The 57,671-nt window shown below is 51.2% G+C and carries 41 protein-coding genes and 1 pseudogene (2 of these 42 only partly in view); 4 read left to right on the top strand and 38 right to left on the bottom strand.

Annotation, left to right across the window (positions count from 1 at the left end; all coding sequences use genetic code 11):
* From HH215_RS32635 to cysT, 11 genes are all read right to left on the bottom strand, one after another.
* A protein-coding gene (locus tag HH215_RS32635; protein ID WP_169283701.1) for a carbohydrate ABC transporter permease crosses the window boundary here: on the bottom strand, positions 1–478 show its 5' portion. Its footprint begins 464 nt before the window's first position; the window shows 478 of its 942 coding nt (coding positions 1–478); its start codon is at positions 476–478; its stop codon lies off the left edge, out of view.
* A 26-nt stretch (positions 479–504) separates the two neighbouring features.
* Positions 505–1,413 carry an ABC transporter permease gene (locus tag HH215_RS32630; protein ID WP_254450297.1) on the bottom strand — a complete coding sequence of 303 codons (909 nt, stop codon included), beginning with the start codon at positions 1,411–1,413 and terminating at the stop codon, positions 505–507.
* 158 nt (positions 1,414–1,571) lie between these two features.
* Positions 1,572–3,305, bottom strand: a complete 1,734-nt coding sequence (locus HH215_RS32625) for a sensor histidine kinase (RefSeq protein ID WP_169283700.1) — start codon at positions 3,303–3,305, stop codon at positions 1,572–1,574.
* Positions 3,302–4,918: a helix-turn-helix domain-containing protein gene (locus tag HH215_RS32620; RefSeq protein ID WP_169283699.1), complete on the bottom strand. Its 1,617-nt coding sequence runs from the start codon at positions 4,916–4,918 to the stop codon at positions 3,302–3,304. The genes HH215_RS32625 and HH215_RS32620 overlap by 4 nt, the downstream gene beginning before the upstream one ends.
* Positions 4,919–5,007: 89 nt before the next feature.
* Positions 5,008–6,999, bottom strand: a complete 1,992-nt coding sequence (locus HH215_RS32615; RefSeq protein WP_169283698.1) for a GTP-binding protein — start codon at positions 6,997–6,999, stop codon at positions 5,008–5,010.
* Positions 6,992–9,445 carry a glycoside hydrolase family 95 protein gene (locus tag HH215_RS32610; RefSeq protein WP_254450296.1) on the bottom strand — a complete coding sequence of 818 codons (2,454 nt, stop codon included), beginning with the start codon at positions 9,443–9,445 and terminating at the stop codon, positions 6,992–6,994. Before HH215_RS32610 ends, HH215_RS32615 begins: the two co-directional genes overlap by 8 nt.
* 182 nt (positions 9,446–9,627) lie before the next feature.
* Complete coding sequence (locus HH215_RS32605; RefSeq protein ID WP_169283697.1) at positions 9,628–10,566, bottom strand: GNAT family N-acetyltransferase; 939 nt, start codon at positions 10,564–10,566, stop codon at positions 9,628–9,630.
* Positions 10,567–10,678: 112 nt separating this feature from the next.
* Positions 10,679–11,761 (bottom strand): sulfate ABC transporter substrate-binding protein, encoded by a 1,083-nt coding sequence (locus HH215_RS32600; RefSeq protein WP_169283696.1) that lies wholly within the window; start codon positions 11,759–11,761, stop codon positions 10,679–10,681.
* 41 nt (positions 11,762–11,802) lie between these two features.
* Positions 11,803–12,867, bottom strand: a complete 1,065-nt coding sequence (locus HH215_RS32595) for a sulfate/molybdate ABC transporter ATP-binding protein (RefSeq protein WP_169283695.1) — start codon at positions 12,865–12,867, stop codon at positions 11,803–11,805.
* A 1-nt stretch (position 12,868) separates the two neighbouring features.
* Complete coding sequence (locus HH215_RS32590) at positions 12,869–13,666, bottom strand: sulfate ABC transporter permease subunit (protein ID WP_169283694.1); 798 nt, start codon at positions 13,664–13,666, stop codon at positions 12,869–12,871.
* Positions 13,663–14,469, bottom strand: coding sequence for a sulfate ABC transporter permease subunit CysT (cysT, locus tag HH215_RS32585; protein ID WP_375140538.1), 807 nt, complete (start codon positions 14,467–14,469; stop codon positions 13,663–13,665). Before cysT ends, HH215_RS32590 begins: the two co-directional genes overlap by 4 nt.
* A 243-nt stretch (positions 14,470–14,712) precedes the next feature.
* Here cysT and HH215_RS32580 point away from each other — a divergent pair, with 243 nt between their 5' ends.
* The gene (locus tag HH215_RS32580) at positions 14,713–15,114 is read left to right on the top strand and encodes a secondary thiamine-phosphate synthase enzyme YjbQ (protein WP_169284685.1); all 402 of its coding nucleotides are present in this window, start codon (positions 14,713–14,715) and stop codon (positions 15,112–15,114) included.
* Positions 15,115–15,232: 118 nt separating this feature from the next.
* On the opposite strand, the gene HH215_RS32575 is transcribed toward HH215_RS32580, so the two are convergent.
* Entirely contained in the window at positions 15,233–15,865 is a 633-nt protein-coding gene (locus HH215_RS32575; RefSeq protein WP_169283692.1) for a YigZ family protein, read from the bottom strand.
* A gap of 310 nt (positions 15,866–16,175) precedes the next feature.
* Here HH215_RS32575 and HH215_RS32570 point away from each other — a divergent pair, with 310 nt between their 5' ends.
* Entirely contained in the window at positions 16,176–19,211 is a 3,036-nt protein-coding gene (locus HH215_RS32570) for an S-layer homology domain-containing protein (RefSeq protein WP_169283691.1), read from the top strand.
* A gap of 573 nt (positions 19,212–19,784) precedes the next feature.
* Positions 19,785–20,138, top strand: a complete 354-nt coding sequence (locus HH215_RS32565; protein WP_169283690.1) for a helix-turn-helix domain-containing protein — start codon at positions 19,785–19,787, stop codon at positions 20,136–20,138.
* Here HH215_RS32565 and HH215_RS32560 read toward each other — a convergent pair whose 3' ends face one another.
* From HH215_RS32560 to HH215_RS32430, 26 genes and pseudogenes are all read right to left on the bottom strand, one after another.
* Positions 20,139–21,116: a hypothetical protein gene (locus HH215_RS32560; RefSeq protein WP_169283689.1), complete on the bottom strand. Its 978-nt coding sequence runs from the start codon at positions 21,114–21,116 to the stop codon at positions 20,139–20,141. It abuts the gene before it with no gap.
* A gap of 79 nt (positions 21,117–21,195) precedes the next feature.
* Entirely contained in the window at positions 21,196–23,706 is a 2,511-nt protein-coding gene (locus HH215_RS32555) for a hypothetical protein (RefSeq protein ID WP_174887590.1), read from the bottom strand.
* A 27-nt stretch (positions 23,707–23,733) separates the two neighbouring features.
* A complete protein-coding gene (locus tag HH215_RS32545) occupies positions 23,734–25,074 on the bottom strand; it encodes a UDP-glucose dehydrogenase family protein (RefSeq protein ID WP_169283687.1) in 1,341 nt (446 codons plus the stop codon).
* Positions 25,075–25,076: 2 nt separating this feature from the next.
* Positions 25,077–26,467, bottom strand: a pseudogene (locus tag HH215_RS32540) (sugar phosphate nucleotidyltransferase).
* The gene (locus HH215_RS32535; protein ID WP_169283686.1) at positions 26,464–27,411 is read right to left on the bottom strand and encodes a polysaccharide pyruvyl transferase family protein; all 948 of its coding nucleotides are present in this window, start codon (positions 27,409–27,411) and stop codon (positions 26,464–26,466) included. The pseudogene HH215_RS32540 and the gene HH215_RS32535 overlap by 4 nt, the downstream one beginning before the upstream one ends.
* Position 27,412: 1 nt before the next feature.
* A complete protein-coding gene (locus HH215_RS32530) occupies positions 27,413–28,765 on the bottom strand; it encodes a lipopolysaccharide biosynthesis protein (protein ID WP_169283685.1) in 1,353 nt (450 codons plus the stop codon).
* A gap of 8 nt (positions 28,766–28,773) precedes the next feature.
* The gene (locus HH215_RS32525) at positions 28,774–29,673 is read right to left on the bottom strand and encodes a glycosyltransferase (protein WP_169283684.1); all 900 of its coding nucleotides are present in this window, start codon (positions 29,671–29,673) and stop codon (positions 28,774–28,776) included.
* Positions 29,674–29,676: 3 nt separating this feature from the next.
* The gene (locus HH215_RS32520; protein WP_169283683.1) at positions 29,677–30,708 is read right to left on the bottom strand and encodes a glycosyltransferase family 4 protein; all 1,032 of its coding nucleotides are present in this window, start codon (positions 30,706–30,708) and stop codon (positions 29,677–29,679) included.
* 12 nt (positions 30,709–30,720) lie between these two features.
* Complete coding sequence (locus tag HH215_RS32515; RefSeq protein WP_254450295.1) at positions 30,721–31,257, bottom strand: acyltransferase; 537 nt, start codon at positions 31,255–31,257, stop codon at positions 30,721–30,723.
* A gap of 51 nt (positions 31,258–31,308) precedes the next feature.
* On the bottom strand, positions 31,309–31,881 hold the full coding sequence (locus HH215_RS32510; RefSeq protein ID WP_169283682.1) for an LbetaH domain-containing protein: 573 nt from the start codon (positions 31,879–31,881) through the stop codon (positions 31,309–31,311).
* A gap of 4 nt (positions 31,882–31,885) precedes the next feature.
* Positions 31,886–33,007, bottom strand: a complete 1,122-nt coding sequence (locus tag HH215_RS32505; protein ID WP_169283681.1) for a glycosyltransferase family 4 protein — start codon at positions 33,005–33,007, stop codon at positions 31,886–31,888.
* Complete coding sequence (locus HH215_RS32500) at positions 33,008–34,177, bottom strand: glycosyltransferase family 4 protein (RefSeq protein ID WP_169283680.1); 1,170 nt, start codon at positions 34,175–34,177, stop codon at positions 33,008–33,010.
* Positions 34,174–35,496, bottom strand: coding sequence for an O-antigen ligase family protein (locus tag HH215_RS32495; RefSeq protein WP_169283679.1), 1,323 nt, complete (start codon positions 35,494–35,496; stop codon positions 34,174–34,176). Before HH215_RS32495 ends, HH215_RS32500 begins: the two co-directional genes overlap by 4 nt.
* A complete protein-coding gene (locus HH215_RS32490; RefSeq protein ID WP_169283678.1) occupies positions 35,489–36,604 on the bottom strand; it encodes a glycosyltransferase family 4 protein in 1,116 nt (371 codons plus the stop codon). Before HH215_RS32490 ends, HH215_RS32495 begins: the two co-directional genes overlap by 8 nt.
* 22 nt (positions 36,605–36,626) lie before the next feature.
* Entirely contained in the window at positions 36,627–37,322 is a 696-nt protein-coding gene (locus HH215_RS32485) for a sugar transferase (protein ID WP_169283677.1), read from the bottom strand.
* A complete protein-coding gene (gene galU, locus HH215_RS32480) occupies positions 37,322–38,227 on the bottom strand; it encodes a UTP--glucose-1-phosphate uridylyltransferase GalU (protein WP_169283676.1) in 906 nt (301 codons plus the stop codon). The genes HH215_RS32485 and galU overlap by 1 nt, the downstream gene beginning before the upstream one ends.
* A gap of 218 nt (positions 38,228–38,445) precedes the next feature.
* A complete protein-coding gene (locus HH215_RS32475) occupies positions 38,446–39,138 on the bottom strand; it encodes a CpsD/CapB family tyrosine-protein kinase (protein WP_169283675.1) in 693 nt (230 codons plus the stop codon).
* Positions 39,119–39,874, bottom strand: a complete 756-nt coding sequence (locus tag HH215_RS32470) for a YveK family protein (RefSeq protein WP_169283674.1) — start codon at positions 39,872–39,874, stop codon at positions 39,119–39,121. The genes HH215_RS32475 and HH215_RS32470 overlap by 20 nt, the downstream gene beginning before the upstream one ends.
* Before the next feature lie 246 nt (positions 39,875–40,120).
* A complete protein-coding gene (locus tag HH215_RS32465) occupies positions 40,121–40,417 on the bottom strand; it encodes a hypothetical protein (protein WP_169283673.1) in 297 nt (98 codons plus the stop codon).
* A gap of 98 nt (positions 40,418–40,515) precedes the next feature.
* Positions 40,516–40,899: a hypothetical protein gene (locus tag HH215_RS32460; RefSeq protein WP_169283672.1), complete on the bottom strand. Its 384-nt coding sequence runs from the start codon at positions 40,897–40,899 to the stop codon at positions 40,516–40,518.
* A gap of 684 nt (positions 40,900–41,583) precedes the next feature.
* Positions 41,584–42,369: a tyrosine-protein phosphatase gene (locus HH215_RS32455; RefSeq protein WP_169283671.1), complete on the bottom strand. Its 786-nt coding sequence runs from the start codon at positions 42,367–42,369 to the stop codon at positions 41,584–41,586.
* Positions 42,370–42,494: 125 nt separating this feature from the next.
* Complete coding sequence (locus HH215_RS32450) at positions 42,495–43,844, bottom strand: glucose-6-phosphate isomerase (RefSeq protein ID WP_169283670.1); 1,350 nt, start codon at positions 43,842–43,844, stop codon at positions 42,495–42,497.
* Between the two features lie 304 nt (positions 43,845–44,148).
* Positions 44,149–52,545, bottom strand: coding sequence for an NPCBM/NEW2 domain-containing protein (locus HH215_RS32445; protein ID WP_169283669.1), 8,397 nt, complete (start codon positions 52,543–52,545; stop codon positions 44,149–44,151).
* 132 nt (positions 52,546–52,677) lie between these two features.
* Positions 52,678–53,487: a carbohydrate ABC transporter permease gene (locus HH215_RS32440; RefSeq protein ID WP_254450294.1), complete on the bottom strand. Its 810-nt coding sequence runs from the start codon at positions 53,485–53,487 to the stop codon at positions 52,678–52,680.
* Positions 53,484–54,416, bottom strand: a complete 933-nt coding sequence (locus HH215_RS32435) for a carbohydrate ABC transporter permease (RefSeq protein WP_169283668.1) — start codon at positions 54,414–54,416, stop codon at positions 53,484–53,486. Before HH215_RS32435 ends, HH215_RS32440 begins: the two co-directional genes overlap by 4 nt.
* A gap of 75 nt (positions 54,417–54,491) precedes the next feature.
* Positions 54,492–55,835 carry an ABC transporter substrate-binding protein gene (locus HH215_RS32430; protein WP_169283667.1) on the bottom strand — a complete coding sequence of 448 codons (1,344 nt, stop codon included), beginning with the start codon at positions 55,833–55,835 and terminating at the stop codon, positions 54,492–54,494.
* A 182-nt stretch (positions 55,836–56,017) separates the two neighbouring features.
* Between HH215_RS32430 and HH215_RS32425 the strand changes: the two genes are divergently transcribed.
* Positions 56,018–57,671 carry the 5' portion of a cache domain-containing sensor histidine kinase gene (locus HH215_RS32425; RefSeq protein ID WP_169283666.1) on the top strand. The gene runs 86 nt beyond the window's last position, so the window shows 1,654 of its 1,740 coding nt (coding positions 1–1,654); the start codon lies at positions 56,018–56,020; the stop codon falls past the right edge of the window.

Raw genomic sequence — 57,671 nt, 5'->3', positions numbered from 1 at the left:
GCGCGAGCAGCGTGTCTTTCATATGAAACAGGTTCGTGTACACCAGATACCAAGGAACTAGACCTCCGTTAAAGAGGATCGTAAAAAAGACGAAGAACGCGAGCAAGTTTCGTTGCGGAAAATCTTTCCGGGAAAGCGGGTAAGCGAGCATCGAAGAAATGAGCAGGCTAGTTAAAGTTCCGACTACGGTGACTAGAATGCTGATGCCGTATGCGTTGATCAGCCTCTGCGCGTCTCCGAGCAAATAGCGATACGCATCCAGACTGAACGCTTCGGGGAAGAACGAGTATCCGTTCGCCAGAATCGAACGTTCGTCCGATAAGGAAACGATCGCGACGAGAAGCAGCGGGACGAGGCAGGCCGCGCAAGCCAGTACGAAGAAAACGTGGATCAGAAGCTGCGCGGCCGACGAATTCTCGCGGATCCGGTTACGGCTTGCTCTCTGCAACGGCACGGCCGCGTTAGATCTTGCGTTCATGGGGTTCTCTCCTCTTAGATGATGGGCTAGAATAGCGCGTTCTCTCTATCTACCTTCCGTATCAACAGATTGACCGAGAAGACGAGGAGGAATCCGACAACCGATTGAAACAGTCCCGCGGCGGACGACATCCCGATATCTCCCGTTTGAATCAAAGCTCTGTATACGTACGTGTCGATGACGTTCGTCGTCGGCAGCAGGATTCCCGTGTTCATCGTGACCTGGTAGAACAATCCGAAGTCCGCATAGAAAATACGGCCGACGAGGAGAAGCGTCATAACGATGACAACCGGCCGGATTAAGGGCAACGTGATTCTCGTCATCTGTTTCCAGCGATTGGCGCCGTCGATCCGTGCCGCTTCGTAATATTCATGATTGATTCCCGCAATCGCGGCCAAATAGATAACGCTGGAATACCCGATATATTTCCAAGCATTCACCAAGACGAGAATGAACGGCCAATACTTGGCCTCCATATACCAGGAGATTGGCGGCAAACCCAGTTTCTTCAGGACGCCGGAATTGATAAAGCCGTATTCCATGCTCAGAAAGCTATAAACCAGATAACCGACGATGCTGAAGGATATCAAGTAGGGAAGGAGCAGCACGCTCTGATAGACGTTCTGAAGAAATCTCTTCCTGATTTCGTTCAGCAGCAACGCGACGGTCAGCGCAACCGCTAAGTTAAATACGATGAACACGGCGTTATACAGCAGCGTATTTCTCGTGATAATGTAAGCGTCTTGCGTCGTAAACAGGAATTGAAAGTTTTTGAAACCGGCCCATCCGCTTCCCCATAGCCCGTCCGTGTAGTTGAAGTCTTTGAAAGCGATAATCGTTCCGAACATCGGCAAGTAGTTGTTGATAAGCAAATAGATCAGTCCCGGCAAAACCATTATCCATAAGGACCTGTATTTGACGAACGTTCTAGGCATTCAAGGCTCACGCTCCCTCTGTCTCTGTGAACCTATCATAAGCCCTAAAAGGTATTACAAATGTCACCTCCGCTAGCATTTTTGTTACACGTTCTATGGAAACGTTACATTGTATCCTCTTGGATCGTTTAAAAAAGCCCCCGCCCGGCGGGAGCCTTCTAGCGCATATGCGATTCGGTTTGCAGCGGCAGACGCAACGCGACCTCTGCGCCTCCTTCGGGCAAGTTGCCGAAAAGAAGCTTAGCCCGCTCTCCGTAATTCATCCGTAAACGTTCATACACGTTGCCGATGCCGAGGTGCTCGTGATCATGTCTGAACCGGCCGCTCTCGAACTTGACGAGCTGCTCTTCCGTAAATCCCCTGCCGTTATCCGAGATACGGATCGAGATCCCGCCTTCGGGCTGCTCCGGATCGCGCTCCACGTCGATGCGGACAAGAAATCTTTGATTGCGGATCAGAAATCCGTGTATGATCGCGTTCTCGACGAACGGCTGGAACAGTACCGGCGGCAACAAAGCAGACTGTAAAGAATCGTCGACGTTCACCTTAAAGTCCAGAAAATTAGGAAATCTCATCTTCTGAATTTCCAAATACGTGACGATATGCTCGATTTCTTCTTCCATCCGGACAGACGGAACCGCAGTCCGGGTCACGAATCGGAAATAGTTCATGATGTACCGGATCATCTTCTGAGCCAGCTTAATCTCGCGGGCTTCTACCAAGTGAAAAACGACGTTCAGCGAATTCAGCAGAAAATGGGGGTGAATCTGCAACTGAAGCTGTTTGATCTCCGCCTTGTTCAGCCTGAGTTGTTCCTCGTATACGTTGATCTTCAATTCGTTAATCTCGGAAGCCATCGTATTGAAGTTGCTCGTAATCAGCTCGAATTCCCTTGAGGTAGAATAATCGAGCCGATAAGTCAAATCCCCTTCCCTGATCCGCTTCATTCCTCGGATCAGTTGTTGGATCGGCTTTAACAAGATTCCTCTCAGGAAGATCAAGAGGATGAGCAGCAAGAGCATCGCGGCGAACGGCACCAGATTAATAATCCGTTGGTACGTCACGAGGCGTTGAAGCAATTGCTTCTCCGGGATCATGACGACGAGATTGGTATCGGACTGCTGCGAAGCGTTCGTGACGACAAGCATTTTGCCTTGATCTAACGTCATCGTTTCGTACGGCTTGTCCGATCGGCTCAAGATGCGGAACCTTTCGGAGATCGATTGGGGGATGCTTATGCCGGGAGTCAGCAACTCGCCCGCATCGGAGATGAGCAGCGCTTGCCCCGCCCCCTCCATCATCACGTTCCTGATCGGATTCATCAAGGTATCGATTCCGATAAGCGCGCCCGTGTAGACGTTAAAGTCGTTTTTCTCCACGCGCATGAGCCACAGCTGTCCGTTTAACCGAACCGTGCCCCATTTCTTGACGATCGGGGCATCCGGCGAAAGACTCCTCATCATCGAAACAAGCTCGTCCTTGATCGCTTTGGATACGTTGCGGTTATGCTCGGACGTCATCAAATCCTCGTTCTGCGTAGCATAAACGAACAGCATGCCGACTCGGCTATAGTTCACCAAATCCGCGTTGAGTTGGTTTAGAACCTGGATCTTCGTCATCGTGTACTCGTCGCTGTCCGGCGCGTTCAGCGTCAACGACGTGATGCCCGCGTGCTGAAAGGCCGAACTCAGCAAATAATGGTCTACCTGAGTAAGAGCGGCATCCATTTCGTTCGAGTGCATTTTCAACAGGGCTTGTTGGGATTCCGCCACTTGGGCTCGGACGACGTTCATGGCATAACCGTTGATGTAGACGAGAAAGAGAATAAGCGGAACGGTTACGGCCGAGAATGCGACGATCAACTTGAAGCTTAGCGAGCGTTGCTTGCTCATGGCGAGGTCCCATCCGCATCTCCGGGTTTTTTCCGGTAATCCTGAGGACTCATCTGATAGAATCTTTTGAACATCTTGCCGAAATAAGAGAGACTATTATAGCCGAGCGAACGGGCTACTTTGCTAATCGGTTCGTCGGTGTATGTCAAAGCGTTCTTGGCCATTTCCATCCGTTCCCGCAGTATATAATCCGACAACGATTCTCCCGTCTCCTTCTTGAACAGCCTGGACAAATATCCCGGATTCAAATAAACATGATCGGCAATCTGTTCCCTGCTTACTTCTTCCGTTAGATGCTCGCCAATGTAACGCTTGGCTTTATCGATTAACGAAAGGTCTTCTTGTCCCGAATGGAGAGCTTTCGCGAATTGTTCCAATGCTTGTTCCGCCCATGCCCGCAGTTCCTTCATCGAGCGGGTAACGGAATCCTTCTCCAGCAGTCTGCCGCCTTGAAGCTCGGGGGCGACCATTCTTTTCTTATGCAGGAGATAATGCAGCATCTGCAACATCCCATGGAAGAAGGCATGCAAAGTCGCCATTCTCAAGCTATTCTCTTGCTCCATGCGAACGAACCACTCGCGAACGCTGTCGCGTATTTGCTCGGTGCCTCCCAATTCCAATAGCTCCGCCCATTCGAAAAAATCCGGAAGCGCCTCGGAGTCGCCCGAAGGATCGGAGGGATTGTCGAGATAACATACCACCTTATTCGCGCGGCGAACGTTGTTCTGTTCGGCGTATTGCAAAGCCCTGTGCATCGTCCGCAAATGCCGGACTTCGGTTTCTTTCCCCAAATAACAACTAACCGTGCTGAAAAAAAACCGCGAGCAAGACTCGACGAAAGCTTCGCAGCTTCTTATCCGCTCCTGAATCGTCCGGTCTCCGCCGCCGTAGAACAAAATCACGATCATTCCGTCGCGATCCTGAAATACGATTCCTGGCCGATCCGCCAGAATGATTTCCTTCGCGGCATTTCGCAACGCGTATTCCATGATTTCTTCGTCCCGGGTGCTTATCTCTTTATGCCACTGCTCGATGCTGACTAAAATCGGAAACACGCGAGTATCTATCGACAGCTTCGTTTCGAATTGGGATAGCTCGCCGATTATCCAGCTTTCGGCATGGGTATTGCGATGTTCCAGCAGCTCCTGCCAGAATCGCTCGATCATGAGCGGTCTCTTCGATTCCCACAGTTGCAGATATTTGTGGTATTCCTTCTGGGCGAAATTCGCCTCTTGTTCGCGGGCGATATTGTTAAGCGCTTTCATAACGATGCTTTCCAGTTCGTTGAACTCGACGGGTTTGATCAGGTAATTAAGGCTCCCTAATTGCAGCGCCCTCTGCGCGTACGAGAAATTCGAATGGCAGGTCAAATAGATCGTTTCTATCGAATGTCCCCGTTCGTTGACCCATTCCAATAGATCCAATCCGCTTCTGCCCGGCATCTCGATATCGCAAATCATAACGTCGATCGGGGTAGCGCTTATGATCGCTTGAGCCGTTGCCATATCATACGCCTCATGGACCGCGGTAAAGCCCATGACGGACCAATCCAACCCCGACTTAATACCGTTTACCGCATAAAATTCATCATCCACGATTAGGAGACTGTACATGGGGTTCGATTCCTCCTGATGTTGGCTAGCGTATCGTAAACCCGATTTTACTATAGCCGATCAGAAGAAGTAAACCACTTCGTTCGCGATTACTCTAGTGCGTTTCGAGTCGCCAAAATATACTTCGAGGTGTCCAGCGGGTTAACGCCGCGTCTCGTTCGCTCCGCGCTGACGTCCGGAGGGCAATCCTGATAGCCGTCGAAGAAAGTCGTCAGCATCCCTCTCCCCTTCGTCATCGAACCGAGCCGCGCGGGGAAATCAAGCGATGTCGCCACGGGCAGCCGTCCTTCGATCTCCATGCGTCCTTGGCGAACGCTCGGCGTATCGAACTCTCCGCGCATGACCGCGAGTTCGCTCATCAGCTTCCCGCCGAACTCTTCCGGCGTCGATAGCCGGAATCGGAGTATAGGCTCCAGCAGCTTCGTTTCCGTGTTCACTAAGCCGTCCATGATTCCCATGGGCGTTGCGACTACGAAATCTAGAGGATGCGTATGCCATACGTGGTGCTCGCCTTCGACCAACGTCACCTTCAAATCGGTCACCGGCCAACCCTTCAGGCCTTGCTCCAGCGCCTCCGGCACTCGTCTGGCTACCTCGTTCTGATAACGTTCCAACAATTTCTCCGTTCTTACGTTCGCTTGATAGACCAAGCCGCTTCCCCGTTCGCCCGGCTCGATCACGAAGCGCAAGATAGCCCAACATGGCTTAGGCATCGTATAGGCGACGAACCCTTCGCCTTTCCGTACCGGCGTTTCCTTGTAGATGACCGAGGGGGCTCCGAATGAAACTTCCAGCCCGTACCGGCTCATTAGCATGTGGCCTAATACCTCGACTTGGATCGGTCCCATCACTCTCACGTGAAGTTCCCGATCCTCCTGAAGCCACTGTACGTCCAAGTGCGGGTCTTCGTCCGCCAACTCATGGAATGCCGTCACGACCGCCGGATATTCGGCTTCGTTCTTCCAATGCGCTTGAACGGTCAACAACGGCTCGGCGATTCGCCGTTCGCCGGGCACTCCGTCGCTTACGCCGATAATGTCTCCGATTCGGACGCGGCTCCATCCGCATACAACGGCGATATCCCCGGCTTTCAGGATTCCGACGTCCTCGCTGCGCTGGCCTTCCATTCTACGGATTTGCGTCACTTTCTCATCCAGTTCCAGCCCGTGATTGCGGACCGTATCCCGATTCCGCAGCGTTCCGCCATAGAGACGAACATAGGCTAGGCGCCCCATAATCGGGTCCTTGTCCAGCTTGAACACGACGCCGGACAACGGATCGTCCTCCTCTCCGTTAGGGGGAGGCAACAATTCGACGATAGCGTCCATTAACGAATCGACGCCGACTCCCCGGTTGGACGCTCCGAATAACACCGGGAATAGCTTCGATTCCCGAATGCTCCTCATAAGCGTAGGCATCCAATCGGATTCGTTCAACGCTCCTTGATCGAAGTAACGTTGCAGCAGCTCGTCATCCTGCTCGGCGACGGTCTCGATCAGCTTCTCTCGCTCCCCGCTCATCCGTTCGGACAGCGCGGTTCCTTTGTCCAACCCTAGCAAACCGACGGCTCCCGCAAAGTCTCCCTCGACGGCATCGTAGGTCTGTATCGGTATGGCGCCCACGGACAATAAAAGTCTGATTTCTCCTAGAACCCTGGACGGTTCCGCTCCGACGCGATCCATCTTGTTCATATATAGCAGCGTAGGAATTCCCAAGTCTCTAAGAGCATGCCAGATCACTTCGGTCTGAGCTTGCACGCCTTCAACGGCGGATATAATGAGTACGGCTCCATCCATGACCCTTAGGGAACGTTCGACTTCCGACAGGAAATCGACATGGCCGGGAGTGTCGACCAAGTTGACCTGAACGTCCTTCCACTGGAAGCGGGTAACCGCCGAACGGACGGAAATCCCCCTCGTCCGTTCGACCTCGAGCCAATCGGTCTGGGCGGTGCCATCGTCCACGCTGCCAAGAGCGCGAATTCGGCCGCTGCGATATAAGATTTGTTCCGTTGTCGTCGTCTTGCCTGCATCGACATGGGCGAATATTCCGACGTTGCGCAATTGTTCTCTTTTATTCATACCTAACAATATAAACCGCGTCCGGCATCGCTGTCCACCGAATGATTCCTCCGGAAATCGTTTCCGTTGCCACCGTCAGGCCATCGCGCGTTACGCTCACTGGCTGCCTAACGCGCAAGCGCGCATCGCATGCCTCCGGATGAATAACTGACGATGGCGCGGTTAGAACCGCCTCCTCCAGCCGACCGTTGCTCCATGTCATATCGACTTGCCAACCTCCGCGTGCTTTCAACCCTATTACGCTACCTTCGGGCCAAGCGGAAGGCAATGCCGGCAGCAACCGTATTTCTCCCGCATGGCTCTGCAGCAGCATCTCGGCAATCCCGGCCGTCCCCCCGAAATTACCGTCGATCTGAAATGGCGGATGCGCATCCCACAAGTTATCGTAAGTGGAACGCCGCAGCAACGTCATGACGTAATCATGGGCTCTCTCGCCGTCCTCCAAGCGGGCCAGAAGATTAATGATCCAAGCGCAGCTCCAACCCGTATGTCCTCCTCCGGATGACAGCCGGCGATTCAACGAAGCTTTGCAAGCCTCGACCCACGCTTCATCCCGTCCCGATACGTATTGATCTCCCGGATACAAGCCGTATAGATGCGATAGATGGCGATGCCCCGGATCGTCTTCTTCGAAATCCTCGCACCATTCCAGCAGTTGACCGTATTGTCCGGTGCGATCGGGAAGCAGCTTCGCTAAAGCGGCCGCGAGCTCGGCACGAAAGTCGGCATCTTCGTCTAAGATTTCTCCCGCTTCGATGCAATGGCGGAACAGCTCGCGAATGAGAGACATATCCATCGTCGACCCATAGGCAACGCTGCATCGTTCGCCCTCGGCAGTCAGAAAATCGTTCTCGGGCGAAGTCGAAGGACACGTAACCAAATAACCCTCCGGGTTTTCCACCAGCCAATCCAGACAAAACTCCGCGGCTCCCTTCAACCCCGGATAGACGCGTTCGGCCAAGAACGTCCGATCGAGCGTGTGCTCGTAACGATTCCATAAATGCCAGCAAAGCCATGCCGCTCCCATCGGCCAATAGGCCCATTTGGCATTGCCCCCTACGGCCGTCGCCGATCTCCATAAATCCACGTTATGATTGACCGTCCATCCCCGACAGTCGAAGTTGACTTCCGCGGCATGTTCGCCCGTCACCCGCAGACCGTCGATCAGATCGAATAGCGGTTCATGGCATTCGCTTAAGTTGCAGCTTTCGGCAAGCCAATAGTTCATCTGAGCGTTAATGTTCGTTGTCCAGTTGCTGCTCCAAGACGCCCTTACTTGCGGATTCCATATCCCTTGCAGATTCGCGGGTTGGCTTCCTTGGCGGGAACTGGCGATCAGCAAATACCTTCCGTAATCAAAATATAATGCCGTTAAAGCCCGATCTTCCGCGCCTTCCTTTACTTTACGCAAGCGCTCGTCCGTAGGAAGCGCAGTTCCTTCCTCCGCTTCACTCGACTCCCCGAGCTTAAGCTCAACGCGATGAAACAAGCTCCGGTAATCCGCCTGATGGGCATCGAGCAGTTGCTCATAGGATTGGCCGGATATTCGCGACAGCATCCGGGAGCATAATGCCGCAGGATCCCGTCCGTTCGTCACCGGATCCCGATCAAACCCGTTAAAGCTCGTAGCGGCCGTTAGCTTTAACACAACCTCGTCCGCGGCTTCGATCATTAATCGGTCACCCGCTGCAGTTACCGTCCCCCCGACGGCTTCGATTGCCACCTGAACTTGAAATGTCATTCCTCTGTCGTCCGCGTATACGATCGGTTCCGGCTCGGGCACGTAATTCGGAGCGACATGAACGGGCGCGCGTCCGCTTAACTTCAACGAATGACCATTCGCAGCCTCGGAAACGCTCTCGACGACATGCTTAAGCCGGCTGTCCAAACCGACTTCAAGCGAGATCATCCCCGGCCGATCCGCCGCCAGCCTAACCATCATCGCTTGTCCGGGCGCCGAGCAGAACGCTTCGCGAACGAATGCGACTCCATCGCGTACGTAACTCACCTTGGCCACGGCCGTATTCAAATCCAGCTCTCTCCGATAGGACGATACCTCTTCGGAGCCATGCCAGCTCATCACCAAGTCCCCCATCGGGAGAAACGATTGATTCCATGGCCCGAACATCTCTTGCTCGAGCAGATCTTGCGCGCGGCGATACTCCCCTGCGAATACTAATCTACGTACCTCGTCAAGCGCGATCGCCGCCGCCGGATTCGTTTTATCTAGCGGCTCTCCCGACCAAAGCGTATCCTCGTTCAACAAGATCCGATCCTCGCCAACACCGCCGAATATCATAGCTCCCAACCGACCGTTGCCGATCGGCAAACATTCGTTCTCCCAGTCCTTAGCCGGCCGAGTATACCACAGCTTGCGATTTGCCGTTTGCTTGTTCATGCCGTTCATCCCGTTCATCCCGTTCATCCCGATCATCCCGTCACCCATCCCCTTCTAAGCTCCATGAGCTTATTCTAATGAAAGTTCGCATGTTCGACCATAGAAAAATCAGAGATCAACATCAATAATTCCGGTAGATCCAACTGCAAATTAAGCTGCTTCCGGGCACTCCCACGTTAAAAAGGCTTGTCCGATCCGAAGATCAGACAAGCCTTAGATTCCCGCGAGGACTATACCCCGAGTTGCTTCTCCATCGTAAGCGTTTTGATCGTGCCGTCCGCGCGAACGATCAGCTCTTGGTCGACAATCTCATACCCCATGTCCTGGTACAGCACAAGGTTATTCTGAACCGACTGCCTGACTTTGCAACGGCTAATGTTAAGTCCTTTGGTAACGCCCTGCCTCTCGATCCACTTCACGAGTTGCTTGGCGTACCCTCTTCTGCGACGATTCGGAACGACGGACAACCGGAAGAAATAAATCGCATCGCCATCGTACTTAAAGCGAACCATCGCCGTAGCGGTATCGTCTTCGAATAAGATCGCCGCGAATTCGTTGCCGCTTCGCAAAGCTTCGGACACGGACTCGTCCGTTTCCGCAAGCGCGCTCGAAGGCGGCGTTGCCGTTCTGTATTCTTCGAACGCGATCATCATCAAGGCATACACGGTATCCGCATCCTCGGGAGTCGCTTCGCGAATGATCACTTCCGGGTCTTTCTTTAATTTCAAAGTCGACTTCGCCGGAACGTCATCCGGGTCGGCCAATGCCGCCTGAGCCGCTTCGTCGGCATCGACTTCTATCGCTTCCGAGGCTTGTCCGCTAACCCGTACCGGCTGTGTAACTACCCCGCGGAAATAATCCCGGGTAGGCTTCAAGAAGAAGAGTAGGATGAGCACCAAAGACGATATCATCTGGATTGGGTCGATACGTGTAAAGAGAAAGACGACAAATGCCAACAGAAGGGATAAGAACATTTTTCTTTTGTTAATCGCGAATAACATCAAGCCCATCGGCAAAACCGCCGCCACCACGATAATCGCAATATTGGTTCCCGATACTTCGGAGAAGTCCTTCGTATTCGCCAGAGATACGACCAGCATCACGAGGAACATCGCAAGCTTGAGATAAAGAATAAAACGCATGGCACGAATAGTTGTTGGCTTTATCAAGGTGAGTCCTCCCTATTAGCTGTACTAATCCAATATTATAACAAAAAAAAGAGCCGCGCGGAGCATAGCATTCCCGCAACAGCTGCTTTTTACCGATTTATTTCCACGATTGCTATTGTCCTGCCAACACTTGGTACCAGATGCCCCGTTTGGAATACAGCGTCTCGCGAACCTCTTTCCATCCCCCGAGATAATCGATCGTAAATAACTCCGGAGGCTGAGGGTAATCCTCTTTCATGCTTGCCGCGAGCTCTTCGTTTACCGGGCGAAAGCCATGCTTGGCGAATAACTTCTGGGCTTCTTCGGAATATAGGAATTGAACGAAAGCATCCGCCGCTTCGCGAACGCCGTGACGGTCCGCGTTCCGATTCACGACGGCAGCCGGATTCTCGATCAAGATCGTGCTGGGCGGAACGACGATATCGTATTGTACGCCCTGGGAGATTCGAGCAAGCAATTCGTTCTCGTAAGTGACGATAACGTCGCCGACTCCGTATTCGAAAGCCGCCATCGAAGCCCGGCCGCTCTTGTCCATCGACTCGATATTGCGGTGAACGTCTTCCAGAAACTTCTTGGCCGCAGCCGGATCCTTAGTCCCGGTAGCGATCTCGGACTTCTTCAAGCCCGCCCCGTAGATCGCGTTAATGTCCCATTGAGCTCCGCCCGATGTTTTCGGATTCGGATATAACACCTTTACCCCGGGCTTAGCGATATCTTCGAAGTCCTTGATCCCGAGCGGATTGCCGACCCTTGTGCCTAGTACGACGATCGAGCGCGTTATCATGCCTTTATCCGGCGTTTGATTCCATTCGGAAGCGACAAGGCCGGCTTTCACCAGCTTCTCGATATCTCCTTCAAGCGCGAGCAGCGTAACATCGGCTCCAAAGCCGCCAACGATGGACCGAGCTTGAGTTCCCGAAGCTTCATACGATTCTTGAAAAGCTACCGTCTGTCCCGTTTTCGCTTTCCATTCGGCTTTGAAAGCAGGCAAAATATCCTTTAAGGCGTCCTTGACGACGGAATAAGCCCCGACGACAAGCGTTACGTCTCCCTTATCGACAACCGCCGTGTCGGTAACTTTAGAAGACTGATTCGTCCCGCAACCCGAGACGAGCAACATCATCGTTACGAGCATAAGCAGACTGAAGATTGCTGAACTGCGTATAGGTACATGCTTACGGTTTCCCGTCTTCATTGCTGTCCTCCCGCGGTGCCTTCGAAGGCTCCCGTCGAATCTTAAATATGAACCGGCAGCGGATCTTCTTTTAACTTATTCTCCATTACCCAGCTATCGTTATCGTTAAAGAGGTATGCGCGATGGATCAATACTTGGACCTCGTCGCCCGGATGAAGAATTTCCTTCTCCAACGACCGGTAAGTGACCAGGCGCGACGCCCCGACGACGACCTCGACCAACCATTCGCTGCCGCGGAAATGCACGTGCCTAACGCTTCCTTTTTCCGTTGCCGACAGCAGCTTGAAATCGGATGCCTTGCCTACCTCCACATACTCCGGACGAATAAGGGCTTTCGTGCCCGGCCAATCGGAAGCATTGCCGAATCCATGCAGGGAAGAGACGTCGTCTACGATCGTCGATTCGCCGATAAACCCGGCAACGAACGGCGATTGCGGATTCTTATATATTTCCCAAGGGGTGCCTTTCTGCTCTAGGCGCCCTTTGTTAATGATCATGATTTGGTCCGCGACTTCGATCGCTTCATCTTGGTCATGCGTAACGAAAATAGACGTAATACCCAGTCTATCGATCATATCGCGAAGCCACGAGCGCAGTTCATGGCGAATCTTGGCGTCGATGGCTGCGAAGGGCTCGTCGAGCAGCAGCAATTGCGGCTCGGGCGCCAAAGCGCGGGCGAAAGCGACGCGTTGCCGTTGGCCGCCGGATAACTGATGCGGATACCGCTTCTCGAAGCCGGAAAGTCCGGTCAGTTCGACTAGCTCCGCTACGCGTGCTTTGATCTTGGGCTTAGTCCATTTCTTTACTTCCAAACCGAACGCGATATTATCCTCGACGGTCATATGCTTAAACAGCGCATAGTTCTGAAACACGAACCCGATGCCTCTCTCTTGAGGGGGAAGATCGTTCACCCGTTTGCCGTGAAACAGAATATCCCCTTCGTCAACGGATTCCAAACCGGCCAACATGCGAAGGATCGATGTTTTGCCGCCACCGCTCGGACCTAGCAAGCCGATCAATTGGCCTTTTTCGATCTCGAAACTCACATTCGAAACCGCTTGGAAATCGCCGAATTTCTTGTTTAATCCGCTGACCTCGATATGCATCTTAATGCACTCCCCTTCTCGATTTGGCCCATTCCATGAGCAACAGTAACGTTACCGAACCCGCGGCCAACACTAACGCGATGGAATTCGCCGCGGTAAGATTAAAGTTCTCGACGTCTTGATAGACAAGCGTCGTTGCCGTTTGGGTTTTGAACAAAATATTGCCGGATACGACAAGCACCGCTCCGAATTCGCCCAATGCGCGCGCCACCGTGAGTACGACGCCGTACACGACGCTCCATTGAATCGAAGGCCAAGTTACGCGCCAGAACGTCGTCCACGCGCTCGCTCCGAGCGTAGATGCCGCTTCTTCCTGAGCGCTTCCGATCTCTTGCAACACCGGCATGACCTCGCGGATAACGAGCGGGAACGTAACGAACAAGGTCGCGATAATCATTCCGGGCAATGCATATACGATGTCTACTCCGGCTTTGTTAAACAATGCCCCCAATGCCGTTTCCGGCCCCAGAAGAAGCACGATCATCAATCCCCCGATAACGGGCGATACCGCGAACGGCAGATCGACGATGCTATTTAGAAGTTGCTTAATCCGATTGCCCAGCCAAGTTGCCCTTACTAAGTAGAGGGACAGCATGACTCCGAACATCGTATTGATTACGGTAACAATCACGACGATCAAACCCGTCATGTACAAAGCATGAACCGTTTCCGGCCTGGACATTCCAGTAGCGAACCCGCCCCAGCCTGCGTCGAATGCGCCCATCGCGATTCTTACGACGGGAACGATAAGCAACAAACCGAATACGGCAACGGTTAAACCGATCCATAAGCGTCTCATCCGTTCTTCCTCCTCATCTGAACGTAATTTACCGTCCATAAGATCAGGAAGGAGAAGGTTAACAGCAAGACGCTGACCGCCGTAGCTCCAATCTCGTTGTCGCTCTCGATTTCTCCGAAAATATATACCGAAGCGATCAAGGTTTTACCGGGAATGTTACCCGCTACGAGCACGACCGCTCCGAATTCCGCAAGCGCTCTGGAGAAAGCGAGCATCGCTCCGCTTAATATGCCGGGAAGCATATTCGGCAGAATAACCTTCCAGAAGGTTGCCGCTTTCGTGGCTCCCAGCGTATACGCAGCTTCTTCCTCCGAAGAGTCCATCTCTTCCAACAAAGGCTGAACGGCGCGGATGACAAAAGGAAACGTTACGAATACCATCGCGATAATAATGGCGGGTTGATGAAATAAGATCGTGAACCCGAGCTTCTCCGCCCATTCGCCCACGAAGCTGTGCGGCCCTAGCAGCAATAAAATCATGAGACCGGCTACCGCCGTCGGAAGAGCGAACGGCAAGTCTACCAAGCTGTTCAGAAGGCGTCGTCCCGGAAACTGGTACCGGATAAGTACCCATGCCGACATCGTCCCGACTAGCATGTTAATCACGGTAGAGATTAACGCCAGCTTGATCGTAAGCAGGACCGCTTTCCAAGCTAACGGCTCCATGATGTTATCCATGAAAGTCGACCAGCCCGCGGACAAAGATTGACCGTAAATGCCTAGAATAGGTAAAATAATCAATACGACGAAATAAAGCATGACGGCGCTGCGAAAACCCCAACCCCACCAGCGACCCTGCAACATGGAACTCACGTTGTCGTGTACCTCCTGAAGCTTTGAGAGCTGTATATAATATAATTCCTATTAAATTAGTCGGTATTGATACTTTACCAGATAAATACTTCTTTCGTCAATGAGTAAGCTACGGTACAAACGCCTTTTTATTAAAAAATCTAATGTAACCTATTCGAAAACCTTATGGGTGGTGAAATGTCCGTTCTTGCTCGAAAATAAAAAAGAATCGTCAGGAGAAAGAGGAGAATGTCCATGCTGTCCAAGGAAACGCTGCGAACGACGCGACGCGACGAAATGATCGACATCACGAGGCAAATCGCCGCTTGCTTAGCTAGACAAGGGATGGAGGAAGGAGTCGTCGTCGTGTACTGTCCGCATACGACCGCCGGAATCGCCATTAACGAGAACGCGGATCCGGATGTGAAACACGACGTTTTGATGCGGCTGGACGAAGTGTACCCGTGGAATCATCCGAAGTACAGACATGCGGAAGGCAATACGGCTTCGCATCTTAAAGCCATCACGACCGGCACGTCGCAGACGATCATCGTATCGGAAGGCAGGATGCTGCTCGGTCGCTGGCAGGGCATTTACTTCTGCGAATTCGACGGTCCGCGTCAGCGGGAGTACTACGTGAAGCTAGTCGAAGGTTAAGGCGGCTAGCGACTCGGTTAGAGGCGCGGCTAGAGAAGCGGCTATGCGGAGTTGCTTTCCGCCGGAGTGCCCGCCATAGTCGCTCTTTCCGACTATAACGAGCCGCGATCCGCCGAATTTACTCGCCCTCGATAAAATACTGTTCGTCGCCAAGCGAAATCTCGGCCTGTCCCTGGGTGATATCCGTAATCCAAGCTTGGAATCGCTCGGCCTCTCCTATCTCAGGCAAACATTTCACCAGTACCCGGTCGGTAAATGAAACCTCGCCGACTCGGTAGCCCCTCCCCCTCAGCTCGTTTTCCAACTTTCCATACCACGTATAGTCCACATCCACCCTCACTTCGCGGTGCAATACTTTTACGATCGGATCGGCGGCATCGATACCGACAACGGCGCCGTCCGTGTATGCGCGCACCAATCCGCCCGCTCCCAGCATAATTCCGCCGAAATAACGGGTTACGACGACGACCACGTTTTTCAAACCGCGGTTTTTGATCACTTCCAGAATCGGTTTGCCCGCCGTACCGCTAGGTTCCCCATCATCCAGCGCTTTCTGATACTGGTCGCGCTCTCCGATCAAGTACGCGGAGCAGTTATGCGTAGCATCCCAATATTTTTTCTTAAGTTCTTCTATGAAGGCAACCGCCTCAGCTTCGGTCTCCACCGGTTTCGCGTGTCCGATGAAGCGCGATTTCTTAATGACGATCTCGTCGGAACCGAACTGTCTCACTGTTGCAAATCGTGCAAGCATGATGTCCCTCGCATTTCCTGTATTTCAGTATTTTTTCGTTATTCTCATCCTAACATATCATTTTACGGGATGGAATTTGATGACTAAGATATGCCTTTCCCTAGTCAAAGTTCTGTTAAACGAAGCCGCATCCCCCCCTTTTCCGACAAAATGCAAAAAAATCGTTCGTTTCTTTCAACTCCACGAAAGCTTGTTACAGCGCGGATTTGGAGTTTTTCGTGCTGAATTCTTTCATTATTCATTTATCGGAGATCTCTAGAATTAATCTTGGCACACTCTCTCGCAAATTTATTAAGAGGCGGTTGATTTCATGAATCTGTTCGTAAAGACGAAGAAATTGTGGATGTTGACGTTAATTTTATGCATGATCGGATCGATTTTCACTTATACGGCGGAGGCCTCGGCAATAAGAAATACGTTAAGTCAGCCTCCATGGAAGGAAGTGCCCTCACAGCCGTCCCCCGGACCGAGCGCGCGATTTGCATCGGCCATGGCTTATGACGAAGATACCGGGAAAACCGTGCTTTTCGGCGGAGCGGACATTAACTATGATGTTTTGAACGATACTTGGGTTTGGGATGGGGAAAAATGGACGGACGCGACGCCGGCCGATCCGAACGATTCTCCGGTACCGAGCGAGTATAGCGAAATGGCTTATGCGGGCCCGGGAAAAGGAGTGCTTCTATTCGGCGGGGAAAACAGAGATATCTACAACAAAACATGGCTATGGGATGGAACGAAATGGAACGATCTCACGCCGGCGGATACTAGCGTGAACTACCCTCCCGCGCGTTTTGAATTCAGCATGGTTTACATCGGGGATGGCGAGGTTCTTCTCTATGGCGGGTTCAATGATGTTAGCGCAGCTTTGTATGATACATGGATATGGAACGGAACCAGTTGGCGAGAAGTGACGCCGGCCGATCCTGACGATTCTCCGATAACAAGTTGGCGAACAAGCATGGCTTACGATGAGAAAAACGACGAAGTGGTTTTGTTCGGCGGGTATACGCTTGATTCTCCACCCCTCTCCAATAAAACTTGGATCTGGGACGGTATGAAATGGAATCTCCGATCTCCTGCCGCTTCCCCTCCTCCGCGCGTTTTCGCGAGCATGGTCTACGATTCGAACATCGAGAAAGTGATTCTCGTAGGCGGAGAGGCTACTTACGTGCCTAAAGATGACGTGTGGTTCTGGGATGGAGCGGACTGGACGGAGCAGCCGGAAGCGAATATACCCGAGCTCAGTCTTTCCAATATGGTCTTCGATAGCCGGAAGGGTCAGTCGGTCCTCTTCAGCGGCTACAATGACATCTACTTATTCGAAACCACTTGGACGCACCGAATTTCCGAAATATCCGACGTGAATATGACTTCCTTATCGAACGCGGAAAATAGAGTGACGGATTGGTCCGTTGAATTTAAGACCGGCAGATACGGGAATTTAACGGGCCAAACGGACACCATTACCATTCAAGCTCCAGCAGGTACGATCCTGCCCTCTTCAAATACGGATTATGCTATCGACGGCGTATCCGCCTTGTCAGTAACTCAGTCAGCCTCCAACGAGGCGACGATTACTTTTTCGCAAAACATATCCGCAAATACGAACGTAACCGTTGCGATGAACGGCGTCGCCAATCCTCCTGCGGACAATTACGCTTCGAATGAGTTCGCCGTGGCAACGAGCCAGGATATCGCGTGGACTTCCGCTTCGGACGGAATGGTTTTCCTTGTTCCCGACCGCGTCGAACTTGGAGCGACACCAACAACGGTAACGGTAGGCGGCAGTTCATCGGTAACCGGAGTCGTTTACGATAGAAAGAACATTCCGGTATCCGGGATCGATATCAGCTTAACGGCTACATCGGGAACCATCGGATCTCCAAGCGTGACTACGGATGCGAACGGCCGATTTAGCACGAATTTCACGGCCTCCTCCGATCCCGGAACGGTGACGATTACGGCGGCGGACATCGCGAATCCTTCGTTTACAGCGACGGCTACCGTCCAAGTGAATAGGGCTATTCCGGTTCCCGATCATATCCAGCTTAACGCGACGCCTTCCGCGATAACGGTCGGCGGAAGCGTAACCCTCAGTGGAATCGTTTATGACAGCCAAGCTTTGCCGGTTGCCGGCGTTGTTGTCGACTTGACGGCTACTTCGGGAACCATCGGATCTCCTAGCGTCACAACGGATGCGAACGGCCGATTCAGCATCACTTTCACGGCCTCCGCCGTTCCCGGAACGGTGACGATTACAGCCACGGACATCGCGAATCCTTCCGTTACGGCGACGGTTTCCGTTCAAGTGAATAACCGTTCGAACGGCGGAAATTCAGGCGGAAGCGGACCATCAAGCTCTCCGCTGACCTCTACCAACGGTAAATTAACCGTTCCTCCGGGTAAATCTGGTACGGTTAGTTTGGGGGATGAAGTTACGGTCACTATTCCGGCAAATGTTTCATCTAAAGAACTTCAGATCACAATTGAAAAAGTAGCCAATTCTGAGCTCCCGGCCAATAAATACCTTCCGCTTTCATCGGCCTACGAGATTTCGAAGAACATTCCGGAGGATTTCTCGAAACCGGCCACGATCACGATCGCATTTAATTCCTCGAGCTTAAAAGACGAGCAAAAGCCGGTCGTATTCTACTTTGACGAGAAGAAGAAGGAATGGGTGGAAGTCGGCGACGGTCGAGTCGTCGGGACGCGGATCTCCGTTGAGAGCAATCATTTGGGTACGTTTGCCGTATTCGGCGTACCTCGGAAGAAAGACGAACCGACGCCGGAAAAGACTTTCAACGACATTGCCGGAAATTGGGCTGAGTCCCGCATCAAACAAGCGATTAACTTGGGGTTGGTCAAAGGATACCCGGACGGATCGTTTAAGCCTAATCATACCGTGACGCGCGCGGAGTTCGCGGTTATGTTAATGAACGCGTTAAAGCCTCGGAATGACGGAGCGGCGTTGACGTTCAAGGACGCTTCGAAGATCGGAGATTGGGCACGGACAGCTATCGCGCAAGCTGTGCAAGCCGATATCATCACCGGCTTTACGGATGGCAACTTCCGTCCGGACGCGGAAATTACGCGATCGGAGATTGCAACGATGATCGCGAGGGCTTTGCGCCTCACGTCCGATCAAAGCGTAACCGGCTTCGCGGATGAAGGCAAGATTCCGACATGGGCTAAACGCGGGGTGTCCGCGATGAAGAAACAGGGACTTATGCAAGGCAAAGGCAACAATAACTTCTTTCCAGACGACGCGGCAACAAGAGCCGAGGTGGTAACGGTATTGATCAAAATGTTGCAACAGACGCCGCCAGGGAAACCGACTAATTAGTAAGCTAGCTTAGAGCGCCGCGAAGGGGCTATGGAGCATTCCGACGGAAAGCGCGCCATAGCCCCTTTTTTTCGACTATGCGGAGCCAGAGAATACTTACACGCTTCATCTCATACTAAAAACCTAAGTGTAAAATGTACAGTTAGATTGACCTAAATTCCTCGTTTCCACTTTCTAAATGTAAAACATACACGTAAATAGATTGAATTCTTGTTTAATTCAAATATCCGCCTGAACTAGTTGTAGATTTTACACTTAGTCATGCAAGCGAACTAAACTCCCCAAACTAGTTGTAGGTTTTACACTTAGGAGTACAAGTGTGTCTGTATTACTTAATATGCATTCGTTCAGAAAATTCTTCTATATCGTGCCGACACCAGTAATCGCACTTGTCCCGTCTAACAAAACAGCTGCTTCAATCGTCTATTTGATAACATCTAATGACAGTGTCGATCAATCGGGTGAAAGCAAATGGTAAACATGCTATAATTATGTGTGCAATTTCTAAGAGCACCATCTATGGTTTCCAGTCGATAGAAAATAATAGACGCGAGTTCCGGGAGGAGGTTGAAGATGTTCGCCAAACGACTTAAGCAGCTGCGAAAAAATAGAAAGTTAACGATGCAGGAAGTGGCCGATTTCGTAGGCGTTGCCAAAAGCACGTATGCAGGGTATGAATCCGGGTACCGGCAACCGACGATCGAATCGATCCAAACGATATCCAGAAAGCTGCGCACTTCGGCGGATTATCTTCTAGGACTTACCGATTATCCGGAGCCGCCGACCGAACTTAATCATAACGCCAAGGAATACTTGAATTACGAACAGCTTCATTGGGATGGGGTTCCTTTGGAAAAGGACGACCTCGATTTGATTCGCAATTTGCTCGAACGCGTGCTTCGCGACCGCAATCTTCCAAAAGAATGATTAACCCCCCGTCCATTGCTGCAGCTTCGCTTTCGATTCCCCTTGAAGCGTCACCTTCAAAGCGTTGAAAGTTTGTCTCCACTCCTCGATCGCCGTCGGCGATATCGAGTCCTTCTCCGCGTTAACGGTTATCTCTTGGAATTTACCGTCACACTTGGTTTCCGCTGCGGCCAGCTCCTTCGTCAGATTTTCGTTCCATGCTTGAAAAGCGAAAGGATCCTTCTTATCCAGCTGTTGGAAGCTCGATTCCGCCCCGCCTAACGCCTCCTTCATTTCCTTCGTGCACATCGCTTGAACCTGCGTGATTTCTTGCTCGTATTTCTGCTTTTGACTTATTGGCGGGTCAATCGGGTTTGCGATCGGCGAACCGGTCTCCGCCGCATTTGGCTTACCGGTCTCCGCTGCGCTTGGCCATTCGGTTTCCATCTCGGTCGACGATTCGGTTTCCATCTCGTTCGACAATTGCGTTCCCGTCTTGCTTGGCATTTCGCTTTCCGCTGCGCTAGGCAAGTCGGTGCCCGTCCCGCTTGGAGAACCGCTTTCTATTGCGCTCGGCTTGTCGGTTTCCGCTGCTCCATGAGAATTCGACTTTACCGGGTGTCTTTTTCCCGGCTGCGCGACCGTCTCTTGAGCCGCCCCCGATGCTTGGGGTAATTTTTGCGCTTCATCGTTAATAGCTGATTCATCATCCGCTCGCGCCGCGGGTTCGAGCGTCTCTCCTCCAATGGCAGGTTGATCGTACCCTTCGGAGTAAAATGTTTCGGAATCCGCGGTTTGCAGTCCGATGTCATCGTGCATGGCTTGTTCGAATTGTTTTTTGCCGCCCGCATGTACGATCTGCGTTCGTTCCGACGTTTCCTTCCAATACAATCCTCCCCAGACCAAGAGAAGAACAATAGTTAAAGAACCTAAGATAACGATAACGGCATCCGGTTTACGGAATTCGCGCCGCCTTTTCCTGCGTTTACGTTGTCCCATCGTGATAGGAACACCCCTTCCTGCAATACAAAATAAACCAGCCTTCTTTCTCGGTTGGAGAAAGAAGGCTGGTTTGCACTTAAAAATCCATTAAGTCTTGAATAATCTGGCTAACCAGTCTTGAAACCTGTTTCTTCGATGTATCTATCGCTTTTTTCTTGACCGCTTTCGGCGCATCCGCTTCATTGATCTGATTAACGGTATCCTTGCCTAGCAGAATAACCTCCAACAGCAATTGCACTTTTTGCTCATCGTTAGGATCTGCGTCAAGCTTCGTTTTAATCTCGTCCAGCTTTTCATTAAACGCTTGAACGATTTCTTCGACGCCTCCGATCATGTCCTCGTTAACAAGAGTCACTTCCTGCTCGAACAGCACTCTCGAGTTACGGGTGCCATAATTGTTCCATACCGCCTGAATGACCGCGGTTCCTTTCGCTACGTTTTTCGGAATCGTTACTTTTCCGTTGGAGTCCACCTTGACATCCTTGCTTCCGGACACTTTCTTCCACCTAACGACGGAGGACGGAATCTCCACGTCTAGCACCGTTAATCCGTATTGGTGTTGGCGTCCGTTCGCGGTGACCTTCACGGTCGGTATAGCTTCCGAACGAATATAAGCGATGGACAGAGCAAGAGTAGCCTGAACTTCATTTTTCAGCTTATCCTCGAAGTTGCGAATCGCGGATCTTACATCCGCCGATCCGACGCCAAGGTTGTTCAACGCCGCGCTTAACGCATAGTCTTCTCTCTCGGCTAAAATATCGGCTATCGCTTCGTCCCGCACGGCATTCCTTTTCCTCGTACTGTCCAGCAGTTCGGCAAGCTCTCTTGGCTTCATATCCGCCACGATATCGACAATCGCTCCTTCGACGCCCTTGCGTTCCGCCCCGTCGCCGAACAAGAAAATAAGGTAATCGTCTATCGTCAACCGCTTCACTCTGGCTGCCGTCGCGATCGTTTTCAGCGTTGCCCGATATTCCGGGTTCGTCCGGATCGCTTCCAATTCGGATAACTGAGGATTGTATTGCATCGCGCCGACGGCTTTAACGATCTCGAATAAACTTGCTTTAAGCTGCGCTTGATCAATGGAATCCGGTAGCCGAGGCGCAATTCGGTTCCAGATCGGATCGATCAACGCTTGATTGTTCGCGACGTCCAGACCCGCGATTTCATCTCGCAGATTTCGTACGGCCTGCGCATCATCTGGGTTGCCTGCAAGGAGCGCGGCGTTAAGCTTGTTTCTCCGTTCCAAGAACTGCTCGATCGGGAAGACGTCTCCTTCCTCTTCCGCTGCGGTCAACGTGATTGCTTGCTCTAGAATAACTTTCCCCACTCCGGTAAGAGGGTTAACCAGCTTAGCCTGAATGACCGCCGAGGCGCTCTCGACGCCTCTAGGTATCGTAACGATGCCGTCTGGCATTACGCTCACGTCCGGGCTACCGGATATTTTCGTCCATTGCACGACCAGGGACGGCACTTCCGTCCCGAAGATGCTTAGACTATACCGGTGTTCAAGACCATCCTCGCTTATGATCGCGTTCGACTTTGCGATCGTGCGGATATAAGCGATCATTAACGCGTTAATGGCCGGTTCATCCTTCTTGAGCTTAAGCTGGAACCCCCGCACGACGGCTCCCACGTCTTCGGACGTTACGCCTAACTTGGTCAGAAGCGAGCTTAGTTTGTAGCTGTCGGTTTCGCCGAGTACCTTGCCCGTTGCCTGAAGCAAAACCGTTGTCATCCTTTTCTGATCCGCAAGCAATTGAGCCAGTTCCCAAGGAGACGAGCTTGAGAGCAGCTCGACGAGCGTGCCTTCGATGCCTTTCCTGCCACCCCCGTCTCCCAAGAAGAAAATAAGGAAATCGCTGAACGTGATGTTCTCGCCGGCGGCCGATTCGATTAGCCTGGCCAACGCAATAAACTCGGGACTCCTTCGAATCGCCCTGAGCTCCGACAATTCGGGATCGTATCGGGCGGAGCCGATCGCTTTAATCAATTTGAGCAGACCGATCTTAGCCGCCTCTTTATCTACCGTTTCGGGAAACCGGGCGCTGATTTTGTTCCAGATCGGGTCGATCAACGGCAAATAAGCGGACTCGTCGAGGCCCGCAATCTCGTTCCGCAAGTTTTGCACGTCCTGAATGTCCGCCGGATCCCCGGAGGCAAGCGCCGCGAACAATTCGTTCAACCGCGTAAGAAGACCGGAGGACGTTATGCTCATCCACTCCGCATACTCATCAATCGGCTGCACTACCGGCGGTACTACTGGAGGCTCTACTGGCGGCAATACCGGAGGCTCTACTGGCGGTTCTACTGGAGGCTCTACCGGTGGCTCTACCGGCGGTTCTACTACCGGCGGCACTACCGGAGGTTCTACCGGCGGTTCTACTACCGGCGGCACAACCGGAGGTTCTACCGGCGGTTCCACTATCCCGCCCGTAGGCGGTTGCGTTCCTTCGGCGTTCGCGATTTGAACCCATCCTAGCTTGTCCGCCACCCCTTTCGGACTGAGCGGCAACCCTCCTAGCGAAGCGGTAAGCACAGTAACCGCAAGCGCCGATAAGGTCGCTTTTGTTCTAAACGTTGTCATCTCTTTCACCTCTACCGGAAATATAGTCTAAAATTGCAGAACGGGCATTTGCTGTTTCACGCCTTGATTCAAGCTGGGACGTCCGACGGAATAATAAACGAAGTCGGTGCCAAGTAAATTTTCTTCCTTAAAAACATTGCGCCCGTCAATCAGAATCGGGCGTTTCATTACCGTCTGCAGCTGTCCGAGGTCCATCCCGGAAAATTCGTCCCATTCCGTCAGCAAGCAAAGCGCATCGGCTCCTTGGGCCGTATCCATTGCGTTATCGCACCATGCGACTCCCTCCTTTCCGAATAAGGTTTGGAAGTTAGCCATGGCTATAGGGTCATAGGCTTTGACCTTCACCCCGTTATCTACCAAATGCCGAATGATTTCCAAAGCCGGCGAATCGCGTACGTCATCGGTATTCGGCTTGAAAGCTAATCCCCACACCGCAACCGTCTTTCCTCGCATTTCGCCGTCGAATATCGACTCTAGCTTTCGGATGACGTTAAATCTCTGATCTTGATTCACTTCCACGACCGAGCGCAGCAGCTTGAATTCGTAATCGACATGGCCGGCGATTTGAATAAGCGCGTGCGTGTCCTTCGGAAAACAGGAGCCTCCATAACCGATCCCGGCTTTCAGGAACGACGGGCCGATTCGCTTGTCGTATCCCATCCCCTCCGCCACCTGCGTCACGTCCGCGCCGACCTTCTCGCAGATGTTGGCAATCTCGTTAATAAACGAAATTTTGGTGGCGAGAAACGCATTCGATGCGTACTTGATCATTTCCGCGCTGCGAATATCGGTAATAACGATTTGTTCGGTCAGCGGCTTATGAAGCAACGCCATCGTTTCGGCGGCGCTTGAACAGTCGGCTCCGATAATAATCCGGTCGGGATGCATCGTATCCTGAATCGCGGAGCCTTCCCGAAGGAATTCCGGCAACGAGATGCTGTCGAAGCGCAAGCTCGTGCGGGACCTTATCAGCGCGGCGATCCGCTCGTTCGTTCCGACCGGCACGGTGCTTTTTACGGCAACGATTTTGTACCCGTTCATCGCTTCCGCGATTTCAAGCGCCGCTTGGTCGATATAAGCGAGATTCGCCTCGCCGTTCGCCAGCGGAGGCGTTCCGACGGCTAAAATAATAATGTCGGAGCGGCGAACGGCCCCGGGCAAATCGGTCGTGAACGAAAGCTTACCCGACTTGCGGTTAGCAACGGCGAGCTCCTTCAGACCCGGCTCATAGATGGGAATGCCGCCGGAGTTCAAGACGTCGATCTTCTCCGGATCCTTATCCACGCAGATGACCCGGTTGCCGAGCTCCGCGAAACAGACGCCGGAGACGAGCCCTACGTAACCGGTACCGATAACCGTGATGTTCATTCTTATCGCCCCTCGAAGTTTGTTTGCACGGTACAAATGAGCATAATCTCGTTCCAATCGAACGCCAGTCGGACGATATCCTCTTCGATAAGCTCGGTCCCGGTCTGCACTTCGATAATGTCCATTTCCGTATCGGCCCGCAAGCTGTGCCGGCTATCTTTGGAAATCGTGATCACGTCGCCGGATTGAATCGGAAACCGTTCGCCGTTAAGAACCATCTCCCCTCGGCCGGATACGACCGTCCATACTTCATCCCTCAGCAGATGATATTGGTAGCTTAGATTACGGCCGGACGCGACGCGGATTCTTTTGGTCAACACTTCTTTGCCGTCCGGATATTTCAAGTAATCGAGCACCCGGTAACGCCCCCAACGCCGCTCCTCGTACATCGGACGCTGATCCGAATGCTTCATCACCTCTTTGATCATCGGACTGGCCGATTTATCCGACACGAGTATGCCGTCCGGACTTGCCGCTACGATCACGTTGGATAGATTAAGCAGCGTAATCGGAATATCGAGCTCGTTGATCACGTGCGTATTGCGGGAGTCGCCGGCCACGATTCCTTTGCCGATCAACGAGGTTTCGATTTCCTCGGTCAGCGTGTTCCACGTTCCGAGATCCTTCCAATCTCCCTCGTAAGGCAGCGCCACGATGTGATTGGACCTCTCCACGATTTCGAAGTCGAAGCTGATCTTCGGAAGTCTGCCGTATTGCTTCGACATCTCTTCGTACTGAATCGGAAATTCGTAAGCGATCAAGATATTGATAAGAAAATCGAGCTTAAACGCGAAAACCCCGCAGTTCCAAAGCGCAGCCCGTTCGATCATCGCTGCCGCTTCTTCTTCGCGGGGTTTTTCTTTGAAGCTATGCACTTTTACGAACGGCTTATCCGCCGGACTCTCGTTGCCCGGTACGATATAACCGTATTTCTCCGAAGGGAACGTCGGTTTCACGCCCATTAGCGCTAAATCCGCGCCGGATTCGTTCAGTACATCCTCAAGCTCCTTCGTCTTATGGAAGAACGATTCGTCGACGTACGGATCGACCGGCATGACGACAACGGTCTCGTTAAGGCTGATGCCCTGCACCGAGTATAAATAGGTAGCCGCCAATGCGATCGCCGGAAAGGTATCCCTTCTTTCCGGTTCGACGATGACTTCGATCTCGCTTCCGAGTTGGCCGTGGATCATCTCTACCTGCGGTTTGCTGGTCGCGATATAAGCATGCTCCCGTAACCCGGCATTGGAAATTTGCCGCCATACCCTCTGTACCATCGACTCCCGCTCGCCCTCGCCGTTGTTAAGCACCTTCAAAAACTGCTTCGATCTCGACTCGTTCGACAGCGGCCATAAGCGTTTGCCCGAGCCCCCGAAAGAAGAACGATTTTCATGGCGTTACCTCCAATCGAGCGGATTGAATTCCGCTGGTCCAAGTTTTGTAGTAATTGGAATTTTTGCCGTACGAGTTGTCGAGCAGCGTGTTGGGCTTGTCCATCAAGCAAGACAAGATATGGCCGTGCAACCTGGAGGTTTGCACGTTCCGGTATCCGCTGAAACGTTTGACGGCTTTGTCCACCAAGTAATCGGTATACTTTCCCCAGATCGCCTGCAATGGCAGCGCCCCGCCGCCTTTTCTCATCATTCTGACAATCATGTAGATCGACTTCTTCTCTACTCGGTTGTACAGGGAAGTCCAATCCAAATAATCGCCCCGTCCGGATTTTTCCAGTTGCTCCTGTTCGCTCGTTTTCTCGATGTCCGTTCGGAAAAAGCATAACAGGTCTTTACCTGGACTGCTTTTTGGCCGGATCGGCCACAGCTGATGAGCCATATCCGGCGATAAATAAACGGAGCATTTATGGAATTTCATGGCTGACATCTCATAAGACAAAGGGTCACGGACAAAGAGGTGAACATCATTGTGCCTGTTAAAAACGAGAGCCGTTCGATCAAATTCCACTTCATACTTGTAATAGATCGTCTGAGGCAAAATGACGATGCGATGCTGCGGGTAGCTCGTAACGATTTTCTCGCGCAGCTTTTGATGAACCGGATAAAGATCGCCGAAATTCCCACCCCCATGCAGCACGATAATGTGATCTTTAGGAATCATTAGCGTCTCGGGAAAATCAAGAACGCTATAACGAGCGCGAACTCGAATATGATTGTCTTTGAAGAAAGCCTCGGTGCCTTTCATGATCAGCAAATCCCCGCCGTTGCTATGAACGGGATAATCGAGGTAATAAATATTGGAACCTTGCGGAACAACGTTCAAAATTTCGCGAAGCTTATTTTTTAATACGTCCATGGGGTGAACGTTAGATACGTTTGGCATTTCAACGCTCTCCTTTGCGTAGGCTTCTCTCTTTAATCCGCTCCATTAAAAAACGAAAATCGTTTTTATCGAACAGCATGCCTCTAATCCTCACATTGAACGTCATTCGAAGCGCCGCCATCGTCACGATCATCCGGATCACGGCGCCGATCAATAGAGCAAAAGCGATTCCGTTCAGCCCGTATAACGGAGTGAACAGGAAAAACAATCCGATCGTCGCCGCAAGGGCGATGAGTTGCCTGATCAGCACGAGCCCGGGCCGCCCCATCGCGTTAAACGCGGATGCGAGAATCCATGAACCCCCTCCCAGAATACATTCGAAGGAAAGGAGATAGAATGCGGTGGTCGCCTCAAGAAACGGCGCGCCGAACAGAATACCCATGAGGAAACGTCCTATGAGCATGCTCGGGATAACGACGATCGTCATTAAGATCAAAGACAGCCTGAACGCCCGACCGACCGTCGCTATGATTCGGTCCTTATCCATCCCGGTTACTTTCGGGAAGATTACGTTCGTAATGGCCGTCTGAACGACGTTGAACACCCGGGAAAGCGCGAAGACGACGGTGTAAAGGCCAAGATCCTTCGCCGTCAGCAGGGACAGAATGATGATTTTATCGAATTGGGAATAAAGAGTGCCGAGCAATTCAACCCCGAACACTTTACTGCCGTATCCGAACAATGCCCTTGCTGCCGATAAGTTTCCTAACCCTTTGAACCAATCGCTTCGGATTACGTCCCCTACGCCGTACAAGGACCAAGTCATGACGAGCATGCTAGTCACGAGGAAAACCAGCGCGGCGAGATCGATCGTTGTATTGCCGACTGCCCACAGCGCAAGCAATCCGGCCAAGTTGCATAGCGGAACGTACAAGCGAACGCCGTTGTACACCTTGAAATTGTTCCTGCTCTGCGCCAGCGCCGAAATCAAATTAACCGCCAGAATAATCGGCAGCATAAACACGGTATACCATCGCGCGATTTGAATAACGGCTTCCGAATAATTTCCGAGCCAAACGGGAAGCCAGATCCAAGCGACGATGCCGACGATGATGCTGACCGGAATCTGGAACAGGAACCCCGCCCTTACGAAGTCTTCTCCGCGGCCTTTGTTTTGCTTCATGTTATAGATCAACGAGGTCGGCAGCCCGAAGCCGACCAGACCCGCTAACAACGTCGGCCAGAAAAGAATGGCCGAGAATTCCCCTTTGCCGACGACGCCGAACATGCGGGCCGTCACGATCGAGGTAAGCGTAGTGATAACCATCACCAGCAGATTGGTCGCGCTCGTGCGGAGAATCGTTTGAAAGAGACCGTCTCCCTTCCAAACTCTTTGAATGGCGTGTTGTGCCATAATTCCTTTCAACCCCTACCGTTATAGCGCAGGATACCGACAAGAGACCCGTTGCGGTAACAAATTTTGACGATCTGCCGGATGAATTTCTTATTCTGGAAAATCGTGAACGATAACGACCCGACTGCCTGCATCATTCGAATCGTATGCTTAGCGACGGCCGCGACGCTTTTGTCCTGCCGCTTTACCGCATCGCTCACCCCCTGCCAGAAAATCCGCTTCAAGAACCATTTCTTCGTCGTTCGTTCCTTGGCGATCTTATGTCTGACGGAAGCATACGACGTATAGTAAACCTTGTACTTCTCGCGAAGTCTCGCGATCAGCTCGCTTTCCTCGCTCGACAGCAGATTATTGCCGACCCTTCCCAAGTCCTCGCGGAACGGCTTGATATGGTCGAAGACGCTCATCCGGAACGCGACGTTCGCGCCGTAAGGAATCGATGGGGAAGGCATTTCCTTCACCCCGTTCGAGTAATCGAGAATCGTGAACACCGAGCGGTATTCCTCCGGAATCCAATCCGGTTCGGCGGCTTCCCAGACGGGATCGATTTTGCCGCCGACGCAGCCGATGACCGGATCTCTTTCGAAGACGTCCACGATGTGTTGCACCCAATGGCTCGAAGCAAGGGCATCGTCATCGAGAAACAAAATGAACTCGCCGTTCGCCTCCCGTATCGCCCTGTTGCGGGCAACCGACAAGCCGAGCTTGTTCTCGAGAATATAGCGTACTCTCGGACCGTGACGCCGTCTCAAATCGTTCACGACCTGTGCCGTATGATCCGTGGACCGGTTGTCGATGACGATAATTTCGATCGCCTTTTTATCGAAGTTCTGCGTCAGAATACTTTCGATCGCCTCTCCCGTATCTTTGGCCCGGTTGTGAGTGCAGATGGCCACCGTAACCTTCATCGTTCATCCCCATCCTTGATAAACGTTTTTAATCTTTTCCGCGATCGCGCTCCATTCCAATTCCTTCAGCACCTCGTCATACTTCGGCGCTTTTCCTTCCCTTTTCGCGTTTAACGCTTTTTTCATCGCGTTCGTAAGCCCGTTAACATCGGACGGCTCGTAACCGACGACCATGTCTTCCCTGAAATATTCGCCGATGAAGTCGTTGTCCGGCATGACGATCAGCTTCTTGAACGACAGCCCGAGAATCGCGGAACCCGATGTCGTGATCTCTTTGTAAGGCATCACCATCACATCGGCGGCGTTGATCAGATCGGCAACCTCTTCATTCGGGATAAAACGTAAATCCAGAATGATATTTTCGGTATCTCCCAAACTTCGCAAATACGCCGCCATCTCTTCGTCCGCTTTTCCCGCAATGATCAGGAAGGTTCGTTTCGTCTTCAACGCGTTAAAAGATTCGATCAAATTCTCGATGCCCTTATAAGCTTTGATCGCGCCGAGAAACAAATACACGTCGTCGTCCTCGCTAACGTTATATTGTCGTCTGACATCCGTTCCGTACGGCTTGTATACGCCCAAATAGTGGCCATGTTTAACAACGTATAGCTTCCGTGCCGGGACGTTGAATTCCATCATGACCTTCCGTTTTATCGACTCCGACGCGACAATCAGCTTACTGCAAAATCGGCAGATCAGAGTTCGCATGAACCGCTCCATCTTAGGGTACTTCGCGTGATGCGGATACAGGTTATGAATCGTCCATATCAGTTGCACGTTCCTCAGCTTCAAATAGAGCATCGTCAGCACGAAAATAAAAGATTTCACGATAAACAGCAGCCGATTCCGATTCTGGTAAGCGTGATGCATCCAGTGGATATGGACGATGTCCCCCGATTTCGCTCGACCAACCTGCAGCATTAGCTTGCCGTGTCGCAAATCCGCAATGTCCAACCCTGCTCCGCTAAGCGAATCGGTCAACAAATCATTGTAAAAATTCAGTTCGCTCGATTTCGGCCACATCCATACTCTCATCTTCCGCCCTCCCTATTTCCACCGGACATTCGATTTGATCGCTTTAGCCGGTATCCCCGCTACAAGCGTATGGGGGGCTACGTCTTTCGTTACGACGGACCCGGCCGCCACGACGGCTCCGTTACCGATCGTAACGCCTTTCAAAATGGTAGACTTGCAGCCGATCCAAACCTCGTCGCCGATAACGATCGGCTTCGTCGAAGAGGTACCCGCGATTTCATGATAATCGGTATCCGAAATGACCACGTCCCATGAGATCGCGCAGCCCGTGCCGATCGTCACCGATTGCTTGGACATGATCTCCGTCCGACGGTTAATGTAAGTCCGGTCGCCGATGACGATTTCCGCTCCGGGTTGATCCAGATAGAAATTGACCCTGTCATAGAGCATGACCCTGTTGCCGATTATGAGTTTCGTATTGCTGCATTTCGAAACAACATGAGAACCGGATACTTGGAGCATTGAACCGGTTTTCGTCGTTCGGAATGCGAATATGGCGCCTCTTAGAAGACGGTTGGCTTGTTTTAACGCATGCTTTAGGTTGCTCACTCCCCCACTTAGCCCCCTTTCTGCATCGTTCGCCTAATGCGCCGCCGCGGTTCAGTTGTATCTGCGAATCCAATCGTTCGGAACGTTGATTTCGCGTATCGCCTTGGCGGGCGTGCCCCCGGCCAGCACGTTAGCCGGGATATCCCGCGTTACGATGCTGCCGGAGGCGATTACGGAGTTAGGTCCGATCGTAACGCCGGCCAAAATGACGGCCCCTCTGCCGATCCAAACATTTTCCGAAATGATTACTTCTTTGCTTGCGCACGGATCATCCGCATCTACCGGGTGATAATTCGAGTCCATAATATTAACCATCGGTCCAATGATCGTATTGCTGCCGATCCGTATGGATTTCGTGCAACCGATGTCCAAGCCGTAATTAAAAAAAACGTTGTCCCCTATCCACAGCTCCGCCTTATTACCAACCGTTACGGAAGACGGAAACGGTTTGGCGTGAAAGGAAACGTTCCTCCCGATAATAAACTCGCCTTTGTTGCTTACGGATAATTTCCCCGAGATCCGCCCCAGTCTGCCGACCGAACTGGTTTTGATCGGCAGTATGACCGCGCCCTTCAGGACGGCCAGCAGCTTGCCGAACCGGATCTGCTTGTATTGGACATTCATAGAATCATCCCGCCGTCTCCGCCTTCATCTTCCGAGCCAATAACGAATGGTAGGTGTTCTCCACCTTCCGGGCGATTGCCTTCATGTTAAAGTCGTTCATGACGTTAGCGTATCCTTCGTTTGAAAGCTCCTGATGGTTGACGCCTTTATCGTAGACGCGCCGAATGGTTCGATATAACTCTTCGACATCGCCGTCCTTCACGATAAAACCGCCCTTCGTTTCGCGAATGATTTCCGGCGCTCCGCCCGAATCCGATACGATGACGGGCGTCTGCGCGAGCAGCGACTCGATAATGACTCTGCCGAACGGCTCGTTTAACGAGAAGTTAACCGTAAGATCGCAATCTTTCATCACGTCGAGAGGGTTAGGGCTGTAGCCGTAAAAAACGATGTTCTCCTCCAACCCGTAAGCGATGACCTTCCGGATCAAGTCGTTATAATAGTCTTCCGACCCGTCCACGGACGTGTCGCCTACGATGAGCAGCTTCCAGTTATACCTTTTGTTGTCGGCCATCTTTTTGACGGCCTCGATGACGAGATGGTATCTCTTCCACTCCACGATTCGTCCGAACATCCCGATGACGAGCGTGTCGTCCTCCATCAGGATTCGGCTCTTAGGCGTTAATGCCGAATCCGGATCGATGCCGTTGTAAATGATCGTCTTGTTGCTGCCCCGGATGGAATTCGCCACGAAGTGCGAGATGCAGATCACCTGGTCGAAAAACCTTGGCAGCACATGGTTAAACATTCTCAAATGCGTATGATCCCTGTGGTGCCATACCAGCTTGCTCTTCGTCATAAACTTGAGCGGAGCCGTATACCAAGGCGCCCGCCACCCGTTCGCGTGTATAATCTCGATCCGGTTTTTCTTCACGAAACGCTTGATGCGCAGCAGCGTCTCCAAGTACCCGAGGCCGAGCTTTTGTTTGATGCTGTTCAGCCGAAGCGGGAAATGCTCGTACTCCGTCTTGATTTCATTCAAATACGCCGCATCGCCGGGACTTAACAAATAAATCCGGTATTTCGCCGTGTCCAAGTAATTGATCAGGTGAATCAGGCTTTGCTCGGCGCCGCCTTTCTTATCCGCGTGGGTGACGAACAATACGTTCGTTTTTCCGTTTTCCATTCAGCGCACCTGCTTTATCGGGTAGATGGGAGTTAACGAACGGATGTAACCGTTCAGCACCTCTTTATGGTTATAGTGCATGCGCAAGAAATTTTGCGAAGAATCCGCCAAAGCCTTAGCCGAGTGAGGATTGTCGAACAAGTACTTGATCTTCCGATAAAAGGCCTCCGGCTCGTCGGCTATCAAGATATGCTCGTTCTTCACGAGACCCGTGCCTTCGTATCCGATCGAGGTGGAGATGACCGGCAAGCCGTTCTGAATCGCTTCGATCGTCTTCAGCTTTACGCCGGCTCCGTTCTGCATCGGATTAACGAACAAGTACCCTTGTTTGTATATGTCATCCAGACTCTTCGGAGAATCGTGTACGATCACGTTGGTCAGATCGTATTGATCCAGCCAGCTTAAGCTCATCTTCCTGCTATTCCCGGCTACGATGAATTTGTAGTCGGGCTCCCGCAGCATCAAGGGATGAACATGAGCAAGATACCACTGGATCGCTTCCCGGTTATTCGGCATGAATAACGAACCGATAAACACGACGTTCTTCCCTTGGAACGTGCCGGAACCGAAATTCCCCAGAGATACCGGAGGCGGCAAAAATTGGCTCCGTGCCGAAGGATGCCGTTTTTGGAAGGTTTCGAACTCCTTGTTCGAGATAAACAAATATTTGTCTACCTTCTCCAGCATCTTCTTCTGCAGCCGGGCGAACTTGCCGCTTTCCATGCGGTAATAGAGCTTGTGAATGACGTTTCTCGTGCTTCTGGCAAGCGCTTTGAAATAGACCGCTTCGTCGTTATGAACCCGTAAGATGACGCTGTCGTGCCTGATCTTCGGATTGTCCAGGATCGGATACACATAATCGCCTTCAAGCAGCACGTAATCGTAATCGCCGTCGACGTCTACATGCCTTAGCTCGTCTCTCGATCGCGCTTGCATCGGAGTCGCGTGCATGAAATCCGCCAGTTTGCTTCTGCGGTCGCAAAGCTTAACTTGCTCGACATAAGCGCTAACGGCTTCCAAATCCGCCTCGGAAGGCTTCTCTCTTCCGCACACGGCGAGATGGATCCTCCAACCGAGCTCCGCCAAAACCTTAATCCTTCCCCAAGTGTCGACCCTTGCGCCATGATCGGCAGGGTAGGGGAAATCGCTGCAAACAATAAGTATTTTCATTTCGCCACCCTCGGTCTATTGGAATGATTGATTTCGTTCTGACCTAGAAAGAAGCTGATAAAGGCGAAGAGCAGCCATACCTCGTATTTGATCTCCAAAGCCACGAAGAGCAAGGAAAGTAAAATAAAAACAAGAGCCAGAAACAATATCGAGCTGGATTTCACTTTGACGATCAAATTTCTGGCCATGAGATAGAAGAACGCGACGGAGAAAATTCCGCCGAACATGACCCACTGGAAAAAACCCGATTTGACGCCTAAATTTTCATCCGAATTCGAATATTGCAGAAGCTCTCCGGCATTGATCTGACCAATGCCGAACATCCGGTAGTAAAATTGGGACATGAGGTTGATCGAGTCGTTCACGTACTTGTCGAAATACATCAAGTAGGCTCCCGTTCCGACGCCCAGCGGGTTGTGCAGGACGGTAGCCAACGAGATAATAATCGTCCCCATTCTCGTATAGGACGACGTATAGTTCTCGATATCGTTGCTGAACGAGCTGACCACCCCCGCCGAAAAATACGCGATGAAATAATACATCGCCACGATTGCCGACAAGAGCAAAATGAAGTTTTTCTTCTTCCTGAAATCCAGAAATTTGATCATCGTGACGACGAGCGTCAGCAAGCTTACGATCAGGAAGCCTTTGGATCCCGTGACGAACAAGTAGAACAGGAAAAACCCGGAAACGTAAACGATCGATAACGTCTTGGCAAAGCCGCCCAGATACCGGGTCAGATAAACCAGTATCGAAGCGTACACGACGATGATGGATCCCGTCGTACTGCTTTCGGAAGTCAGCAGCCTCACCCTCCAATAAGGATGGCTCCCCGCATGAAAGGATGAGAGCGCGTGCGGTATGCTCATGAGCTCTAAAATCATAATGAAGATCAATAGCGTAACGACGGAGAAGAAGCACGCATACAGCACTTTGTAGCTTTTTATTTTCGAGAATACAAGCTGCATATGCCGGATGTAGAACAAGATCAGGATGAAATAGATTAACACCTTCACCGCTTTGCCCAGCAGATTTTCCGAACCGAAGCTGTAGCTGCCCTGCATGAATTGCACGAAAACGTAGACGATGCTAACGAAGCTCAAATAGAGAATAAAAGCGAACAAATACTTCTGCAGCTTCGAAGCGAGCATCACTTTCTTGTATTTCGCTAGCATCGCTACCTCGCAAAAAATAAAGAGAGGAAACAGCACGATGATCGGCGACCTGCCTATCTCGCCGATCGTGTTCACCAGCGGAAAATCTTGATAGACGGTAAGCACCAGCAAGAGAACCAGATACAGAGGCAAAAACCTAGACATATCTTTTCACGGAGACGGAATACCGGTCGGTCGGTTTGCTCTCCGCGGCTTCGTACAGTCTTTCGATTTGACGGTTCATTTTATCCGAATGGAATTTCTCGTTAAAAACCTTCCGGCCCGCTATTCCCATCTCTTCCAGCTTGCTCTTATCCAACCCTCTCAAGATGTTCGCCAGCTCTTCCTTGTTATCGAAATCGAAAAGATAGCCGTTGACGCCGTGCTGAACGATTTCCGGAAGCGCGCCCCGGTTGCTGGCGATGACGGGCTTCTTATTCCGAAGCGCTTCGATCGCGACGAGGCCGAACCCTTCCCAGCGGGAAGGAACGACGATGGCATCGCAAGCTTTCATGTACCGGTCGATCTCCGAATTGTCCACCCAGCCGACCTTGATCGCGTTATCCGGATATCGATACTCGCATTCCTTCAATACGGTGTCTCCGACGAGATAGAGATGAATATCCGCGAATTTATGCTCGTTGAATAATTCCAGCAACAGATCGAAGCCTTTCTGCCGGTCGAAACGGCCAACGAACAGCAAGTTGATCTTCTCCTTCCGAACCGCGAACGGCGCAAGCTCCGAAACCGCGGAATCCGATACCCCGTTATGCACGACGACGGATTTCTTGGCCGATATGCCGTAATCCATGGCCATCTCGTATTCATGGTTCGAGATATGGATAATGTGATCCGTCTTCAGGGACAGCACCTTCTCCACGATGGCGAACAGCTTTCTTTTCCAACTCTGAGTGTCCATTAGAAAAGCCCATCCGTGCGAGCAGTAAATGACGACGGGGCGCCGTTTCTTGAAAAAAAGCAACGTTCGCAGGAAGAAACCCGCGAACGTTCCATGGACATGAATGATATCGGGATTGATTTCTTTTATTTTCCGATCGATCGATTTCATCGTTTTGAGAATGTAGGAAGGTTTCCTCTTGTACGGGTACATGAACACCCTGTCGGAGTTGATCCGCAAGAAATCCGGGTTGGAGTTCAACTCGGAAACCATCAAGTAGATATCATGGTTATCCGATTGGTACTTCAGCACTTCATTTATATGGGTTCCCACGCCGCCCTTAGTAAACTCCGATAGATGAAGAACCTTTGTCATGATCTCGCCTCCGTTCGCTGATTTACGATGCACCCCTGGAGCTTATAATGGTTACCACCGTTTTCAAAATGATTTTGATATCGAACCAAATCGACTTCTTCTCGATATAAGCAATGTCCAATTCGACCATTTCCTTAAAGCCGATATCGTTTCTTCCGCTGACCTGCCACAGCCCCGTGCATCCGGGCGTGACGGACAAACGCTTCTTGTCGTAAGTCGTATATCCGTCCACTTCCATCCGGGATGACGGTCTGGGACCGACGAGCGACATCTCTCCCTTAAGAACGTTGTAGAATTGCGGCAACTCGTCGATGCTCGTCTTTCGAATGAACTTTCCCACTCTCGTAATGCGCGGGTCGTCCTTGATTTTGAACATCGCTCCGCTAATGAAATTTTTGTGCAGCACGTCCTTCAGCTTGTCCTCCGCGTCGGTGCACATCGAACGGAATTTATATATCCGGAAAGGCTGCTCGTTCTTGCCGACTCTTATCTGGGAGAAAAAAACCGGCCCTTTGGGATCCTCCCACTTGATACAGATCGCGACGATGAGGAACAGCGGACTCAAGACGATTAAACCGAATAGCGAACCGACAATATCGATCGTCCGTTTAAGCAGCGAATGAAGCTTATTCGCGCGAGGTTTCTTTCGTTCGATCGCTGCATTCTTATAATATTCAGACGCGCTCACGACCGCATCGTCCCGATATTGCGGCGTCATTATCTCTCACTCCTTCCTAGTATTAATCGTTTGCCGAGCTCTCGTTCCATGATCTCCCCCAATTCCGCCATAAGTTGATGTTTCAGGTCGTTATTTCGAAGCGCAAAATCGATCGTCGTCATAATAAAGCCAAGCTGTTCGCCTACGTCGTAACGAGTTCCCTGGAAGTCGAAAGCGAAGACGCCTTGATCCTCGTTCAGCTTCTGAATCGCGTCGGTCAGTTGAATTTCTCCGCCCGCTCCTCGCTCATGCCGGCCTAAGTATTCGAAAATATCGGGAGTCAGGACGTATCGGCCCATGATCGCCAGATTGGATGGCGCCTTGCCTTTCGGCGGCTTCTCCACAAAACGGTTCACGTGGTACAGATTATCGATTCTTTCGCCCGGATCCACGATCCCGTAACGATGCGTCTGGTCCACGCATACCGTCTGAACGCCGATAACCGAACGGCCCGTTCGTTCAAACTGTTCGATGAGTTGCCTCGTGCACGGAACGTCCGCTTCGACGATATCGTCTCCGAGCAGAACCGCGAACGGCTCGTCGCCAATGAAGTTGCGGGCGCACCATACGGCGTGTCCCAGCCCTTTCGCTTCTTTCTGCCTAATATAATGAAGATTAACGTTCGATGATTTTCTGACCTTTTCCAAGATGTCGAGTTTGCCTTTTTCCTCTAAAATGTGTTCCAGCTCGAATGCGATGTCAAAGTGGTCTTCGATCGCCCGTTTGCCTTTGCCGGTCACGACGATAATGTCTTCGACACCCGATTCGATCGCTTCTTCCACGATGTACTGAATGGTAGGCTTATCAAGAATGGGAAGCATTTCTTTCGGCATCGCTTTCGTTGCCGGTAAAAAACGGGTACCAAGCCCTGCTGCGGGGATAATCGCTTTTCTCACTTTTGCCATTTTGATTTCACCCTATCCTGTTTTTTTGTCTATGGATCAAGTTAACCTCTTACAATGGGCATCTAACCCTTCCTCACGTCATACCCTTGACGATGAACGTCTAAGGTCGGCTGACCCACAGCATGACCGAGTGCCTCCGGTGATAGAGGTGCAGGAGACATTACCTAACCGTTGACTCTTATAAAATGTTCGGATGACCGATGTTCAGATAACCGATGCTAGCTTTCGTTCTTCTCTCCGTAATAGTAGTAATAGGAGTCGGCATGCTTGCGGTTGACGTTATTGAGAACGACGCCGAGCAGTTTGGCCTTCACGTGATCCAGAGAAGCCTTCGCTTTGAGCGCGACTTCTTTTCTCACTTTGCCGGAATCAACGACGAGAACGACGCCATCGCTTTGCGCCGCTACGATCTGGGCGTCCGTTACGAATAAGATGGGCGGCGTATCGACGATGATCATGTCGTACATCCCTTTCGTCGTGTCCAGAAGCGCCGCCATTCTCTTCGAGGAAAGCAACTCCGAAGGGTTAGGCGGCGTAGGGCCGGCGGGAATGAGCGATAGGTTGTCCGTGTTGGTATGTTGGATGACTTCTTGCAACTCTCTTTGATTGAAGAGAGCCGACGTCAAGCCGAATCGATTGGATTTACCGAAAATATGATGCTGCGTCGGCTTTCGTAGATCGGCATCGATCAGCAGCACCCTTTTGTTCGTTTGGGCAAAAGCGACGGCCATGTTCGCGCAAGTCGTACTCTTTCCTTCGCTAGGGTTGGAAGAGGTAACCATGATGATCTGCTGCGATTGGTCGATGGACGAATACTCGATGTTTGTCCTAAGTATCCGATAACCTTCGGAAATCGGAGATTTAGGATTCGTTTCCGTAATCAGGTTCCATTTAGGTATCAAGCGAGACATGTTTTTCCCTCCCGGCCGTTCTCGTTAGCGGGGTTTTGCCTCCGCGTTCAATCGCATCCCGTTCTTGAAACCTCGGAATCGAAGTCAGCACCGGAACCCCCAGCAGCGATTCGATATCTTCCTCGGATTTGATCGTGTCGTCCAAATAATCGAGCAGGAAAGATATGCCTACGCCCAGCATCAACGCCAGCATGAAAGCGACGGCAATATTCAACTTCGGATTCGGGGCAACGGGACCGCGATGCTCCTTCGGATCGGCAAAGTCCAACACCGACACGTTGTCGACCTTCATCAACCCGGGAACCATCTTCTGAAAAACGACCGCGACCGCGTTCGCGGCATTCGCTGCCTTCTCATAAGAATTGTCCCGGACCGATACGGACATCACTTGCGTTTCGTTCACCGAGCTTACTCTTACTTTTCCGATGAGATCGCCGTACGACATATTAAGATCCGGGTAGTCTTTGACTACGTTTTTCATAATGCGCGGCGTTCTTATAATTTCTTTATAGGTTTTGATCAGCCCGATCGTGGAATTAATGGAGCCAACGTCGATACTCGGAAGCAATGAACTGCTGTCCTTGTACTGGTTGACGATCAGCTTGGCGGAAGCTTCATACTGGGGTTGAATGAAGTAATAGGAATAGATTCCGACGGACAGACAGCTGACGATAATAATCAAAACGATCAATAACAACCTTCTTTTCACGATGATCCAATATTGTTTTAGCTCCAAATCGTCTCCTCCGTTACTGGTTAAGTCATCTTTTCGATGTGGTTGATAAAGTTATTCATTTCGAAATTTTAATATAAATAGTTATTCAATTCGAGAACTTACGGGCGTGAAATATTCATAGAAGTTTCCATCCTCATGAACGAAAGATCTCCTTATGAATATGATAATTACTTAATTATTCATTTCGCGAACAAATGGGCGTGGCTTCATCTAAGAATAACCCTGTCGCGACAATTGTACTTGCGGTTAGTTCAGCTCTTGTCTCCCCGTGTTCATAAAATCGTCGACCGTTCCGCCATTCATGACGTAATCCATCATGTCTTCCAATCCGGCTTCAAGCCCCATTTTCTTCAATAGCTGCGATACCAGTTCGGCCATGTCGACGGACTCGTTGCGGGGGAGATAACCCGTATACATAAGGAGCTCGGATAACGATCTGCACTCCTCATGCCTTTCTTGATTGAATAGGGAAGGATCTTCGGATAATATTTTCAAAAATTGCTTCAGCCTTACTTGCTTCTGCTCCTGATTCGAAACGTTCATCTTTAATCTCCTCCACTCATCAAGTAACACCATCATTTACATCGGAATAATGGTGCATCATTATAACAAGATTAGCTTGCTACAACTCGACATAGAATTCAACCTATATTAGGAGGTTTTAATAATAGTAAAATATCATTCATTTTAGAAATTTTTAACTTTCTTTTTGCGCGGGGCACAGGGCAATCGCTTTGCGAAATTGAATCAACCACACCGCTATTTCGCTCCGCGAGCGGGTTTCTGGAGAAATAAGGGTGCTGGGCACCGCTATTTCGTCCCGCGAGCGGGTTTTTGGTGAAATAAGGGTGCTGAGCACCGCTATTTCGCCCCGCGGGCAGGTTTTTGGTGAAATAAGGGTGCTGAGCACCGCTATTTCGTCCCGCGTGCGAGTTTCCGGAGAAATAAGGGCGCTGAGCACCGCTATTTCGCTCGTTCTCTAACTTGAAAGGAACAGTTACGGTTAACCCTTCAGATTTGCTCATCCTTATCGTTTCGTAGCGACTGCCTGGTACGGGGCATTTAGCGACTTGACAGCTAATCTCCCTCGTGAATTTAATTATGCCATAGAAATCGGAATTTCAAGAGGGAATAAAGACATGGTGCCGTTTAGACATTCTTGCTCATTTTCATAACTGTTTTCATATGAATTTCTTTCCTTTTTTATTCCGATAAAGATCATTCTTCGCCGTGGAAGCGCTTAATTATTTAATTTCAATTTTCAGACTTTAGGTCTTCGTTTTATTCGTGACTCAATCGTCCCATTCCTTATAACAAAAAGGAAATCGAATATCTATTCGTAACTTGGATCGTTGAAGGAGTCATCAATAATCCCTCTGATTTCGCTCAAAAGAGGGACTATTGGCTACCGTCCCGGAAAGACTAGGCAAAAAAACCCAATCCCGATTTTTTACATCGCTATTCGGGGCTATTATCGAACCAAAATAAACGTTTTTATTAACCGAAATGCTAAAAAAACCTAGCTTTTCCTCCCAAAACGAGGTGCGCTTGGTTCCCGAAACTGTTTTATTGAAGGTTTAGAGAAATCCGTTTCAGTCCTTTTTCCCGATTATAAGAATTTGTATCGGGATTATCCTACTAATCGAAATCAAACGGAAATACATCTTCGGTATCACGAACACCTCCTGCTAAATGACCGCTTCGTCTACTCATTTACCGCTAAAATAGGAAATGAAACGGCGGAGAACGCCATCGGTTAACGGCGCCGCATCCGGTTTGCCGACAAAAGGCCGATCTTCGGCCACGCATAACGCATTGTTCAGGAAATAGTTCTCCCACTGCTCCCCCATGCGCTCGCGAACGACTTCATAGGCTTCGCGCAACCGAAACCCTCTTCGGTCAAGATGATGGGCATCGGAAGAGACGACATGAATGAGGCCGCTTCTGCAAAGAGACCAAGCGGATTGCTCGATTCGTCGGCCGAAACCTCCAAGCAACGAGTGGGTCGTCACTTGAGCGAAAGCCCCCTTCTCGATTAATTCCGCGAGCCGCTCCGGTTGCTTCACGACTTCGGCATTACGCTCGGGATGAGCGATGATAGGTTTTAAGTTCAGGATAAGGAGCTCGTGAATCAGCTCGATCATCTCTTTGGGAATACGCGAAGAAGGCATTTCTATTAGCACATATTCGGAGCCGGCCAATGGAAGCAATTCTTCCCTGTGCCATGCCTCTAGCAGGTCGTCATGCACCCGAATCTCTTGTCCGGGTCTAATCGTAATCGGTACGCCTGCGGTTATTAACCGTTCGTTAATAAGACGGGTATGCTCCTTCACTTCGACCGCTTTATTATTGTAGCGACCGTTAGCGTGGTGCGGCGTCGCTATCAGGGTCGTAATTCCCTCATCAACTGCTGCACGCGCCATATTCAAAGTATCCTCCCAATCGTTTGCTCCGTCATCCAATCCGGGAAGTATGTGCGTATGAATGTCTATCATGCTGATCATCGCTCCCTTGACAGATCAATGGGGTCAAGCTCGCCCGGAAGGCAAACTTGACCCCATTCTATCACACGAAAACCGATTTATCAGCATATGTTGCCCAAAGTCATTCGCAACGAACGTTACAGGCGGGCTTCCAACGCTTTCTTCTGCTCTTCAAAGCCCGGTTTGCCGAGCAACGCGAACATGTTCTTCTTGTAAGCTTCGACGCCGGGTTGATCGAACGGATTGACGCCAAGCAGATAGCCGCTCACGCCGCAAGCGATCTCGAAGAAGTAAACCATATATCCGAACGTATACGGGCTCATGTCCGGTAGATTAACGATCAAGTTAGGTACGTTGCCATCGGTATGCGCCAGCAAAGTTCCCAAGAACGCCTTCTTGTTAACGAAATCGAGCGTTTCGCCGGCAAGGAAATTCAAGCCGTCCAAGTCGTCCTCGTTTTTCTGAATCGTAATTTGTTCGGAAACTTGGCCGACTTGCAGCACCGTTTCGAAAATAATCCGGTTGCCCTCTTGGATGAATTGTCCCATGGAGTGCAAGTCCGTCGAGAAATCAACGGAGGAAGGATAGATCCCCTTGTAGTCTTTGCCTTCGCTTTCGCCGTATAACTGCTTCCACCATTCCGATACGAAGTGCAATCCCGGCTCGTAGTTGACGAGAATTTCTACCGCTTTGCCCTTACGGTACAACGCGTTACGAACCGCGGCGTATTGGTACGCTTGGTTCTCGCCCAGGTTCGGATTGTTGTAAGTCGTAGCGGCATCTTGCGCGCCCTTCATCATCGCCTCGATGTCGATGCCGGCTGCCGCGATCGGCAATAGGCCAACCGCTGTCAATACGGAGTAGCGTCCTCCGACGTCGTCCGGGATAACGAACGTTTCATAGCCCTCTTCCGTAGCTAATACTTTCAACGCTCCGCGAGCCTTGTCGGTCGTCGCGTAGATCCGTTTGCGGGCGGCTTCCTTGCCGTATTTGTTCTCGAGCGCTTCGCGGAAAATACGGAATGCGATCGCCGGCTCCGTCGTCGTTCCCGATTTGGAGATAACGTTGATCGACCAATCTTTGCCTTCCAGCGCTTGCAGTAAGTGAGTCACGTAAGTCGAGCTGATATTGTTGCCCGCGTAGAAAATTTGCGGCGTCTTGCGTTGTTCCTTCGATAACGTGTTGTAGAAGGAATGCTGCAGCATTTCGATCGCCGCGCGCGCGCCCAGGTACGATCCGCCGATACCGATTACGATAAGAGCGTCGGAGTCGGATTGAATTTGCTTGGCCGAGCTCTGAATACGAGCGAATTCTTGCTTGTCGTAATCGAACGGCAGGTTGATCCAGCCCAGATAGTCGGAGCCCGCGCCCGTTCCGTTATGTAATTGCTCATGCGCCAGCTTGACTGCCGGCGCGAGATTGTCGATCTCGTGTTGTCCGACGAATTGCAACGCCTTGGAATAGTCGAATTGAATGGTTTTGCTCATTTCTCTCTCCCTTTCGCGACCTCGAACGGTCTTAGCACATTAGATATAGAATACTGAATAAACGCGGATGGCACAAGCAAGCAACGATGAAGGTTTGATGAAGATTGCTTATCGAGGTTGCTTCTGTATAAGTTGAACGAGATACTTTCTGATCATTCACCGAATTCCAAGCCGTTTTTGTCGGAGACGATTCGGAAAAGTATAGCAAATTTTATACTTTCTGAATCGCGGAACAAGGCCAGCCGTCTTCACGGCTGACCTCATCTCCGACCCGGTTGAAATTATCGTTTGCGTACTCCGATGATTAATTTTTCAGCAGTCTATCGATGACTGCAGCGGCTTCGGCTCGGCTGGAATTGCCGGATGGAGCGAACTTGCCTCCGTGTCCAGTAACTAGCTTCAGAGCAGAAGCTGCTTTTACGGAATCCAGAGCCCAAGCGGATATCTGCGATTGGTCTTGATAGCGTAACGCAAAAGCGTTATTCGTCTTTGCATGCTTTTTCTCCCATGCGCGCATGAGCATAACCGTCATTTCTTCGCGCGTGATCGAACCGTTCGGATCGAATAGGCTATCGCTTTTGCCATTGATAATTCCCGCCTTGCTTGCAATGGTGATCGCATCCACGTACCAAGCTTTAGCGTCAACGTCAACGAACGATAATGTTCCTTTCTCCGACAATCCTAACGCTCTTACCAGCATTGCCGCGAATTCGGCTCTCGTCACGGATCGGGCTGGCGAGAACTGCGTGTCGGAAGTGCCGAGAACGATACGTTTCGCGGCTAACGCTTGAATCGCAGCTTCGGCCCAGTGACCTGACGGCACATCCGTATAAGCCTTCTTCATCTCGAGAATCGCGTATTGGCTGAAATGGGAAACTTCCGCGACCAACTCCCCGTTCTCGAGAGTGCCTCCGATGTAAGTCAATTTCCCGTCGTCCGAAATATAGTAGATTGCGGAGAGTTCCGCATTCGAAGAAGAATTCAGCTTCAATCGAATGACGATCGGTTTGTCGAACTTCTTGAGCGGCAACGTCGTTCCGTCCTTCTTAACAAGTGCAAGAGTGATGTCGAACGCCGCACCGGCGACTTTCCATTCTGCATCTCCGTTAGCTTGCTGCCCCTTCAACAAGCCGCCTATCCGATCGGTAATCGGATCAACCTTCAGAACTAGCTTGGCGTCTTGCCTATCTGCTTCGTTCATTAGGCTGGACCATTCCGTGAGCATTGCGCCCGGTAATCCGATCGAGAACGCGTCCATGCGAATGACGAGTTCGTTTTGCCCCAATTGCGATGCGCTCTTAATCGGTACGATGACCGACTTTGCGCTCTCCGGCACGTTAATAACCGCTTCATCTCTATTGGAAGGAACTATTAATTCTTGATCTTTGACCGTATAAGTCGAAGGTGCATTGCCGTTTCCGCCTCCCTGACTTGACCCCGGACTCGTGCCGGGATTTGTGCCGGGATTTGTGCCTGGATTCGTGCCAGGATCCGAAACGCTCTTCGCCGGTATGACAACGGCGATGCTTGCCGTTTCCGCCTTTGAACCGTCGCTCGTTCTCGTTACTTCCAGTACGAGATTCACGGTCGTATCGACGCTTGGCGGCGCTATCAATCCGTTAAGCGCTACGACTCCCGTGTTGCTCGAAGATTTGATCGCCACAGTATATCCGCTCGGTACGCTTGGCAGCGTCAACGCGGTTGCATCTTTCGCTGGCGCGGCAATCGTCGTAATGGTCGCCGCGATTTCCTCTGCCGTCTGCGGAACGACGCTCTTCGCCGGTACGACAACGGCGATGCTTGCCGTTTCCGCCTTCGAACCGTCGCTCGTTCTCGTTACTTCCAGTACGAGATTCAAGGTGATGTCGACGTTTGGCGGCGCGATCATTCCGTTAAGCGCGATAATATTTGTGTTACTTGACGTCTTGATCGCCACCGTATAACCGCTCGGTACGCTTGGCAACGTCAACGCGGTTGCGTCCTTCGCTGGCGCGGCAATCGTCGTGATGGTTGCCGCGATTTCCTCTGCCGTCTGCGGGTCATCGTCGATTCGCGGGAAAATTTGCGCATCCGCCCAGTCGGCGTGGTCGCTATTCGTCGGATTGCCGACCGGCGTACCCGCATCGCTGACGATAAGCGTCAACTCGTTGACTCCCGTGATGTCCACTTCGATCGGGATTCCTACCGCGGGACCATTTAAGGCTTCCAAGGTCGGGCTCTTGTACAATGAGAAGCCGTCTCCTAACACCTCGAACCACATCGTGCTGGCCGAGCCTGTCGTATTCTTCACGTCGTCGATTCCGATGACGGCTTTGAACAGCCCGTATCCTCCGCCAATATTATACTTAATAGTGGATGACGCATGGGTTCCGATCCCTTTGGCGTAAGTCTTCCCGTTGATTTTGATCGGCGTATTCAAGCTATTAATGGCACGATCCTTCAACGGCGGGTGATCTGCCCAACCGCTTGTTGCGCTTAACCAGACCATATCGGATAAATAGGCCGGGCCGCTTGCAGGTGACGGGAGTTCACCTACTAAGATGCGATATACGAACGTTGAGACATCGCTTGCCGTGTAGCCGTTCTTAACGACAATCGCTTTTAATGCAGTCGATTCAGTAATGTTGATTGCCCCGGCATAAAGCGTACTGTTCTTCGTCGGAACATCGCCGTTCGTCGTATAGTAGATTGAAGCGTCCTCCAACTCGGAGGTCAACGTAACTTGCATCGGCTTATCGTAAAATCCTGAAGTTTTGCTGGCCGACGGCGAATCGGCTTTAGGCAGATCGATCAAGAAATCGAAGGTCGCCATCGTGCTGTCCACCCAACCATCTCTATACGCAATCGCTTTTAACGTAGTATTACGGTCAAGCTCTATTGGAGCTACGTATTTCGTACTGTTTTTGGTCGGCGTAGTTCCGTTCGTCGTGTAATAAATGAACGAATTTTCCGTTGCCGAGCTCAGTTCAACCGAAATCGGCGTATGATACGTACCGGCCGCAGTGCTCGAAATCGGACTTTCCACCGTCGATGCCGTAATCGAATACTCATACGTCGCAACGTCGCTATCCAACTTACTTTCGCTAGCGGCAAACGTTTTTAGCATAGCCGACCGTTGAATGACGAACGCGCCCGAGTACAGGTTCGAATCTCTCGTCGGTTTCGTGCCGTCAAGCGTGTAATAAATTTTCGCATCGGCGGACGGAGTCGTTAAAGTTACGGTTATCGTAGAGTTATAGGAGTCCGATGCCTTGTCGCTCTCTGGAGTTGCCTCTTTATCCGCCGTACCTACCGACAGCGCCTCGGCTACGACCGTCGCTCCTACCGCAACCGTTGTCGTAACATAACTTACCTTAACCCCGTTTACAGTCTTAAAGCTTGCGGGATGATGGGTTCCGTCAAGGCTTATGACCGGATACTCTCCGTAGAAGCGAGCTTCCCACGTGAGCGATTGCGTGCCGCTAATGTTTCGCATCTCCGTCTTCGTATTTCCCGTATGGGCAACCGCGATTTCATTGCTCCCAATCGGGAGGAAGTTCACCTTAACATCGGGCACTTCACTCGCTAACCTTGGCGCCGTAACGACTGAATGCTGGGGCGCGTTCGGTTCGATTCCCATCAATCCTTCGATGACGTTGCCGATGATCGTATAGGAAATTTCCGGATATTCCCCGTTCGTCAACGTTCCTCTGCTAAATTGCTCATGTCTATAGTCCTTCGTCTGCATCAGGAACTTGAGCCATTTCCAACCTTCGTTCACCCGATTGTAAGGATAGAACGTATCGGGCAAGTAGGAATACGCCTCGATGTTAGCCGGTGAATTCGGCTTATCCAACGTTGCTTTCGAGTCGGGACTCGCGTATTTCAAGCCGTCGCCGATCTGACCGGAAATATAGTCCAAGTAATTGCTATTCTTTTGCCCCGGTTCGGTAATGAGCTTCATTGGCATAAACCAACTGTTCTCTTTGCCGAAATCGGTATACTTCGTTACTTTGTCGATATTGAGCGCTCGAGCATAGTTACCTGATTCGTCCCCAGCCTTGACGCTCCAATCCTCGTTAAAATAGTCTTTCAAATTTTGCGCTTTCTCGAACATCGCTGCCGCCTCTGCTTCCATTCCTTTGGCTTTCAACATGTTCGCGTAAGCTAAGGTTGCTTGATACTGGGAAGCGATCGCGTCGCCGGCTTCGATAATCGTTTCGCCGCTTCGCTCGTTATAGCTCGCCGCTCCCGCGAAAATCCCCTTGCCCGTTCCCTCGGCGACGCCGTTGCCGTTCGTATCGTGCGCCGTGATATAGTCCGTCATGACTTTCGTATAAAAATTCCATAGATCCGGATCGTTGATATAAGCCTCGTTACCCGTCCAGAGGTATTGCTTATAAGCTTTCTCTACCAACTCGAACTGCGCCGGCACCTCCCGCACGAAGTTGGTGTCGCTCTTCCAATCGATCGTATAGTTGGAGCCGTCGAAGTTATACGCCCATAGGGTGTACCACTTCCTTGCCTCCGTCATGCCTTTGGCGAATGTTCGGAACATGCTGAAGTTTTCATTGTCGAGCCCTATCATATGAGCTCCCGCCGATTGATGGACGAAGTCTCGGCTATAGAACGCGGTCCGGTGTTTATATCCCGCCCAATAAGATGGAATGTACGTAAACGGTCCCGCTTGACCGGCGTTATTATTCACGTTAACCGGACCCGATTTGCCCGTCTGAACGAACTGAAGCGCTTGACCTGTCGCCCACTGGAACGTATTCCTCAGCAAGGCGTTAGACGACTGCAGCGTAACCTTCTTCAAGAACGCGGGAACGACCACGCTTATACTAATCGTATCCGCTTTCGTGCCGTCGGATATACGCGTTACTTCCAACACGAGCGCGACGGTCGTAGCCGCGCTTGGAGGCACGATCGTTCTGTCTGACGCGATCACGTCCGGACGGTTCGTGCTCTTGATGGCGACCGTAAATCCGGGCGGAACGGTCGGCAATGTTAACGTCGTCGCGTTGACTTCGGGAGCCGCGATCGTCGTAATGCCCGCAGCGACCGACGCAGCCGTATCCGATGGAAGCTGGATATTGTAAGCGTACGAACCGACGTCGCTGACGCTCATTCCGTCTTTGACCGCAATCGCTCGAATGACGCTGATGCCCGGTTGAAGAGCGATTGGAGCGGTGTATAACGTACTGCTGGCGCTCGGCTCGGCTCCGCCAATCGTATAATAGATAGAGGCGCCCGGAGTAGCCGATGTTAACGCGATCGTCTTCGCTTCGTAGTATACCTTGGAAGGCACGTTCGATTTCGGCGGCTCGACCTGAGGCGGCGCCACCTGCACGACCGAATTCCGGCTATACTTGCCGTCGTCCGTAGTCACCGTAATTAACGCCGTTCCGTGAGCGATGCCCGTCACTTTCCCCGTTTGATCGACGGTTGCGATCGCGGGATCGCTCGACTCCCATTCCACGCCGCGGTTAATGGCCTGAATCGGCTGAACGGTAGCGTTTAATTGAAGAACTTCGTCTTTCAGTATCGTCGCATGCTCCTTGTCGAGCGCGATTCCCGCTACCGCGTTTACGTCCGTGCCGGCCGGGACGATCGACACTCCGCTGTCCGCGGCGAGCGTCAATGTTAGCTTTCCATCAATAACGGCTACATTGCTAAGCTCCGCAACCAGTCCCGAGACCGTCACCTTATAGATATCTACGCCCGAAATATTCGCCCATTCGCTCGGCAACGACCATTCCTTATTCGTATACCCGGCTTTACTGTAAGCGATGATTTCTTTGTCCGATTGCGACCATAGCGCGGGAATGAAGACGTCGTCTCCGCTTCTGAGCACCTTATTCCCTTGCTTGATCGTCACTTTGTCCCCATCCATATAACTTTGAACATCGTTCGAAAATTGAACGGTGACCCCGTCGTCGGATAACCTTTGCAAACGGTTCAAATAGTACCACGGCAGCGTGTTCAAAGCGAAATCCTGAAGGAAGCCGTTAAGCGCCGTCAGATTGTTCTCCTTCACCCGGCCTTCGCCGAGCATGGAAAAGCCATATCGCGCATCCTGTCCGTCCCCGCCCGTATACAAGCTTGCCGGTACGTTCAGCGACCATTCTTTCGAAGCGCCGACTCCTCTGAAGTGCCACGCCATCGGCTGAAGACCGACGAACGTTTCCGTAACTCCGTCCGCTACTCTATAGCTATCCACGAATTCGGAAGTCAGGTCGAAGCCCTGCTCGCGCCAGTATTGATAAATTTTCCTCATCGTCTTCACTTCGTCGGCATTCGTGTAGCCTTCGCGAGCTTGATGCCACCCGCTCAGCTTTAAATTCTTTTTCGTCGGATTCGTAGAGCTCGGAATGAGCAAATGGAACGCATCCGTATGAATCGTTTGCCCATCCTTTAACGGAGGAAGCAGCTTGATCAGGTCTTGAATTCTTTGCTGCAGCAAGCCGGATTTCCAATCCCGGAAGTAAGAAATCGCATAGCTGCCCCCGTAAATCGTATAGTCGCCTTCCTTAACGACTTGACCGTCAAAAGTGCCGGCGTCCGCCGCGCCGACTTTACCGATCAGATCGGCCGCGACGTACGTATCCCACAAGGGACTGTCCGGGAAAGCGGTCGTCATGTTCATATGCAAGCTGATCGTCGTATTGTATTTCTTGGCCTCTTCCATTATCCAGATTAAACTATCCTCCGCCGTTGCGTCCTGCGGTCTCTTCAATCGAACGTTGACTTCTCCCCAAGAAGGATATTTCGAGTCATGGCCCTCGAACTGCCAACCTACCAAATACACGACTTTCGGAATTCCTCTCGTCAAGCTGTCGATTTTCTTCGTCGCTTCAAGAGCCTGCTCGAACGTTAAGCTCGGAGTACCGTCTCGGCCCATAAAATATTTCATGACGAGCGTCTTGCTGTAATCGAGGTAGAACGGACGAACGACGACGTTCATCGTATCTTCCTTCGATTTGCCATTCGCCGTAACCTTCACTTTCGCTTTCGCGACGCCGCCTACCCAATGCCCGGAAGCGTCTTTGGCCGGATGAACGACCCCGTTCGTATCGATTGTGGCCACTTCGGCCTCGCTGCTCTTGTAAGTAGATTGAATCGAGTATTCAACTTGAACACCCGGAGCCGACAGGTCGAGCATGCTGCCATCGCCATTCTTCGCGATTACCGCCAATTGCACGACTTCGCCGGGATTCAACAACGGATTGATCTCGATCTTGTCTCCCCTCAGCTCCACGCTGTCCAAGCCAGGATCCTTCACCGTAAAATGTACTTTGTAAATGGTCGTATGGCTGCCTTTAGTAACTTGAATTTCGGTCGTCCCGGGAAGCGAAGCCGCGGGAATTATCGTCACGGCGGCCGCCGGATCCTCCTGAATCGCGCTCACCGAAGGAACAGTTACCGTGCCAATTGGCAGCTCCATGTCGTAGTCCTTGAGCCCCCGCTGAAATCCAGCGAGCGGAACGGAATTCACCTCGATACCGCTTAACAGCGTCCCCGTGGAATCCCCTTTGACCAATCTGGCATCCGCCCAGTTGCCCCAGTCGGAGTTGTTCGTATCGCCAGCGTCCGTCAATATCAGCTCGAGAGCGTTCACGCCCTCGATCGAAATGTCGATTCGCTGAACGTGCGGAAAATCGCCCGATATCACGCCGCTGGAATAACAGACCCGTCCATCGCATTTCACTATAAACTCTATCGTTGATACAGGAGTATCCGTTCTGCCTATGCCGACATAAGACTGGAATCGGCTATATTGACCGCCCAGATCGTACTTAATGACCGAGTTGGCATTCGTTCCAAGTCCTTTGGCATAAGTTATTCCGCCTAAAGTCAATGCCGTGCCACCAACACTAAAATCCTTCTGCACCGTCTTCCACCCGCTCGTCGCCGAAGTCCAGTTCAAATCGCTTAAGAAGACGATATTCTTAAGCTTGAACTGCACCTTGTACACCGACACTTCCGCCCCGTTCGTGACCCTAATGGACGTCGTTCCGGGAATAGAGGCGGCAGGCTGCACGACCACGCTCGCGTTCGAGTCTATCGCCGAAGCCGTAATTACCGGAACTGGCGCACCCTCTTCGACTTCGATATCATAACTTAAGTTTTCTTGAACGAATCCGGGAATCGGAATGTCGTTCACCCGAATTTCCGACAGCATCGTAGCTGCGGTCTGAACCTGAACCAACCGAGCATCGGCCCAGTTCGCCCAATCGTTGGAATTGCCATCGCCGCTGTCCGTTGCTAATAGCTTCAATGTTTGAACGCCGGAAACATTGATATCCACCGGCGCTTTGTGGTTGTTTCCTGACAGCTTACCGCTATTGAATAACTCTAAGTTATCCCCATACACGCTAAACGTAACGGTTCCTGTTTTTTTACTGTTATCCAAACCGGCGACGGCCAGGAATTTGTTAAAGCCGCCATTTAATTGATACACGATTTCCGAGTTCGCATGCGTACCAATCCCCTTAGCGTACGTGTTCCCATCGGCTAGCTTGATTGCCCCCCCATTCACGTTCTTGTCTTTCTGACTAGGCTTGCCTGCCCAGCCGGAAGTCTCGGATACCCAGTTCAGATCGCTCAAGAACACGGTCGTTTCGGTTCCGGCTGCCTGAACCTTCCCCGAAGGCGCCCATTGGATCGTCCCCGTGAAGACGAGAAGGAAAGCCAACAAGAGCAAGGTTGTTTTTTTCATTTTTATTCCCCCTAACAGTTTTTGGAAGCGCTTTCTTAAAGGGAGAGCGGGGATGGGAACGTGCTAAAACAAAACCGCGAAGAGAATGGATTTCCGTCCACGGTTTGCTTAAGCCTGTTACCATGCGTTGAATTAACCTTTTACCGCCCCATCGGCCATTCCCTTAATGAAATATTTCTGCAGCAGCAAGTACGCGATCGTCATGGGAAGCATAGCGACGAGACAGCCTGCCGCCACCCAGTTAATGTTGCTATGATACTGCGTAATGAACCCCGAAAGCGCGACCGGAATCGTCTTCACTTCGGGTTTCTGAAGGAAAAATACCGAGAATTGATAATCGTTCCATATTTGCACGCCTAATACGATAACGATCGTAGCGATGATCGGCTTTAATAGCGGCATAATGATTCTCAAGAAGATGGAATACCGGCTGCAACCATCGATCAAAGCCGCTTCATCCAATTCCTTCGGAACCGTCCCCATGAATCCGGTCATCAAGAAGATCGTCAACGGCAGAGCGAAGGTGACTTGAACGAGTATGATCGCCCAGTATTGGTTCATGCCCCCGATATCCACCATGAATTTGTAGAGCGGAACCAAAATCGTAAGACCCGGGACAATTAAACAAGAAATGCTAAGCATGTAGACGAAATTGTTCCATTTCGTTCGGTGGCGGGCCAACGGATAAGCGGCGAACGAACCGATCAGGACGACGAGCACGATAGAGCAAACGGTAATGATCAGATTGCTCGTAAGCGCGCGGGACAGATGAGCTTCGTTCCAAGCGCTCGAGAAGTTGTCCAAGGACATCGCGGCTGCGGGTTGCCACTTGCTGCTCGTATCCGTTAACGGCTTAAACGACATGTTAAGCAGCAAATAGAAGGGAACGAGATGAACGATACAGATCAGCAACAGAATAAGACGGCTTATGACCTTGCTCACATGCGCACTTCCCTTCTGCGCAAGATGAACAGAACGGTTAAGCTAAGGATGCTGATGAACAAGAACATCACGTTCCCGAGTGCGGCGGCATACCCTGCGTCCTGCCTGGCGAAATACAAGTTGTACATCATCGTCGATAGCGATTGAGAGGCGTATCCGGGTCCTCCGTTCGTTAACGCAACGACAACGTCGAACAGCTTCAGTCCTCCGATGATGTTCAGGACGATGTTCACCGTAATCGCAGGGGCTAATAGCGGCCAAGTCACGTTAGCGAATTGGGACCACCACCTGGCTCCTTCCATTTGAGCGGCTTCGTAATACTCCTTGGAGATGGACTGCAATCCGCCCAAGTAAATAATCATGGCGATTCCCATGTATTGATAAGTATTGATGAAGGTGATGATCCAAACGGCCCGCGGACCGCTGGACAGCCAGTCGACGGTTTCTTGGCCGAACAAAGCTACCAAGTCGTTCAGAGCGCCGCCGTCGTATTGAAAGATGAAGTAAAAAATATATCCCATGATCAGCGGGCTTATGATGACCGGCATATAGACGACCGTTCGAGCGAAGCCTAAACCGCGAATTTTTCGATCCAGGAACAGAGCGTAAGCGAGTCCGAGCAAGTTTTGCAAAACAGTGCTTCCGATACCGTAGATTAACGTGTTCTTGAACGTAGTTATGATTTTCTTGTCGTTGAACATTTGCGAGTATTTCTTCAAGCCTGCCGAAGCGTAATGCTGCGAATAACCGTCCCAATTCGTGAACGAGATCTGGACGCCTTTGGCAAGCGGGTACAGAATAAACACCCCGAACAGTAAGAGCGCCGGCAAATACATGAGATTGAGCGCGGAAGCCGATTGAAAGTACTTACGTATAAAGCCGGCTTTGGCCGTCGTTTGTGAGTTGCGGTACGGTTGCGAGGACGGCATGATCTCTTCTCCTCCTATCCATCTATTGAGGGAGATAGCCCGCGGCAAGCGATTGCCAACGGGCTATCCGATTGTCTATTGCTGAGCCGAACGAAGGCGCTCGTACTCTTGCTTCATGTTCTCCGAATATTCGCGTACCGTGATCCCGCCGGCCAGTAAATCTTGGCCGTTCTTGCACATAACGTCCCACATTCCGTTAGGCAGGTAGACGCGGTCGAAGTACGGAATGACGCGGAGGTCTTTGTATTGCTCGAAGTCGTCGGTCAAATCGCCGGCATCGATCGTAACGCCTTTCAACCCCGGCGGCAGGATTTGCGAAGTCGCGACTTTGGCGATATTCTCCGGCTTAGCATAGAAAGCGACGAGTTTCTTGGCCGCATCGATATTCGGGGAATCTTTCCATACGCCCCAAGTCGATTTCTCCCCACCCGCCAACGTAGGTTGGTCGCCAGCGGCGATCGATGGAATCGGCATGAGGCCGCCTTTAAGATTCGGATTGATTTTCCTCGCTTCGTCAATCAAATACGGGCCGTAAATACCGAAGGCGGCTTTGCCTTCCGCGAAAGCTTTCGCGGAATCGGTGTATTTCGCGGTCAGAACATCCTTATTCAGATATCCTTTCGTCTGCAGATCAAGGAACATTTGCGGCAGCTTGTCGAATTGAGCCCAATCGAAAGTACCGTCCAGGAATTGGCTCGCATTGTTGTCCGCGGCGCTAATGAACGCCGGCGTCGCGAAGAAGTCGAAAAATTGACCGATCGGCCACGAATCCGCGCCGCCGATATGGAATGCGGTCACTTCCCCGTTGCTTTTCGTTTTGATCGTTTCGGCGGCTTGCATCATTTCATCCCAAGTCGTCGGTACCGCGATGCCGTATTTCTCCAATACATCCGCATTGTAGACCGGGCCGGATTTGTCCTGATCCATCGGAAGCACGTAAACTTTGCCCGCTTCGTCCGTTACCGCCGGTTTGATAGCATCGTCGATTTGTCCTACCCATGCTTCGTCTTTCAAATCCGCCAAATAGTCGGCATAACGGATTTTGGACCATCCGTGCGTGGAGAACACGTCAGGCATCGAGTTGGACGCCATTTTCACCTTCATGATATTCTCGTATTCGGCGCCCGGAGCGGAAAACTCGACCTTGATGTTCGGATTCTCCTGTTCGAAAGCTCTAGCGATTTCCTCCAGTACTTTCGCTTGCTGATCGTTAATGTTCGTCGTAACGTTTAAAGTGACTTGTTTCTCGTCGGGCTTATCCGATGCGGAAGCGCTTGGAGATTCGCTCGGAGATTCGCTGGCGTTGGCCGAAGCGCTAGGCGGATTCGACGCCTTGTCGTTGTTGTTGGAACCGCATGCCGCTAACGTCCAAGTCAGCAAAAGCGTGAAAGCGAGCAGAAGCCATTTTGATCTTTTCATGTATATCCCCCTAAGTGGTTAATGTGAGCAGTGCACCTCACGAACTAATCATAATCATTCCGGGACCGCTTCATAATGATCCAATTCTACGATGAAAGCGCTCTTTTCTACACTGTAGCCGTTGCATATTGACCCTATCGTTTCCGGAAGCTATGTTTAATAATAAGAAAGGACGATGCTGAATGAGGTTATTTCAGACGCTTCGCTTCAAGTTAACGATACTCTACCTTGTTTTCATCGTAACGCCCTTTATCATCTCTGCGTTTGCGCTACCCTATTATATCCAAGGGCTGCTTTCTAGCGAAACCCAGAAACTTACGAGCGGAACTTTGAATGCGCTTTCGCGGAATATCGAAACCTACTTGGACGATCTCGATCGGCTGTCGACCTCTCCTTACCTGAGCGACGACGTCATGACCGCCTTAAAGCTTAAAGCTAACCACCGCTATCAAACCGCTAACGCATATACGCGCTTGAAGACCGATCGGGCATTGACGGGAACGCTGCCGAACTACTTGATCAATACCCGGCCGGACATTCTAAGCACGATAATCATTCCGAATACCGGACCCGCGTATTTAACGAGCAAGGACTATCGGATCGGCGTAAAAGAAGACTTTGCTTTCCAGGAAGAAGACTGGTACAAAGATGCTTTGCAGGCGAACGGGAAAGCCGTATTTACAAGCGCGCATACGCAGAATTATCTGATCAACAGCGAAGCGCAGCAGGTATTTTCCGTTGCCCGGCTAATTAAGGATCCCGACACCCGGCAGCCCCTTGCCGTCATTTTGGCGGATGCCGATAAGAAAATTCTGGAGAAGATTACGAAAGACATCACGTTTAACGTCTCCTCGACGGTCGTTATCCTGGACGAGAATCAGAACGTGCTCTATTCCAATCACGAGTTGCCGGGTGAACTGCAAGCCGGGTTGGCGAGTTTCAAATCGAAGGACGTTTATGAAAGCGCATCCTACAACGGAGTTTCGAGGAACATAAGCTCATCGAATTGGAAGATCGTCGTGTTCCTCTCGAATGACGAGCTTAAATCCAAGGTCCAGTGGATCTATATTATCGCTTTCCTGCTATCGGCGGGAGCGCTTCTCGTTACGTTCGGAGTATTCGTATACTTCTCGCGTTGGATCGTTAAACCGTTCAAGAAAATGAACCACATCATGAATAAAGTCAAAAAAGGCGACATGTCAGAACGGTTCTTGACTAGAGGCCGGGATGAGATCGCGCAGTTAGGCATCTCTCTGAACAACATGATCTCGCGCCTGGACGAACTAATCAATCAAGAGTTCCGTTCCAAGCTCGCTCAGCAGAACGCCGAATTCCGCGCTCTTCAATCGCAAATTCAGCCCCATTTTCTATATAACACTTTAAACGGTTTTATCGGTTTGAACCGCGAGGGACAGACGAAGAAATTAGAAACCGCGATCTTGTCCCTTAGCACGATGATGCGATATAGCTTGGAGGATAACCAGCATACGACGATCGAAAGGGAGTTTCAATTTCTGGAGAAATATTGTCTTTTGCAACAAGTCCGCTTTCAAGAAAAATTGACTGCGAGGATCCATTTCGATGAAGAGTTGTCTAACGTCTCCTTGCCGAAAATGCTTATTCAACCGCTTGTCGAGAACGCGATTATACACGGCATCGAACCCGACGATAAAAATAACTCCGTCTCGATTACCGCTGCCGCGATCCAAGAAAACGGGGTTAGAATCGTTCGAATCGCCGTCTCGGACGATGGCGTAGGTTTCGATTCTCGAATTCCATTCAATGAGACTCAGATCGGACTTGTTAACGTTATGGCTAGGCTTCAGATGAATTATC

The sequence above is a fragment of the Cohnella herbarum genome, assembly GCF_012849095.1.
In the GTDB taxonomy this organism is placed as follows: Bacteria; Bacillota; Bacilli; order Paenibacillales; family Paenibacillaceae; genus Cohnella; species Cohnella herbarum.
Note: the sequence above shows the minus strand (reverse complement) of the source record. Positions and strands in the feature narration are given on the sequence as shown.

Coding starts and splice junctions, on each gene's coding strand:
- HH215_RS32530 (WP_169283685.1), bottom strand. CDS start 28,765: ATGGCACAACACGCCATTCAAAGAGTTTGGAAGGGAGACGGTCTCTTT.
- HH215_RS32630 (WP_254450297.1), bottom strand. CDS start 1,413: ATGCCTAGAACGTTCGTCAAATACAGGTCCTTATGGATAATGGTTTTG.
- galU (WP_169283676.1), bottom strand. CDS start 38,227: ATGGCAAAAGTGAGAAAAGCGATTATCCCCGCAGCAGGGCTTGGTACC.
- HH215_RS32625 (WP_169283700.1), bottom strand. CDS start 3,305: ATGAGCAAGCAACGCTCGCTAAGCTTCAAGTTGATCGTCGCATTCTCG.
- HH215_RS32565 (WP_169283690.1), top strand. CDS start 19,785: ATGTTCGCCAAACGACTTAAGCAGCTGCGAAAAAATAGAAAGTTAACG.
- cysT (WP_375140538.1), bottom strand. CDS start 14,469: ATGTTGCAGGGTCGCTGGTGGGGTTGGGGTTTTCGCAGCGCCGTCATG.
- HH215_RS32615 (WP_169283698.1), bottom strand. CDS start 6,999: ATGAATAAAAGAGAACAATTGCGCAACGTCGGAATATTCGCCCATGTC.
- HH215_RS32510 (WP_169283682.1), bottom strand. CDS start 31,881: ATGAATGTCCAATACAAGCAGATCCGGTTCGGCAAGCTGCTGGCCGTC.
- HH215_RS32595 (WP_169283695.1), bottom strand. CDS start 12,867: ATGCATATCGAGGTCAGCGGATTAAACAAGAAATTCGGCGATTTCCAA.
- HH215_RS32560 (WP_169283689.1), bottom strand. CDS start 21,116: ATGGGACAACGTAAACGCAGGAAAAGGCGGCGCGAATTCCGTAAACCG.
- HH215_RS32475 (WP_169283675.1), bottom strand. CDS start 39,138: ATGTCTCGCTTGATACCTAAATGGAACCTGATTACGGAAACGAATCCT.
- HH215_RS32455 (WP_169283671.1), bottom strand. CDS start 42,369: ATGATAGACATTCATACGCACATACTTCCCGGATTGGATGACGGAGCA.
- HH215_RS32465 (WP_169283673.1), bottom strand. CDS start 40,417: ATGAACGTTTCGAATCAGGAGCAGAAGCAAGTAAGGCTGAAGCAATTT.
- HH215_RS32555 (WP_174887590.1), bottom strand. CDS start 23,706: ATGACAACGTTTAGAACAAAAGCGACCTTATCGGCGCTTGCGGTTACT.
- HH215_RS32580 (WP_169284685.1), top strand. CDS start 14,713: ATGCTGTCCAAGGAAACGCTGCGAACGACGCGACGCGACGAAATGATC.
- HH215_RS32525 (WP_169283684.1), bottom strand. CDS start 29,673: ATGAAGGTTACGGTGGCCATCTGCACTCACAACCGGGCCAAAGATACG.
- HH215_RS32490 (WP_169283678.1), bottom strand. CDS start 36,604: ATGACAAAGGTTCTTCATCTATCGGAGTTTACTAAGGGCGGCGTGGGA.
- HH215_RS32500 (WP_169283680.1), bottom strand. CDS start 34,177: ATGAAAATACTTATTGTTTGCAGCGATTTCCCCTACCCTGCCGATCAT.
- HH215_RS32590 (WP_169283694.1), bottom strand. CDS start 13,666: ATGAGACGCTTATGGATCGGTTTAACCGTTGCCGTATTCGGTTTGTTG.
- HH215_RS32485 (WP_169283677.1), bottom strand. CDS start 37,322: ATGACGCCGCAATATCGGGACGATGCGGTCGTGAGCGCGTCTGAATAT.
- HH215_RS32520 (WP_169283683.1), bottom strand. CDS start 30,708: ATGAGAGTATGGATGTGGCCGAAATCGAGCGAACTGAATTTTTACAAT.
- HH215_RS32610 (WP_254450296.1), bottom strand. CDS start 9,445: ATGGGTGACGGGATGATCGGGATGAACGGGATGAACGGGATGAACGGC.
- HH215_RS32600 (WP_169283696.1), bottom strand. CDS start 11,761: ATGAAGACGGGAAACCGTAAGCATGTACCTATACGCAGTTCAGCAATC.
- HH215_RS32450 (WP_169283670.1), bottom strand. CDS start 43,844: ATGAGCAAAACCATTCAATTCGACTATTCCAAGGCGTTGCAATTCGTC.
- HH215_RS32505 (WP_169283681.1), bottom strand. CDS start 33,007: ATGGAAAACGGAAAAACGAACGTATTGTTCGTCACCCACGCGGATAAG.
- HH215_RS32460 (WP_169283672.1), bottom strand. CDS start 40,899: ATGAGCAAATCTGAAGGGTTAACCGTAACTGTTCCTTTCAAGTTAGAG.
- HH215_RS32570 (WP_169283691.1), top strand. CDS start 16,176: ATGAATCTGTTCGTAAAGACGAAGAAATTGTGGATGTTGACGTTAATT.
- HH215_RS32435 (WP_169283668.1), bottom strand. CDS start 54,416: ATGCCGTCCTCGCAACCGTACCGCAACTCACAAACGACGGCCAAAGCC.
- HH215_RS32575 (WP_169283692.1), bottom strand. CDS start 15,865: ATGCTTGCACGATTTGCAACAGTGAGACAGTTCGGTTCCGACGAGATC.
- HH215_RS32620 (WP_169283699.1), bottom strand. CDS start 4,918: ATGTACAGTCTCCTAATCGTGGATGATGAATTTTATGCGGTAAACGGT.
- HH215_RS32445 (WP_169283669.1), bottom strand. CDS start 52,545: ATGAAAAAAACAACCTTGCTCTTGTTGGCTTTCCTTCTCGTCTTCACG.
- HH215_RS32535 (WP_169283686.1), bottom strand. CDS start 27,411: ATGCCAAACGTATCTAACGTTCACCCCATGGACGTATTAAAAAATAAG.
- HH215_RS32495 (WP_169283679.1), bottom strand. CDS start 35,496: ATGTCTAGGTTTTTGCCTCTGTATCTGGTTCTCTTGCTGGTGCTTACC.
- HH215_RS32545 (WP_169283687.1), bottom strand. CDS start 25,074: ATGAACATCACGGTTATCGGTACCGGTTACGTAGGGCTCGTCTCCGGC.
- HH215_RS32430 (WP_169283667.1), bottom strand. CDS start 55,835: ATGAAAAGATCAAAATGGCTTCTGCTCGCTTTCACGCTTTTGCTGACT.